The following is a 57671-nucleotide window of genomic DNA, read 5'->3' as shown; positions in this document are numbered from 1 at the left end:
GCCCAGTCGATGGAGTCTCTGAGCAGCGGCACTTAAGTAAGGTTTAAAAAGTGAGTAACAAAACATAGATTTGACCTTAGCAGATAGTTGCTATTATATTTCGCGGCTCCTAAATTCTTCAACAATCGGCGATCGCGCCTCCCAGATCTATCCGATTGTTCCGAGTCCCCAAAACACGGGGGATTGAAATACCGCCGAGGCAGGCAATCGCCAGCCTAGGCGGAGGAATTATTCTTGATTGCGATTCCTCCGGACATAACATTAACTCTGCCCGTAGCAAAAACCACCCGATCCCACGGTTGCGAACGCCAGAGTCGTGACCCTTTCTCGAAAAAAGGCCACGACTCCTGGTCATTCCATCCCTGACGCTTTACCCTTCAGCAGGGAAGTAGCTGGAAAACATCCCTCGTTTTACTCTTCCCCCACTGCCAAAGTAATACCCTCGGGTTGTGCGGTTTCGATGAGGATTTGCTCCACTTGAGCCGGACTCAAATTGGGATTGGCTTGCAGCATCAGCGCCACCACCCCAGAGACATGGGGGGTTGCCATCGAGGTTCCCTCCTCGAACTGGTATTTCTGATTTGGAAAAGTAGACAAAACCTCAACTCCCGGCGCGACTACAAAATCCAAAGGAGAGGGACCTGCTGGGTTAGAGAAGGTGGCCAATTCCTTCTCGCGGTTCACGGCCCCGATCGCGATCGCCAAATCGTTGCGCGCCGCAAACGCTGGATCGTCGGGTCGGGTCGCACCATAGCTATCCCGTTCGTTTCCGGAGGCAATCACCGCCACAACCCCCCGTTCCCGGGCAAACGCGAGAGCTTCTTCATCTACCAGTGAAGGCGGATCGCCGGGATTGTTGCCAAGGCTCATTTGCAAGACTTGCGCCCCATTCTCCACCGCGTAGCGAATGGCATCGGGAAGCGGATCGAACTCCTCATCGGGATTAGACTTCGACTCACCAAGTGCCCGAATTGGCATAATCGTGGCATTGTAGGCCACTCCATTCATTTCAGTAGATTCACCGGTTACGATATCTACCCCATTGCGTTGCGCCGCAACCGTGCCTGCCACATGGGTACCGTGAGCGTCCTCGGGGCCGCCGCTCGGATCGCTATCGTTATCCACAAAGTCCCAGCCTCGTACATCATCCACGAACCCATTGCCATCATCATCGATGCCGTTGTTGGCAATTTCATTCGGGTTCACCCAGATATTATCTGCCAGATCCGGGTGCTTCCAGTCCACCCCATCGTCCAATACCGCTACCACCACGCCTTCGCCGGTAAACCCTCGGTTCCAGACTTCTGGGGCATTAATCAAGTTCAAGTCCCCGGTGTTGTTCCGCGTGGCGCTACTGGTAATCTCGGGAACCTCGGCTAAAGCCGATTCGCCGAGCGCTCGGGTGACGGCGGCGGCAGCATCCACTAACCCATAGCCAAACAGGGTGTTAAATTTCCCGGTGGTAGGCGTTGCGGAAAGGGTGAGATTGTAGTTGGTCTCGCCTTGGAACTGATTGACTCCGACAAAGTAGTTACCCGCCGACAATCCAACAAACGAAAGCGCTTCTGAATCGCTGCTATAGGTGCCAACTTCATTCACGATCGGAATCGCCTTTTCTGGCCCGGGGGCGCTGCTGAGAATCTCACCACTCTCCACTATACCATTGCTGTTGATATCCTGAATCAGATACAATTCAGCACCAGCCGTGAGGCCATCGAGATTGAGTTGGATATCGCTGGGAGTATCGAGACTGAAGCGGTAGGTATCTGCGGGATTTGCCGAACCTAACTCGCCCGTCACGCTTTGCGGCGTAGGGTTCACGCTACCAACCTCTGCCGCTTCTGAGAGGGGAAACTGAATCGGTGTGGTTTCCAGGGTCACGTTATAAGTGGTATCCCCCTCGAATTGCTCGACAATGATGTAATACTCGCCTGTAAATAGAGTTGGAATGAAGATCTCCTCGGACTGATTCCCTTCATTTTCGGAACTGGCGATAATTTCATCCAGAGATATGCTGCCATCGTCGTCGAGATCCGTAGCGATCGCCACATCCGCATCGGCGCTGAGTTCGTCGAGTACCAAGCGAAATCGATTCGGTACTAACATCGTAAAGCTGTAGATATCGGCGGGGTCAAAATCGCCCACCTGTTCCGGCGCTTCGATGCCTACATTTTCCAGAATCGAATTAATGGTAAAACTTCCCAGATTATCAAGGGATAATACCTCACTCGCCTCATTCAGATCGAATGCTTCGCTTAGGGTGTTGCCCACATTATCGGGGGGGACGTCGGGGCGCGGTGTGGCTGAGAGGTTCAGGTTGTAGGTGGTGTTGCCTTCAAACTGCTCGATCGCCACAAAGTAGGTCCCCGGACGCAACCCGCGCGCGATGGTTTCCGTGGCGGTTCCTTCTTCATCGGACCAATCCACGATATCTTCAACGTCGATTTCGCCATTGTCGTTGAGGTCTTGCAACAGCGTCACGTCTGCATCGGCGCTCAACTCGCCAAGTTCTAAGTTGAAGTCGCTGGGAGTGTTTAAGGTGAATCGGTAGAGTTGCTCTGGGTTGCGATCGTCGATCGCGCCAATAACTTCGGCGGTTCCCAGATTCCCTAACTCGATCGCCGCATTCAGATCGGCGGTGGGGTTGGCGATCCGTCCTTCTGCTTTGCCAAACAAAAAGTAATGGGCGATCGCGCTTAACTGTCCCTCATTGACTGCTCTGGCCACATCCGGGTTATTCGCCAAATAGAACGATCGCTCGAACAGCAAGCCGCGATCGCGTCCCTCTGCCAAACCGAATTCCACAAAGTGCTGATAGGGAGTTAGCTCGCTGCCTGCTACTGCTGCGGCTACGTCTGGATAGGTTTCCACGTAAAGCTCGGTAAAAAACTCGAAGATCGGATCGCGACCTTCTAATTGTCCGAAATTGACAAAGTGTTCGATCGCCGCGATCGCACCTTCTGCCACTGCCTCGGCCACATCCGGGTACTGTGCTAAATAATACGCCGTGTCAAACAAAGCGCTCGGATCCCGCCCTTCTCTTTGACCAAAGTTCAGGAAGTGTTCTAACCCACTGGCAAAAACCCCTGCGGCAACTGCCTCCGCCACGTCCGGGTTTTGGTTTAGATAATACCGTTCATCATACAACTTGCTGATGTCTAGCATTCGGCTGCTCTTTTTTGCTGGAAACTGATTGATTACTCAATCTTAAAGCATTTTCATGTTTCATTATATTAATTTATGTTAATTTTTTTTTGCTTTTGTCAATGTCAGAAAAAGCCAAGCTCGAAACAAGCTAACCGTAGATTTGCAAGCTTAACTCTTTGCGAACCCTCTATTTACAATCAATCCTTTTTTACCCTCTTTCCCCCTACCTCCTAGTGGATCGGATTTTTTACTTCATCCCGAAACCCAACTCTTTTGCTCCTCTTGCCCCCGGGAAACGCCGCTTTTCAATTGTCTTAACCCTAGCAAAATTATTGGAGCTTGACACGGATAACTTCATCGGTTAAAATAATTGCTTTTTCAAGTAAAGCAAGGGTGCAAATTATTTTGCACATTTATTGGGGGAGGGAGGCAAAGCCTCGTTAACTCGTTCCCAGGCGACCGCCTGGGAACGAGTTAACGAGTTAAAACGTGCTTGCTTATTTTGCATAAGTGCTTAACTTTTTCGCGGTCAGGCAAAGGGGGTGGCGAAAAACCGGGGGAAATTCGGTACGGGGAAGGAGCGCCAAGATGAGTCTCGGCGTTAGGGCGATCGCTAACTTATCTCACATGAGGCGCGATCGCCCTAACGCCCCCGATCGGTGCAGTCTCGGTCACGCAGAATGCAGGTGGGAAGCATCATTAGTAATTGGTAATTGGTCATTGATAATTGGTTAGTGGTAATTAGTTATTGGTACTCCTACAAATGACAAACCCCAAATGACAAAGGACCAATGACCAATGACCAACCACCGCCCCTGTTGCCAAATGGCGTGGAAATGGTAAAACAGCAATAGAAAAAGCGATCGCGCGGCGATCTGAGGGGAAAAACTGCATCTAAACCACCAGTAGCTCGCGGAGGGTGCGCCAGGATAGAGTAAACTACGGTGAAAATCCACCGGGTGTTAGGGAAAAATGGGGCAAACTGGAGCCGAAGAAGCGATCGCGCTTTGGGGAAAACCTAACTTAAAATTGAAAATCGCGCTCAACACCGAACAGGAGAGAAAGAGATGACCAGTTTCAGTAGCAATGCCTACCCGTCAATGCTAGACCTAGCCAGGGCCGGTAACTTTCGGGCGATCGCCTACCTGATCAACTCATACCTTGCCCCGCAAGGCATTTACGCCCGGGTCGATCCGGTGAAAAGCGGATGTTTGCCCATCCGCCTGGAACTCAACGCCATACCCGCGCAACCGGACCGAGCCCACCAAATCCGATCGGGGCTGATTAAATTCATCTGTCACCACATTTGGCGGCTCAACTCAGAGGCGATCGAGGGAGTTCGTATCATCGCCACCTGCGTCAACCCCGCAGGACCGACCAATCTGCTATGGCAACAGTCGGTGAGAATCGTCACCCCAGCCAACCAGCAGCGGCAAAATCGCCACGTGCAACGCTTGAGTAAGCTATTTGCCAAAACCACCGAGTGGCTAAAAACCTTCAAACTCTTTCGCCTATTTCTGCTCACCGGGGTTGTCGGTTCAGCCTTTGGGGTAGGACTGTTCGTCAGCTACGCTCAGATGCGCCTGCAAGAGCAAAGCACCCGCCAAACTGCGCCGATTATTCCCCAAAACCGGGAAGGCGACAATCGCGAAAACCCGCAAATGGTGCAAGGAGCATTAGAAAGCGTGCCGGTGGTGGAACACACCCAACTAATGAACCCCACCGATCCCACCGTCACCTTAATGATGAGCGGCGATGTCACCCTGGGTCATGCCTTTGAAGACCTAGTAGGCGAAGACTACACCTGGGCATTTGACGGGATGCCAGAATATCGCGAAGCCGATGTAGCAATGGTCAACCTAGAAGGCACCTTAACCACCAGCGACACCAAATTAGAAAAAACCTTTAATTTCAAAGCCAATCCCGAATCCATCGAAGTTCTGACCCATGGCGGCGTGGATATCGTCAACCTAGCCAACAACCACGCAATGGATTATCGAGAAGCGGGACTGCAAGACACCTTAAACACCTTAGAACAAGCCGGGATTCACGCCGTGGGGGCCGGGATGGATGTCACCGAAGCCCGCCGACCGGAAATCCTGGAGGTAAAAGGGCAGCGGATTGCGTACTTTGGGTATTATACCGCAGATTACCACGCGGCGGGAGCCGGAGTAGCCGGCACCAACCACGGTTTAGAAGAGCGGATCGCGCAAGACATTAAAGCAGTGCGCGACGAAGTAGATTGGATTGTGGTGAATTTCCACTGGGGCGTGGAACTGGCGAACTATCCAGAAATTTGGCAAAGCGAACTCGCCTATTTCACCATTGACCAAGGAGCGGATGTGGTGGTGGGTCATCACCCCCATGTTTTGCAAGGGGCGGAAATTTATCGGGGTCGTCCGATCGCCTACTCCTTGGGGAATTTTATTTTTGGCGGCAATGCGCGCAGCGATTACGATACCGCAGTGTTGAAAGTGTCCTTGCGCGAAAAACAAATGAAGGTGGAGTTTTTGCCCGTGGAGGTGCGAAAGTACCAGCCAAAAGTGGTAAAAGGAGAAAGGGGCGATCGCATCCTCGAACATATTGACATGCTCTCGGGCATTTTCGACGAACCGATGAGCTCGCCGATGATTCTCGATGTCCGCAATTCTCAGGTGGTGGAATCTGCCGAAAATTCTGTATTTGAGATGCCAGCGACGGCAGAAAATTCCAATGCACCGGCACTAGGCGATGTAGAAAACTCCGACAGCGATGCATTTGATGCCTCACCGTTTACCTCCGAGTTGGACGAAGAACTCTCCTTTGGCGAAACCGAACCCCTGCCCTCAGAGGCAACCGAAGCGGAAACCCCATCGTCGAACGGCCCTCGTGCGGCAGGAATGGCCCTAGCGGCGGCAGCAGCAGGCGGGGCGATCGGGGCGGCAGGTCGCGCCAAAAAGAAAATTCAACTGCCTCGGTTGACCAATAGCGCGGCTTCAAATTAATCCGGTTCTGGGTGGTGATGGGTCAGTTGTCCGAACGGAATTGCCCATCAATGAATATGCTAAGAACAAAGGACAATAGATAAGGACAGCTCCTCTCAGCAGGATGGGGCCTCCGATTCCCGGACAACTGACATTGGACAAAGGACAAGGCACAAACAGTGTTTGCGATCGCAGTAAAACAACAACAGTACAAAACCTACATCCTCTCCGATGGCGAGGGGAACTCCCGCATGGAAATCGTTCCCGAACGCGGCGGGATGGTCACCCGTTGGCAAGTCCAAGGTCACGAGATTCTCTACCTCGATAGGGAACGGTTTGCCAATCCGGAATTAAGCGTGCGCGGCGGGATTCCGATTCTGTTCCCCATCTGTGGGAATTTGCCCGAGGATACCTACACCCATAACGATAGGGAGTACCGCCTCAAACAACATGGGTTTGCCCGGGATTTACCCTGGGAAGTGACCGAGCAAATTACCAAAGAGGTGGCGAGCATTACTCTGGTCCTCAAAAGCAGCGATCGCACCCGCGCCGTCTATCCCTTTGACTTCGAACTGGCATTTACCTACAAGCTCAAGGGCAATTCCTTAGAAATCGACCAGCGCTACACCAATCTCTCGGACGAACGAATGCCTTTCTCCACCGGTCTGCATCCCTACTTCTGGGCACCGGACAAGTCCCAACTACAGTTTAAAATCCCCGCCGTCCAGTTTTGCGACCAAAAAACCCAAAAGCTTCACCCCTTTACCGGCACCTTCGATTTATCCCAAGACGAAATTGATGCCGCCTTCACCAAAATCACCGGCTTATCCGCTACGGTGAAGGATTTCTCCCGCCACTTGCAAATCGGGCTGCTTTACAAAGCCAGCTATTCCAATTTGGTGTTCTGGACTATCAAAGGCAAGGACTTCTATTGCCTAGAACCTTGGACCGGACCGCGCAACGCCATCAATACCCGCAAACACTTGCTGCACCTGAATCCTGGCCAGAAATGGGAAACCCAAGTGCGCCTCAGCGCGGACTTTTTAGAAAAAACTTAGATTTTTTTTAAAAAACCCCTTGCATTTTTCCAGAAGGCTGTGTTAGGGTAGTCAAGGTGTTGAGAAAGACACCAATGGGTCGCTAACTCAACGGTAGAGTACTCGGCTTTTAACCGATTAGTTCCGGGTTCGAATCCCGGGCGACCCATAGAATAGGCAAGTGGTTGGGAAAAAAGCGAAATTTATCGCTTTTTTTTTCGCGATATGTCCCAGAATCCCCACCAGCTCTGGTTAAATTTTTTTATAATCGGCTGAAAAATCCAAATCTCTTCCGAAAGGAGAGGATTTTTGTTTTTGGGAAAAAATTCGCCTCTACCCTTGCCCATGCTGGATTGTAGCCATTCAGCAGACAGGGACGAATGCAAAAATCCTGATTTGGCCCTTGTCCCGATTTCAGATATAATTCGCATAAATCTGAAATTTGTCTTAAGATTGTCTGTAACAATTTCAGCTTATTCATACCCAAATCGCTGAAAAAAAAAGAAACGAGGAGGATCCCATATGGCGCTAGTACCAATGCGATTGCTGCTGGATCACGCGGCAGAAAACGATTACGGCCTTCCCGCCTATAACGTCAACAACATGGAGCAGATCCTGGCAATTATGCAGGCTGCTGACGAAACCAATAGCCCGGTGATTCTACAAGCTTCTCGCGGCGCTCGCAAGTATGCTGGCGAAACCTTCCTGCGCCACCTAATTCAGGCGGCGGTGGAAACCTATCCCCACATCCCCATTGCCATGCACCAAGATCATGGCAACGAACCTTCCACCTGCTACTCCGCCATGCGCCACGGCTTCACCAGCGTAATGATGGATGGCTCCCTCGAAGCAGATGCGAAAACTCCTGCTAGCTTTGAGTACAACGTGAACGTCACCGCTGAAGTGGTGAATGTGGCTCACGCCATCGGCGTCAGCGTTGAAGGCGAACTCGGTTGCTTGGGTTCCCTGGAAACCGGCATGGGTGACAAAGAAGACGGTCACGGGTTTGAAGGAAAACTGACCCGCGAACAACTGCTCACCGACCCGGATCAAGCCGTGGAATTCGTGGAGCGCACTCAAGTGGACGCTCTGGCAGTGGCGATCGGCACCAGCCACGGCGCTTACAAGTTCACCCGCAAGCCCACTGGCGAAATCCTGGCCATCAGCCGGATTGAAGAAATCCACCGTCGTCTGCCCAACACCCACTTGGTGATGCACGGTTCCTCCTCCGTGCCCCAAGATCTGCTCGAACTGATCAACCAGTACGGCGGTAAAATCCCCGAAACCTACGGTGTGCCCGTCGATGAAATTAAAAAAGGCATCAAGAGCGGTGTGCGGAAAGTGAACATCGACACCGACAACCGTTTGGCCATCACGGCGGCAATCCGCGAGGCGGCTGCTAAGGATCCGGCTAACTTTGACCCCCGCCACTTTATGAAGCCCTCGATGAAGTACATGCAAAAAGTGTGTGCTGAGCGCTATCAGGCTTTTGGCACCGCAGGGAATGCCACCAAGATCAAGCAAGTCACCCTGGATGAGTTTGCGGCGAAGTACGCTAGCGGCGAACTCAGCGCCAGCGTCAAGAAAGCTGTGACGGCTTAATTCAATACTCCGAAAAGGGGGAGTGCGGTGTTTGCCTCTCCCTCTTTTCCCTCCGAGAAAGAGAGAATATCGGGTGGCGCTTGGCGCTGCCCGCTTTTTTTATGGCCACAGTCGCCAAATTTTCACCGTCTGGTCTTCACTCCCACTGACTAAGGTTTTTCCATCGGGACTAAAAACGACTGCTTTCACCGGTCCGAAATGCTCCAGGGTTTGCAACAGTTTGCCGGTGCGATAATTCCACAGTCTCACCCGGTTGTCTTTGCCTCCACTGGCGAGGGTTTCTCCGTCGGGACTGAATGTTACCGCTAGGGGGTACCCCTCGGGTTGGGTCACGGTCCGCAGGAGTTTGCCGGTTTTCAGGTTCCATATCTGAATCAGCTTTTGCCCGGTATCCGCACTGGCGATCGCTTCTCCATCGGGACTGATGGCGAGGTCCCAAATAAATCCCACGGTCGTATCAAACCAGCCTCTAAATCCCTGCAACCAATCCTCTGCGCCCTTGAGGGTCTGCTCTCGTTTTTCTCCCCGCCAATTCCAAGTCATAATCGCCCCATCGTTACCCCCACTTACCAATTTTTGACCGTCGGGGGTAAAGGCTACTGAATGCACTTCCCAACCATGTCCTTTTAGGGTAGATTTTACTTTGCCACTGGGAAGATGCCAAAGGTAAATCGCGGTATCCAAGGCGGTAAACCCCAGATGTCCGCTGGCCAAATGTTGTCCGTCGGGACTAAATGCGACGCTAGCCGCACGCAGGGCTAACCAGGACTTTCCCAGGTTTTGTTTGACGCTTCCGCGCTGCAAATCCCATATTTTGATGCTGGCATCCTGAAATTCCATATTGCTGCTACTGGCCAGGGTTTTTCCATCGGGGGAAAAGGCTAGGGAAAGCAGGGCACTGGTATGTCCTTTGAGGGTGGTTTGCAACTCGCCGGTTTGCAAGTTCCACAGCTTAATCGTGCGATCGTAACTTCCACTGGCTAGGGTTTTCCCATCGGGGGCGATCGCCAAACATTCCACTACGTCCGAATGCTCCCGGATGGTTCGTTGCAGTTGCCATGACGGTGGCGGCAACAATCCGCTCCAGGTTGGCGGCATCACTGCCGGATTTTGACAAATCGTCGGCAACCAACTCGCTCCCGGATACTTTTTATCCCAAGTATCTTCTAACTTCAGGCGAGTTTCGCGCATTGTTGTATAAAGTGCGAGGCCCGCCGCAAATAATGTGAGAAAATGACGCAAAAAGTCTTTGGCTACGGCGTCGGGTATCGGTTGACGCATGACGATACTTTGTGGCAAGTGCAACTTGGCCAACTGGTGAGCCAATCCCAACCCATCACAGGAGTTGAAAATCGCCAGTTGCAGCCCGTGGGCGATCGCCCCGGTGAGGCTATTTCTTAACTCCTCAATCGTCAAATGCTCGGTCCGATTTAGGGCAATTTTCCCCGATTCCTTCTCCGTTTTGCTGTGACCCGCAAAAAAGAAAATTTGCCAGCCGCGATTTTGCCACAGGGTTTCGAGTAACTGTTGCTTGGTCGGTTGTTGCAAAAATTCCAATTCCGCACCGCGATTTTCCAGCCCTTGCACCTCCTGGCGGTCGAACTCGATATCGATACCCTCACTATTGCCCAATACCGCTAAAATCCTCACGCGATCGCGCCCCAGGGTTGTCTGGATTTTTGGTAACTTATACTCCGGTTCGCTCAACCCCACTTCCACCCGGCGATCGCGGAATAACTCCCACACCTGCCAGGGCAACTCACGCATTTCCCCCACTTCACTTTGAACGATAACCCGAATTTCCGCCTCGGATTGACCCAAATTCTGCTGCAACCCATCGCGAATTTTTTGCCATCGTTCATCCCCAGAATTAAGCCATTGATTCATCTCCTCCTTTAACTGCTGCGCTGAGGAGGTTACCGAAGATTTACTCTGTTTTCGCTTAGTTGCCCGCGCCCCACCTGCCCCGGAAGACCCGCACTTCTTATTCAACTGCTTCTCAAACGCAGCTTTCCACCCTTGCAGGGATTCCGGAATGTGCGGTGCTGGTGGCAAATGACCTTGCAGGGCAATTTCTGCCCGCGCCCCATCCGCACCGATTTCCAACAAAGCCGGAAATCCGTCCTTGAAGTTGCCCTCCAGCAATTTCAGCACCACCAGTTTTCCCATCCTGTCTCCCCTTCAACTATGGATTGCGTCTATTATAAGCGATCGCCGGATAACCGGGCGGGGAATGAATTCCCCGACAGGTGTTGCAGGTTCATTCCCATCGATTATAACTCTTGGGCGATCGTCACATCGCCGAGGGAGACGCGGATGGCAATCAGTTCCCCCGGTTCCATGCCAAACTCGAATCGCATCGAATCATCCACCTCCCCGGCGCTATCTTCTAGCACGATTTCATCCGACTCGTCCAAAATCGCCACCTGCAGCCCCGCAGGCAGGTAGCGGGCGTCCTCCGCCGGCTCCACATCCACGATCGCTCCCACTTCTGACTCAGTTTCTGGGGTCAATTGTGCGACTAAGACCACTTTTTCCCCGCCGCCCAAGTCAATTTCCTTGGCGCGGGTGATGGTGCCTTCTGGGAGGATGCCCTTGGCACTTCTGGAACGACTTTGCCGAGAGGGCGATCGCACCGCTGTTTCCGGTTGCCAATTTTGAGCCACTTCCGCCGCTGCTAAATCGATTTTCTGTTGTTTTAGCATCACATTGGCTGACAGTTGTTGGATGCGAAACACCAACTGGTCTATCTCTTCTTTCACCGTATCTTCAATAGTGGCTTGCAACTGAATCTCCCACTGGTATTCCAATTGGTCATTGCTTGCCGAAGTTGGCGCAGGCGCCGGGGCAGTGTCATCCACAATCTCTTGCCAGTTTTCCACCCCCACCGCCTGACAAATCCGCACGAAGTTTTCCTGCGTAATCGGGATACGCCGCCAAAATCGCCGCAAACCCGCTTTGCCCACTAAGGCTTTGTCAGACCAAGCTGCAGCGGTTTTAGTCCAGCCTTTTTTTCGGCGCGCTGCATCCACGATTTCGAGTCCTGCTTTCGAGGCTTTTAGAGAAACTGCCATGTTTGTCCTCTCCCCGGGTGGGTAATTAAATTCGCTTTTCGACCAGTTTATCACTCATTGCGATCGCTTTGGGAGCGGTTTTTCCCGAGAAACAAAGTGGGAATTAATGTGTGCCGTTTGTTCTTCGATATATCAGCGATTCTAGAGTTGTGGAGAAAAAACAGCAGTTAGCGCTAACTCGCTTCTCCTCTCCGATTTACTTTTGAAAGGAAGCGAGATATGACTGTCAAACAATTCTATATTATCCCCCTGTTGGTGTTTCTGTCTCTCACCCTCCGGGTTAACATGGCATCCAGTGCCTATCGGGTTAACTCCGTGAGTACCAACTTCTCTATCTCTCGCAGTAGCGAGTCAGACAAGGAGGAAGAATCAGACCTGCTCCCCACTAAAATGGCGCAGGTTTTCAACCAAAGCGGCGCGATCGGGCAATCTGTACCAGTGGAACCATGCCCCGCTGAAGAAGGGGAAGAAGCGGGAGATATTATTTGCCCCAGCTAATCTCAAGTGAGTTAAACCCCCTTTCTACTCGTTCCCCCCTGGGGGGAACGCTCTCCCCAAGCTACCGCCTCCCCGCCCAGTAATATCGACTCCGAAATCAACTTATACCAAAAGTCCGCGTAGGCGGACTATAGCGCTGTCGCGGGCTACGCGCTTGGCTTGCCCAGGCGCGATTTCAATCCCCCGCCTATATTTCCCACCCAAACTATGGCACAACATCGATCCACTCTTGGGCTTCCCGAGAAACTGTTGCGTTCGGGTCGTATTTCAGACAGTTTTTCCCTGCCCGGTTGGCGGCTGAAAAATTCTCTTCCGCGTCCCACACTTGTGCTAACACACAGTAAGCGGGGGCACGGTTGGGAATTAGGGAAATTGCCCGTTGTAAGTGCACTTTGGCGGCTTCAGAGTTTTCCAATTTGAACTGCAGCCAACCCATATTTTTCAAAAAGGCATATTGAACCCGATCGCTGCTGGCAAGTTGCAACCCTTCTTCGAGCAGGTCAATTGCCTTATCGTATTGTGCTTCTTTTATATACAATCGCGCCCGATTATTGTAGGGTGCAGAGAGATTCCCGACGGCGATCGCTTTGTCGTATTCCGCCGCCGCTAACTCCAGCTTTCCCTGGTTTTCGTAAAGCACGGCACGATTGTAGCGGGCTTTGGCATAGTTTGGGTTCAAGAATACGGCGCAATTATAGGAGAGTTCGGCCAACAATTCTCGACCGCTCACATGGTGGTGGACGCCGCTATTGTTGCAGGCTAAAGCAATTTTAGGCGAGGTCAATTCTGCTGTCGTCACTGTAGCGATCGCCAACAGTCCTACCAGACTTATGCCCAAGCCTATGACAGTTTTGCGGCGCAGTTTATCCGAGGGGTTGCTGTGGATTTCGCCGAGAGATTGGGGATTGACAATTGTATCTAATTCTGATAAAATTTCTGCTACGGTTTGCGGTCGATTGGCGGGAAAGGGAGCCATCATGCGGTCGAGTAAATTCGCCAGGGAGGCAAAATTTTCCAGGGTATTTCGGGAGGATTGAGGAACGCAATTGTGCCACAGCAGTTGACCGGCGATCGCATCGGTTTCCAAATCTAAGGGATGTTGGCCGGTGAGTAAATGAACCAGGGTATGTCCTAATGCAAAAAAATCGGACTGAGGGACAGCTTTTCCGTAGGCTTGTTCTAGAGGCGTATAACCGGGAGAAATCAGTCCAGTAATTTCGCGATCGCCGCTAATTTTGGCCAGATAGGTATGGGTAACTTGTCGCACGCCGCCGAAATCAATCAGCACCAATTGTCCGTCGGGTTTTAACATAATATTCGACGGTTTGATATCCCGGTGAAAATACTGCTGCTGATGCAAGCGTTGTAAAATATCTAACAGTTGTTTTAACCAGTTAATGGCTTGTTGTGCGGTAATCGGAGAATGGTTTGCAAGCCACTGTTCTAAATTCTCGCCAGGGATTTTTTCCATCACCAAGCAGTGGAAAGGTTCGCTGCAGTTTTCCCGTTCTACGGTAAAATATCCGTCGGGTTCGACTTGGGGAATGCCCGGGTGATTCAGGTGGCTTAACACTTCGGCTTCCCGCTGAAATAGAGCGATAGCCTTGCGATAGCCTTCGTCAACGCTGGGGGGAATTTTCAGCACTTTAAGCAATTTAACCGCAGGTTTTCCTCGGGTAAATTTGACGCGGCGATCGCTGACTTCAAAAGTGTGGGCAAATCCGCCGTTACCGAGTTTGCGACGGACTAAAAAGCGATTGTTAAAAAGAGTTCCGGGATAAATCATAGCGGATTAAACTCCATTTATTGCGGGGAAAAGCGATTGAGTACGTATTTCCTAATCACCGGTTGCAGGGAAAAGCGAGGTTGAGCGTTTTCCCTGTGGTTTTCCACCAGCGATCGCCCTGCTAAAGACTCCAGGGCTTCCATTAAACTAGAGGTACGAACCGCGTCAGCAAAGGCGGTTTTCAAGTCAGGGAGAGAAAGGGCGGTGGTGGCGATCGCTAACTGCACCATTATTTCTATTTCTAATGGAGTCAGGCGCTCGAACTGCGCGTCGAGTACCTTCTGTAATTTTCCCACAAATACGGTATTTTGTTTGAGAAATTCCGTGACATTTCCCGCAAAAAGCTGTAGTATCGTGCCAGAAACAATTTTCAGCGCCAAAGGATTGCCTCGGTACAGTTGAATCAGTTTGTCCAATTTTGCGGCGGGAAATAAGCCTTGTTCTTGCAGGAGCGATCGGGCGGCGGGAGTTTCTAAATCCTTCAGCAAAAAAGAGCGCACTGGTTGCCTTTTGCCTTCCATCAACCCAATCTCGCTGGGTTTTTCGCAACTGGTGATTAGCAAGCAACTTTGATGCGGTTCTTCTCCCACTCGTCGCATGAGTTCGCCGTAGTTTTCATACCCCGGGCGATAGGAACCGACGAGAGTATTGCTTTGCAAAATTGCTTCAACGCTATCGAAAATTAGCAGACATCGGCGCTGTCGCAATACCTCCATCAGTTGGGTCATGCTATGAGTTATAGATGCGGGATTTTCTCTGTACTGCTGGGGATAAAAAAAGCACCGCAAATCGGCGAGCAAATCTGCAAGAGATGGTGCATACCGCAAACTGCGCCACACCAAAAAATCGAACTGGGTTTGCATCTGTTGTGCCAATCTCACCGATAAGGCGGTTTTGCCAATTCCCCCCAGTCCCAAAATTGCCACCAATCGGCATTTTTCGACGACTATCCAGTGCTGTAAACGGGTTAGCGGTTCCTGGCGATCGTAAAATCGGGAAATATCCGGCGCACTTTCCCAGTCTTGACGCAAATTGAGCGGCGGAACATCGCAGACTTTATCCCAGGTTTCGCTTTTGCCCGGAAGGGGGAGGGAATTAATCGATGGATCTGCGGTTGTGTAGAAATTTGTAGATGGGAAAGTTTTGCGCTGCGATTGCGATTCAGACAGGGGTGGTGTGGGATTGGGTTGAGTGAGGGAAGCGAGGGTTTGCGATCGCCCTAATTGTTGCCAAATATTCTTTTTTCCCACTTTTTCTCCCGGTTCGATAATCCCGGCATTTTGCAATACTTCCCCCAGCATTCCCCACAGCTTCGGCGCAACGTCTCGCGCCAGATAGCTGGTTTGATAGTTGCGCGCTTCTATCTCGGTGGCTTTGATTTCTTCGTAGGTGCAATCCGCCAACGCGCCGCGCAGTAACGCGACTTGCAGCCCATTCAGGCGATCGCCAGTCTGCTGATACACCAACTCATCCGCAATTTTTACCGCTTCTTCAATATCCATCGCTTCAGTGCTTCTATCCTTTTAACTCAGTATAACCTCAAATTTTGCATGGCGAACCCTTTCACCCGCCAGGGATTCAATTTTGAGTCGTCTTTAGACAACTTGAGCGATGAGGCTCTGACTTTGAGTCCCCGCCCGCCTTTTCCGAACCAAACTGATTTTTCCGATTTTTTCCCATCGAGGGGCGAGTTCACCTCCAGAACTTTTGCTTTCAAAGTCCTGAATTTATGAATTGATATTTTTGGCGGCTTCAGCCAGAATCGAGTTATCACCTTACATCGGCATCAAACTATGGCTCGAATAATCATGCATTTCGGCAAAAGTTACTCTGGTTTCAAGACAAGCATAGAATCAATTACCCGCGAATTATTATTTGGTAATTATGCAAAATATTCAGGGTAATAGAAGAGGCGGAGCCTCGGAGAAGGCGTTCCCAGGCTGGAGCCTGGGAACGAGTATGCGGCTGGAGCCTGGGAACGAGTATTAAAACTTTCCGTTCTTCTCCCGCAGGTATCTCCTTGTAAGTTTCAACTGTTATTTACCTTGACAGGAGTGAATTATGGTATCTTCTCTCTTTTATGACAAAGGTGGAGTTCGCATCACCAAGACAATCTTTGAAGTGCCTTCCGGTACGCAGTACCAAATTAAAAACATTGATTCGGTTTCTATACTCAAAGAAGACCCCAACCGCAAAGGCCCGCTTATTTGCATCCTTGTGGGAGTATTATTGCTGGCTGCTTATGGTTTGGGTTTGATTTTCATTGGATTGGGTATCTGGTGGTGAACGCAGCAGAAACCGATGTATTGGATTGCAATTACTACCGCCGGCACCCAAAAACAAGGATATGGCTCTAACAATTCTGAAGAAATTCGCGAAATTCGCTCGGCTTTAAATGCGGCGATGGAATAACTCTGCACCAATTTTGCTGCTGATTATGCAAGTGATTCGGCTTGCTGGAGTCGGCGGCGGAGCCTCGCAAAATGCGTTCCCAGCTCATGCTGGGAACGAGTATGAAATAGTCTGCTTAGGCGAAATTTAATTGCCTAAGCAAGATTTCAATACCCCGCCTTTTGTTGTTGATTTTTAATGGGAGAAATAATGATGGCTGTTGACCGAGATTTGTTGGCAAAATTTAACTTTCGCCGCACTATCGATCGCTATTGCGATCGCCTGGGATGGATAATCCAAGACTTGGACGATCGCAGCGCGGTTTTAAGGTTTAATGCGGCTTCTGGAACCACGCAAACACTATTTATCGTTGGCTACGATACCACTTTGGAGTTTTCCGTGCCCAGTGCTTTAAAATTTGATGCCCTAGAGGATATTCCCGGCTGGATATCCACCCTGCTGCTGTGCCGAAATAGCGAATACCGCATCGGGTTTTGGTGTGTGGAAAAAATAAACCACCGTCACGTTTTTTCCGTGATGCACAATGCCGAAATTAACCGCATGGATGTTGACTACTTCCGCCAAATCGTGTTAAAATTGATTAAGGATTGCGATGAATTCGAGCAAGTGGTGGAAACTGCGCTCCTTGATGCATAAGAGTGGAAAATAATGACAACCGCCACCTTGTGACACCCGATCGCCGCCGTTTCCCCCCGGAGAATGAACTGGGGGGCAAGGTTTTGTGGGCACAAACTTTAACTATTGTTGCTAAATGCGGTCAATTTTGGAACTTGATGCTTTAATAGAAGTCAAGACAGCTTATAACAATTGCTCCTAGGAACTTGACCGATGGCTCTAGAACTGTTTGACGCCAACTACTATTTAGCCGCAAATCCCGACTTAGCCGCAGCCGGTATCGATAGTCCGGACGAATTATATCAGCATTTTAGAAACGCCGGCTTAAACGAAGGGCGGGCGTTTTCACCGTTTGTGGATATCAACTACTATCGCCTGAGAAACCCGGAATTGGCGAGCTTTCGCATCACCAGCAACCGCCAACTGTACGATCACATGCGAGAGTACGGTATCGGCGAAGGTCGAGACTTTTCGCCGATTATCGACCTAGATTTTTATTTAAGCAAAAATCCCGATTTAGCGCAAGCCTTCGGGAGCGATCGCACCCTCGCCTTACAACATCTGATCGCCAGTGGTATCAATGAAAATCGCCCCTTTTCCCAATTTATCGACTTAGACTTTTATGCAGCAGCAAATCCCGACTTGCAGCAAGCATTGGGCAATAATCGAGAACAATTGCTCGACCATTTATTAAATGTAGGAATTTTTGAAGGGCGACAATATTTACCCGGAGACTTGGGCGTATTAAATGGCGCGCAGACTGTGGGAGAAAATCCCCAAGCGCGCCCGGTGGTCAATAGCCTGGATTCGGAAGATTACTATCACTTTCGCCTCAATGAGTTTCGCGATGTGAGGATTAACGGAGAGGGAAGCGAAGCCACCACAGAGATTGCCTTGTTTAGAGATAGTAACAACAATGGCATCCTGGATGAAATCGACCGACAAAATGCGATCGCCGGCGATAAAACCCGCTTATCCCAACTGGATTTATTCGGCGTCGGACCGGGAAGCTACTTCGTAAACGTCTCCCATTTAGAAGAAGACACCCCCTACAAACTGGATGTATTTTCCACCCCCGCCAGCATCCTCTCCCAACCGGATATTGGCGGAAACAGCCTCAACGCGGCACATTATGTGGGAGATTTGCTCTATCCCCAAGCCGTCAACGGTTACATCGACAGCAACGATCCGGTAGACTTTTACAGCTTTACCCTCAGCAGTCGCAGTGACGTGAGCTTGAGACTCAATGGGTTGAGTACCGATGATGTGTATTTGCGAATCGTTCAAGATTTAAACGCCAATGGAGTACCAGATCCCGGAGAAGTGGTGGCCTCGATTTCCGATGAAAATCGCAATCCCAACGATATTAATGGCGATGGGAGAATTGATGTAGACGAGTATTTTATTTCCCTGCTCGAACCCTCGAGTGAGGATATATTTCCCAACGCGATTCGCGCCTTCGATCTGAACCCGGGAAACTATTTTATCAATGTGTCTCGCCTAGAAGAGGATACCAGCTATGACTTGCGGATGGACTCGATTCCGGTTGACGTGCCTACCTCCGGGGCGCGAAACCTGAATCCCGTGGGATTTGCCACCATCGGGGTATTGCGCGATCGCTTTGAAGTCGCAGACTTTATCGGCGAGGCGAATCCCTACGATATGTATGAATTTTCCCTGGAAGATACCCGCAATGTGAACTTCCAACTCGATCGCATCGTCCAACCCACCGATTTCTTCCTGATTCACGATATCAACAAAGACGATATCTTTACCTTTCAAGAATTTCTCGCCTTTCCCACCACTGAAGGAGACATGGCCCCGGAACTCGAACGCATTTTAGGGCCGGGAACTTACTATCTCGGCGTGGCCAAAAAGGGCAGCAACACGCCCTATTTGCTCACAATGGAAGAATCCGACCCAGAAATTGCGCCAGATGCGGCGGGGAATACGGCGGCGGCGGCCCTGGATGCGGGGGTGTTAGCCCCAGAAGCGAAAATCTATAGCGATTATATCGCCACCAGCGATCCGGACGATTACTATCGGTTTACCTTGCAGGATTGGCAACAGGTAGGACTGTATCTGTATGACATGAGTGCCAACGCCCAACTCAGTTTGAGTAAAGACTTGAATGGGAACGGGGCGATCGCACCGGATGAGGTTATCTTGGCGTCGGAATCGAAAGGTGCCTATCAAGACCAACTGACCCCGATATTAGGACCGGGAACTTACACCTTGCGCGTTTCCCAGGCATTAGGGGATACCACCTACAGTTTGTGGATGGATGCCTTGACGGCGGAAATTCCTCCCCCGGTGGCGGGAAATGGCGTAGCGGATGCCTTCGATGTGGGTCTGCTGGATCGGATACATCGGCAAAGTGGCATTGTGCGAGATAACAATCCCAACGATTTTTATCGCTTCCAGGTCGATCGCCCCCGGGATGTGAGCGTATTTTTAGATGGGTTGAGCGGCAATGCGGACTTGCGGCTGATTCAAGACCGGAATGGGAATGGTCTGGTAGAACCCGAGGAAATCGTCGCCCTGTCGGCGCAAGGGGGTGCCACGTTAGAAGAATTGCACGTGAGTTTGGGTCCGGGGGAGTATCACCTGTGGGTGTCTCGCCCCAGCGGGGAGACCTATTACGACTTGACCCTCGCCCCGGAACAGTTCGATCGCAGCTATGGATATGGTATGCTGGATGCAGCCGCCGCCGTCGCCAGCGCGATCGGCGTCGCACCTTTCCCGCAAGCCGCTCCCTTGGGCGGGTCGAATTGGCACCTGGATATGGTGAATGCCCCAGCAGCTTGGCAGCGGGGTTATACTGGTGCGGGAGTGACGGTGGCGGTGATTGATGGTTCCCTGGACTATACTCACCCGGATTTGCAGGGGCAGGTGTGGCAGAATGTAGACGAAATTACCGGCAACGGAATTGACGATGATGGGAATGGATTTATCGATGATGTGCGAGGCTGGAATTTCCGGCGGAATACCCCAGAAGTGAGGAGCTTAGATCCCCTAGAAGGTCACGCCAGCCACGTGGCGGGGATTGTGGCCGGCAAAAATGACGGCGTGGGCACCACGGGAGTGGCTCCCGGGGCGAAAATCATGCCGGTGCCGGTGCTCGATCCGTTTACCGGCACCGATGAAGATATCGCCGCCGGGATTCGGTATGCCGTGGATAATGGCGCGCGGGTGATTAATTTGAGTTTGGGGGGTGGCGCGCCTAGTGAGATGCAGCGGGAAGCCCTGCGGTATGCCAACGATCGCGGTGTGGTCGTAGTGATGGCGGCGGGCAACGATGGGTTGAGCCTGTTAGGCGGCGGGAAGCGGTTTAGTCCGGTGAATTATCCCGCTGGGTTGGCCGGTGAAAGCGGGATTTCCGTGGGGTCCGTGACTCGCGATCGCGCGATCGCCGAATTCACCAACCGCGCCGGCACCGAGGTGCTAGATTATCTGGTGGCACCAGGTGAGGATATTTATTCCGCCTTGCCGATTAATCGGTATGATTTTTGGGAGGGCACTTCGATGGCCGCACCAATGGTGGCCGGTGTCGCCGCCCTCATGCTCCAGGCAAATCCGAATTTGACCCCGGAACAAGTAGAGCAAATCCTCACCGGCACCGCCAATCCGAATGGGATTATTGAGGATGGGGCGTTCGATTTTTTGGGGTAAGGATTGCCCGCAATTGGCGCGATCGCCCCCGTAACTCACCGGGGCGATCGCCAAAATTATGAGGGTTTAAATTGGGGTGTTTCATGGATTCGGTTAACCCCGATTCCACCGTTAATTTATTATGATTTTCCTCAACAACGGTTAATTTATGTAACCCTAGAGAGAGCCTCATGGAAGCTCAATCACCGAGTCTTTGGATCGGGTTTATCCAAAATGCGATCGCAGTATTCCTCGCCTCATCAGCCAATACCGTCTCTAACCTGCAGCGCAACTTCTCCCGCCCCCGGGCGGTTCAACCCCCAGGGAAACACCGAATATTGGATCCGTTCCCCATGCCCTTGCCGCATTTTGTACGCCTTGCGCCCGCGCTTCGGGAATATTGGGAAAACACCACCCAAGCGCGGGCTTCACTGATTGTCCCAGCTCATGAGAAAATCAACTAACCGAACGCACCGAGTTCTGTGCCAAAATTGATGTCAACCCGCTCAGCCAATCTCTGGAGGCGCAGAACGCGGATAGGTTCGCAGAGATTGGAAACCCGAGAGTTGTGAATTGCCCTGGCGATCGCCCCAGGGAAAGTCTTGCAGACCGCAGTGTAGCGGAGTTTCCCACGGAGGTTCCCAAGATGACCCAGTTTGACCAATGGCAAGTAACCGAAGCGTTGACCCCACCCGACTCGCCGCCGGACACTTCGCCACCCGCAAAACCGAGTTCGCCGCTTTGGTCGTTCGTCACCCACTTATTGGGAGCCGGATCGGACTACGAACGGGGAAATCGAATGTACGATCGCAAAAATTATCCGGCGGCGATCGCCTTTTACGATAAAGCCCTGAAAAAAAACCCGCGACTGCACCGGGCATGGTTGAAACGGGGCGCGGCCCTAATGAATTTGCATCGCTATGAAGAGGCGATCGCCGCTTATGACGGGGCCATTCAACACCATGCCGATAATTATTGGGCTTGGACTTTCCGAGGGCGATCGCTGTTTCACTTGCACCGTTACACCGAAGCGCTTGCGTCTCTCGATCAAGCAATTCAAATTAAAAACAATCAATACGAAGCCTGGTATTACCGAGGGCGATCGCTCCTGGAAGTACAACAACCCAAAGCTGCTTTATCGGCTTTCAACCGGGTGGCCAAACTCAACCCGAATTTAGCCGGACTCTGGTACTATCGCGCCCTTGCTTTAATGGAATTGCAGCGCAATCAATCAGCGGTAGATTCCCTCAACAAAGCGGTGAAATTACAACCAGATAATGCCGCCGCTTGGTATAACCAAGGGCTGGCATTGGAGGGCTTAGAGCGCGATACCGAAGCAGTAGCGGCTTACGAAGCGGCGCTGAATTTGGTGCCGGATAATGCGGCTTGTTGGTTTAATCGCGGCTTGTGTCTGGAACGGTTGCAGCACTACACGGAAGCGGTGGCATCGTTCGATCGCGCCTTGTCTCTAGCACCGAACAATCCGGTGATTTGGTTTTATAAAGGAAGAGCGCTCAAACATCAATGGGCCGAAGCCGCGATCGCTTGTTTCGATAAAGCAATTGAATTGCACGCCAATTGGCCAGAAGCTTGGATGAATCGCGGCGTGGCACTCTCTGATGCCCGTCAGTACGAAGCCGCTTTAGCCTCTTTCGACCAAGCCACTAAAATTAATCCCAATTTGTCTACCGCTTGGCTGGGTCGCGGGATGGCACTTTACGGTCTCGGCGCTTATCAAGATGCGATTCAAGCTTATAACAATGCCATTTTAATTCAGGCCAAATTTCCCGAGGCATGGTATCACCGAGGCATGGCATTAGAAAAATTAGAAAGATATGAGGATGCTTTAGCTGCTTATGAGAAAATCGGTCAAATTACCTCGGATCCGACATTTATTTACCGCGCTTGGGTGAAACGCTCGGAAGTGTTGGAAATTTTGGAACGCTATGGGGAAGCACTGGATGCATTTGCTAAAGTGTTGGAAGTCAAGCCCAATGACGCTCGCGCCTGGATGAAACGGGGGGATTTGTTATCCAAAGCACAGCGGTATATCGATGCCCTGGTGGCTTATGATGAGGCGATCGCGATTTGGCCAAATCATTACGAACCTTGGATGAAACGCGCCCGAGTGCTAGGAAAAGTGGGTCAATACACCCAGGCGATCGCCGCTTACGATACGGTCATTCAACTCAAACCCACTCACTCTCTCGCCTGGTTGCGTCGTGGGGAAACCCTCGAAAAATTACATCGCTATCCGGAAGCCGTTCGATCTTATGGGGTGGCGATTGAAGTAGATCCGAATGCCACGGATGCGATTGAAAAGCGCAACCGACTCCAAGAACAGCTCGATAGCGGTCCGTTTCTCCCCGAAGAACGGGATTACTCTTAAAAATCACAACCGCATTTATCTTGTTTCAGGGTTTTTTCATGCTCAAAAAATTTATTTTTACCACCGCAATACTTATCCCTTCGGTGGCGGTTGTCAAACCTATGGCTTTAGCCGAAAATCCCGAACACCTCCTGCAATTGCAACGGGGAAATGAATGTCGCCATTGCGACCTCACCGGTGCGGATTTAACGGGGATTGATTTACAAGGTGCTGATTTAATCGGCGCTTCTTTGCGAAATGCAGTGCTCGATGAGGCGAATTTGGTTCGGGCCAATCTCACGGCGGCTGACCTGCAAAGTGCCAGTTTAGTCGGAGCTAATTTGTTTAGTACCAACCTCAGTTATGCTAACCTCAGCAGTGCGAATCTGTACAATGCAATTTTAGTCAGTGCAGATGTTACGGGAACTGACTTTACAGAGGCAAATTTGGTTGGGGTGACTGGATTGGAAACGCAACCGCCACCGAGAACCGAAGAGCATGAAGAATGGATATTTGAAAATGGAGAATTGAGACGGAAAACGCAGTAGCAAAGTGCGCTCCCGCCCGGGGTCTCGGTTCCCTCGAACAAACGTTGCTCATTCCTAACGATTTATAGCGCTTTTTATCGGGGCGAGGGAGAGTGTTTCTCTCGATGAGGTGGCGACGCGGGTGGGGCACGAGAGACTTCTTCCCCCATCAATTCGGTGGGAAGCGTCCCATTATCGAACCGATCGGGGATTATAATGAATCAGAACCAACCCCGGCGGCTAGGTCATACTGCTGCGGGGTGACCCGTAAAGTGATTCGATCCCCCCATTAGCCCGGTTGGCGTTCCAGGGAAAAAGCGTTTAAATTGCATACTTTCATCGAGGTAAATTTTCCTCATTGTCCCCGATTTCACTGAGGGAGGAACGCGCCAGGTAGGTTCCCCAGATTGTTTGATGCAACTTAAACGAACAACAGCGATAAAGTTAAAATCGAAAGTTAACATCGAGGGTTGCATGAAAACTAGAAATTCGCAAGCGGTGGGGGGAAATATCGGAACATTCTTTTACAATGAGATAGAGAAAGGTTGAGCGAACCGGGGCTTTTCTGCAAGTCTCCCGGAAGAGCGCAATTTTCCTCTTGAACGCGCGAAAACTTCCTGAATTGAGAAGATTAATGCAGTTGTCTCATCTCCAATTGAGTTTGTTGTTGCCAATTCTCGCCGCCGTACAGTTTGCCATCGGTATCGTTTTCGTCGAAATGATTTTTGACGAAAAATCCTTGTTTGGCATGGTGGAATGGGGTGGATTCCTCACGCCGAATCTGGGAAATTGGTGGTTGCTTTTTTTACTTCGCAGCATTGTGGGAGTCTGTGGAATTCCCCTACTGGCAAAAGTGCTTTATCCCCTCACCGGGCAAGATTTGAAACATCAGTTGCAACATCCCACTCGTTCGGTGTTGTGGGTGGGGATAATTAGCGGGTTGTGTTTGTTTGTGGCGGAATGGTTTATGTATTTTGCAGTAGGATTCGTTCCACTCGCAGTGGCGATCGCCTCGGGGTTGTTGTATCCGACGATCGCCGCGATCGGCGCTTGGACATTGTGGGGCGATCGCCCGACTCCACTGCTTGTGCTGGCGATGACGATGGTGGCGATCGCCAGTTTTGTAGCAGTTCCCCTCCCCCGTTTTTTCGTCGGTACCTTGAGCGATATTCTGTGGGGAATAAGTGCGGCGGCTGTAAGTTCTCTGGCATTTGCCAGCTATCTGCTGCTGACCCAACGCGCCACCCGTCAGTTGCACCCGCTTCCGTTTACGGCGATCGCGTTGGGCACGGTATTTGTCTTGTCTTGTCTCGTGGGAATGTTGCCAGTTGACTTGATGGAAATTACCCTAGAACCGAGACAATTTCCCACCCTTGTGGTGGGTGGCGCAATCGTCGGCGTACTCACGTTAGTGGGATATCTGCTGAGTAATTATGGCGTGGTTTTAGTGGGGGCTGCCCGCAGCGCGATCGCGATCGCCAGCATGCCGGCATTTACCATTTTACTGACTGTGATTCTATTTCAATCCGCTTTAGAATTCAAGCAAATTCTCGGAATTTTAGGCGCAGTTTTGGGTTTGGTGGTGCTGATGAGCGAACCCCCGGCGGATGGCTAGGCACTTGGAACCAAAACCCGGATTTTTGCACCTGCAATTTCCCTTTTACAAGACATTGAAGCAATCACCCCGTTTTTTGTGGTTTTTTCTCTTATCTCATTTTCTCAACCCTTGATAGATAAACGGGTTGGCTAAAAAAAGAAATCGAAGTACCCCGTCGATTTCGAGTTAGAAACTCCCCTTTTTGGAGAAAAAGCCGCCTCAACGTTTTCTTTTTTTTGCCAAAGGTTCTAAAATAAGGGACTGAGGTTTTTGCAAAGGAATTGTTATGTCAGAAATTGCCGATACTTTAATGTTGCGCCGATGCCGACTGCTGACCGGTTCGGTGGTGGATATAGAGATTCGCGCCGGCAAATTTGTCGCGATCGCCCCCAAACTATCTCACTTTAGCGAGCGGGAACTCAATGTGGGCGAGCGGTTAGTGAGTCCGCCGTTTGTGGACTCCCACATTCACCTGGACTCCGCACTCACGGCGGGGGAACCGCGCCGGAATCAAAGCGGCACGTTGTTTGAAGGCATCGAAATTTGGGCGGAACGCAAGCGCAGTCTCACCGTGGCGGATGTGAAGCAGCGGGCGATCGCCACCCTGAAGCAGCAGGCAGCTTGCGGCGTGCTTTACGTGAGAACTCACGCCGATGTCAGCGAACCGCAGCTCACTTCAGTGCGGGCATTGTTAGAAGTGCGCGAAGAAGTGAAAGACTGGCTCACCGTGCAAGTGGTGGCATTTCCCCAGGATGGCATATATGGGGGAACCCAGAATGAGGCATTGTTGGAAGAAGCGTTAAAATTAGGCGCGGATGCGGTGGGCGGTATTCCCCATTACGAGTACACCCGGGAAGATGGGGTGCGATCGCTGCATCGCATCTTTGAACTGGCGCAACAGTATGACAAACTCATCGACATTCACTGCGACGAAATCGACGACGAACAATCGCGCTTTTTAGAAGTAGTAGCCGCTTGCGCCCTTCGCAGCGGTCTCGGTTCGCGCGTGACGGCGAGTCATACCACGGCATTTGGGTCATATAATAATGCTTATGCCACCAAATTAATGGGCTTGCTGAAGCGATCGCAAATTAATTTTATCGCCAATCCCTTGATTAACATTACCCTACAAGGACGCAGCGATACCTATCCCAAACGGCGCGGCATCACCCGGGTAAAAGAATTGTGGCAAAATGGACTAAATGTCTCCCTCGGCCATGATTGCGTTTGCGACCCCTGGTACGGTTTGGGCACTGGAAATATGCTCGATGTGGCATATATGGCGCTTCACGTCTGCCAGATGACCGGCGTAGAAGAAATCAATGCCTGTTACGATATGATAACCCATCATGGCGCAAAAACCTTAAAAGTTGAGGATAACTATGGGCTTGAGCCGGGAAAACCCGCGAATCTGATTATTTTTGATGCCGAGAGTAAATTTGATATTTTGCGCCGTCGCCCCCCGGTGAGATATGTCATTTCGCGCGGGGAATTACTCGCCCAAACCGAAACCCCCGCCACCCAGTGGGAAGCCGATCGCTTGGGTTAGGTGCATTCTGCAAGTGGCGATCGCCCGCCCATGCGCGGGCGATCGCCTGTCGGTGCGCTCCCGAACTGGAGTGAGCATGGTTTCCCAGAGAAAAACAAGGGGTTGCTATCAATCCATCGCCCCGATGTCAAAGCCAATCGCCAATTCCCTTCGCTATTATTATTCTAAGAGAGGAAAAATTCAGGCGATCGCAGCCACCAAACCCGTGACCCACGGTGTTACCTCGGCGACAGACGCCACTTTTGCCGCCAGGGCAACCCGATCGCCCTCATTCACGATTGGTGATATAATTGCGATCGCTAACGATTTGGGTGCGCTACGAGTAATTTACTCTTTTACTTGACAAACCAAGAAAACTATGGTACAGGCGCAAACTGTTTACTTGCCAGCCAAAGGATGGCACCTGCTGCAAAAGCTGCAATTGCACGGCTTGAGAATCAGGCCGATATTATCTGGCTTGGTTTTACTCGCCACAACCGTATTATTCCTGCCCCCCGGGCGATCGCAAATCCTCCCTGATGGCAGCTTACCAAACAACTCCAGCATTGTCCCCGAAGCCAATACCCTGCGGATCGAAGGCGGAACCGCGATCGGCGACAACCTCTTCCACAGTTTTAGCGAATTTTCCCTACCCACGGGAAGCGAAGCCTTTTTTAACAATAGCTTAAACATCCAGAACATTTTCACCCGCGTCACCGGGAGCAACCCCTCCCTCATCGATGGCATATTGCGCGCCAACGGGACCGCCAATCTATTTTTACTCAATCCCAATGGCGTGGTATTCGGTTCCAACGCCCAACTGAATATCGGCGGTTCCTTTTTCGCCACCAGTGCCGACGCCGTAGTATTTGACGATGGGAACCGCTTCAGCGCCACAGATCCGGAAGCGCCGCCCCTGCTGACCATGAACGTCCCCGTGGGATTGCAGTACGGACCGGCCCCGGGAACCCTGGTCAATCAATCCCAAGTGAGCGATTCCCAGGGTGCAACCACCGGATTGCAAGTTGCTCCTGGCGAGACCTTAGCCTTACTCGGAGGAAACGTTATTTTCCAAGGGGGACATCTGCAAAGTCCCGATGGACGGATCGAAATTGGCAGTGTCGGGGGGAACAGTAGCGTCAGCCTCACCCCCACACAGAGCGGATTTGCCGTAGGCTATGAGGGAGTGGAGAACTTCCAAGATATCGGAGTGCTGCAACAAAGTACCCTGAATACCAGTGGTGAGGGGAGCGGCGCGATCCACCTGCAAGGGCGGCGGGTAGCGGTGCGCGAGGGTTCCCGAGTCAGCGCGATCGCCCCAGGCTCGCAACCGGGAGGAAACATCCGGATTCAAGCCAGCCAAGGGGTGGAAGTCAGCGGTGCCGATCCGGAGAACTTTACCGCGATCGCCACCGATACCCGAGGAGCTGGGGACGCCGGCGACCTCACCATCGAAACCGGGCGATTTTTGCTGCAAGGCACCGCATTTTTATCCACCTCCAGCTTTGGCAGCGGAAACGGCGGAAATCTCACCCTCCGCGCCCGCGACTCCATCACCGCGATCGGCGTGGGAATGGAATTTCTCGATCGCGCTTTCCGTGCAGGCTTCTCGGGAGAACTGCAACCCAACACGCGCCTAGGCGGACTGTTTAGCGAAACCCTCGGCTTTGCTCCCGCCGGAGACCTGACCTTGGAAACTGCCGGAGATGTGAGACTTTATAATGGCGCGATCGCCTTTAATGGTACCTTCGGCGCAGCCAACAGCGGCAAGATTACCATTCGGGCAGGAAACGCCGTAGAAGCGATCGCGTCTGGCGTCTTCAACTTAAACAGCCTCGGCAGCAGCGGATTGGGCGGTCAACTCACTATCAATACCAACCGCCTCACCATCCGCGATGGCAGCGTGATGGCCAACGTCACCTTAGGCAGTGGCGCGGCAGGAGATTTATTCGTCAATGCCGCAGACTCGATAGAAATTAGCCGCACCCTTCCCCAAAACCTGCTCCCCACCGGACTGTATAACAATACCCTCTTCGGAAGCGGTGCGGCAGGAGACATTGAGATCCAAACCGGACGATTGGTGATGCGCGAGGGGACATTGCTTGGCTCCAACAGCGGCTCGGCGATAGACGGGGAAGTGATTCCCGCCTTTGGTGCGGGAGGAAACATCAATATCCAAGCCACCGACTCGGTGGAAATCCTGGGGGTTTCGCCCGATGGACGAGTCACCAGCGGTCCGGGCACCAGCACATTTGGCTCCACCCCTGCCGGCGAGTTGACGATTTCCACTGGCAAATTAATCTTGGGAGACGGGGCGATTATCTCCAGTGCCACCTTTGGCAGTGGAAACGCCGGCACCCTGACGGTGAATGCTTCGGAATCGGTGGAAGTCTATGGCACTTCCCCGCTGACCGGCCTGCCCACCACTATCAATTCCTCATCCGGGCGCGCCGACTATCCGCAACTGCGACCTACCGGCCCGGGAGGCGACGTGCGAGTGAGAACGCCAGAATTAATCGTCCGCGACGGAGCCAGCCTGGATGTGAGAAGCGGGGGGATTGGAGCCGCAGGGGTGCTAGAGATTGACGCCGATCGCCTGCGATTGGAGAGTGGGGGAAGCTTAAGTGCCGCCACCGTCGCCGGCACCGGGGGGAACATCCAAGTGCGATCGCGCGATATCCGGTTGCAGGGGAATAGCAATATCAACACCGACGCCGGCAACACCGATGGCGGAAACATCACCATCAGCACCGAAACCCTAACCGCCTTCGAGAATAGCGATATCACCGCCAATGCCTTAGAAGGGCGCGGGGGTCGCGTCAGCATCAGCGCCGAGGGCATTTTCGGGATTGAATTTCGTCCAGCCCAAACCGCCAACAGCGACATCACCGCCACCTCTCAACTCGGTTCCGAGTTTAGCGGGATTGTGGAACTGAAGACGCCAGAAGTGGATCCGGCAGCGGGATTGGTGGACCTCGCCGATACGGTAAGCGATCCGAGCGATCGCATCGTCCAGGGCTGTACCCCTAGCGATCGAAACCAATTTATCGTCACCGGGCGCGGGGGTTTACCGAACAATCCCACCCAACCCTTCTCCCGGGCACTGCTGTGGCAGGACCTGCGCCCGGTGACCGGAACCTCCGAAACGCCCACTTCGGAAAAACCACCTTCCTCCCCGGTTTCTGCGGCCCCAACCCCCCTCGTAGAAGCCCAAACCTGGAAAATGAATCGGTTCGGCCAAATTGAATTGGTGCCGATCGCCCCTCATCCAGTGGCGAATCTCCATCCGATTCCGAAATGTCCCCAATAACACCGCCAGACCACTTCCGGCAATTTCCTTGACAAAATAGCACAGTTGTGTTATTCCTAGTAGAAAATTGCCCGAAGAGTGCGAGACCTGTAGGAGGGCAATGCCCACCATCCCTTATCTGTAGAGTAATGATTTCCTACCGCCCCAACCCGGGAGTAAAGAGAGAATGCGCGAGACAGCAACCACCCAAATTCGCAGATGGCGCAAGGCGCTGCAGTCTAGCCTCTGGCTGGCTTTACTCAGTTTTGTAGTCACCACCAGCTTCCTGCCAAGCTTAGCCCAACAGCCCCCCGAAACGGCCATCGTCCAGAGCCGAAGCGAAGCCCAAACCGCACTCGATCGCGCTCGAGTATTATACGAGGGAGGCAGATTTGCCCAAGCGGCGCAACTGTGGCAACAAGCCCGGGAAGCATACCAACGTCAGGGCGATCGCCTGCAAGAAGCGGCTAGTTTAAATTACCTGTCCCTCGCGTATCAAGACCTAGGAGAATGGGAACGCGCCACCAGGGCGATCGCGGAAAGTTTCGCATTACTCGGCGCACAGAGCGACCCGGGCAATGCCGAGTCCGCCCTGATTTTAGCTCAAGCCCTGAATGCGCGCGGCACCCTAGAGCTAGCCCGAGGACAGATTGAAGCCGCCGCCAACACCTGGAAAGAAGCGCAAGACGCCTATGCGATCGCCAAAGACGACGCCGGAAAACTAGGGAGCCAAATCAATCACGCCATCGCCCTGCAAAAACTAGGGCTTTATCGCCGATCGCGCCACCTACTAGAAGCCGCAAACCAACAACTTCGCTCCCAACCGGATTCCGAGATTAAAGTCAGTGGATTGCAAAATCTGGCGATCGCCCTGCAAGTGGTGGGAGACCTAGAGCAATCGCACGAGATTTTAACCCAAAGTTTGGCCATCGCCCGGGGACTGGAAGTGCGAGAGCGGATATCCCCCCGACAAACTGCTGCCATTCTGTTCAATTTGGGCAATATTTCGCGATCGCTGCAACAGCCGCAAGCCGCTTTTGAATATTACCAACAAGCCGCCGAAAAAGCCAAAGACCCGCTGTTGGGCGTGGAAATTCAACTCAATCAGCTCAACCTGGCGATTCAAACCGAAGATTGGCCACTGGCTCGCACCTTGTTTCCCAGCCTCCCGGGACAACTGGCGGAACTCCCCGCCAGTCGCGCCTCGGTGTATGCCAAAGTGAATTTTGCCGAAAGTGCGATAAACTACCAGCAGAAAACCAACGAATCCCCCTGGAGCGTGGAAACCGCCCACCTGCTAGCCAGTGCCGTGCAACAGGCGCGCTCGCTGCAGGATGCGCGAGCCGAATCCTACGCCCTCGGGCAATTAGGGCACTTATACGAAAGTGCGAACCAGGGAGAAGAAGCCCAAAAGCTCACCCAACAGGCCCTCGCGATCGCCGAAGGCATCAATGCCACGGATTTGGTCGCCCCTTGGCAATGGCAACTGGGGCGAGTGTTAAACCAACAAGGAGACACCGAAGGGGCGATCGCTGCCCTCAGCGAATCCGTCAACAGTCTCGAAGCCCTTCGCAGCGACTTGGTAGCGATTAATCCCGACGTGCAATTCTCCTTTACCGAAACTGTCGAACCGGTCTATCGCCAATTGGTCAGTTTGCTGCTCAAATCCAATCCGAGTCAAAAAAACTTGAAACAAGCGCGCCAAACCATCGAAGCCCTGCAACTGGCAGAATTGGATAACTTCTTTCGCGAAGCCTGTTTGGACGCTCAGCCCGTGTTGCTCGACGAAGTAGATGCCACGGCGGCGGTGATTTATCCGATTATTTTACCCGATCGCCTAGAAGTCATCCTCTCCGTGCCCGGACAACCCCTGCGCCATTACAACACCCAGGAATCCCAGGCAGTTGTAGAACGCATCCTGCTAAACTTCCTCGAATCCCTCAATCCCTTTTTCGCCGACGAAACCCGCTTGGAACTGTCGCAACGAGTCTATGATTGGTTGATTCGACCGGCACAAGCAGATTTTGCCGCCAATAACATCGAAACCCTGGTGTTTGTCCTGGATGGAGTCTTGCGAAATCTGCCAATGGCGGCCCTGCACGATGGGGAACAGTATTTGGTGGAGAAATACAATCTGGCCCTCACCCCCGGGTTGCAGTTACTCGCCCCGCGCGCCATCGCCCGCGAGGGGTTACAAGCCTTCACCGGGGGACTCACCGAAGCGCGTCAGGGATTTAGTGCCTTGCCCGCCGTTAAGTCGGAAATGGAGCGCATCGCCGCCAAGCTACCCACAGAAGTGTTTTTAAACGAACAATTCACCACCCAAACCTTGAAAGAACACATCGAAACGGCTCCGTTTCCCTTGATCCATTTGGCCACTCACGGGCAATTTAGTTCCAATCCCGAAGAGACATTTGTGCTGACATGGGACGATAAAATTCTAGTCCGCGAGTTTCAAACGATTTTGCGATCGCGCGAAGACAGCAAACCGCGTCCGATTGAACTGTTGGTATTGAGCGCCTGTCAAACCGCTGCCGGCGATAAACGCGCCGCCTTGGGTTTGGCAGGAGTCGCCGTGCGATCGGGCGCGCGCTCCACTCTGGCAACCCTCTGGTCCGTGAACGACCGATCCACTGCCGAATTAATGGCCGAATTTTATCGCCAGTTTACTGAAACAAGGGTTTCCAAAGCACAAGCGTTGCGCGAGGCACAGCAATTTTTACTCAAGAACCCGGAATACGCCCATCCCTATTACTGGGCACCGTTCATTTTGGTCGGGAATTGGCTTTAATTCAGGCCGTAGGGTGCGTCATTTTGGGTCTCGCCAACCCTCCCCGCTCATTGTCACGAGCGGACAAAAACACCCACTCATCGAGTCCGGAAATATTTCTTTGTTAGCGCAAAAAAAATGACCGAAACTCGATCGCAAAAAAAAATCTCTAAAATAGAGAAGGTGTATGGTTGAAAATCACTAGAAACAATCAATCAATAAGGGGATAATTATGAAGATTCGACAAAACACATCAACCGCGATCGCCCTCGGTTTTCTCTCAGTATTCTTACCCCTAGCTTTGGGGGGAAGCTTGGCACAACGCACCGTAGCACAATCTGAGCCGCACAGAAGCGATCGCCGAGTGCAAGACCAAACCCTGGTGCAAGTGACGTTCGAACCCCCCGGAGACGGAGAACCCACAGACACCGCCGGGGGAGCATCTCGCGACGAAGATATCTGCGCCCAACAGCCCCTCGAGAGCAGTCCTTGCGTCACGCCATTGATGCCCGGAACCCAAAGCGGGTTAACCGTCGCACAGCATCCGGAATTTTACCTGTACGTGCCCGAAACGGAAGCCACCGAGCTATTTTTTGCCCTCAAAGATGCAAATAACCGCCATCACTATCAAACCAAAATTCCCATCTCTGGCGGTGGCGGAATTCTGGCGGTTCGCTTACCCGAAGAGGTGCCGGCGTTAGAAATCGGTCAGACCTATCGCTGGACGTTTATTTTGGTCGGAAAAGACGGACTGCGCCCAGACACTCCCGGCGTGCAAGGAGGAATCGAGCGGGTGGAACTCAACCCGAATTCGATGGGAGAATTAGAGGTTCTGACCCCGTTAGAAAAAGCCGCCTTGTATGGAGCTGAGGGGATTTGGTACGATACGATGAGTACCCTCGCGCAACTGCGGCGATCGCAGCCTGACGATGCGATCGTGGAAGAAAATTGGCGCGAGTTGTTAGCTTCGGTGGGACTCGAAGCGATCGCCGAGCGACCTTTATTGTCCCCCTAGTTAAGGGCGATCGCCACCCTTGCAACCGACGCTTTCAAGGTACCCATCGGCTTGTTTTCTGCAATCCCAGTCAGGGGTTATCTACAATTTGGTAGGAACCCCATTTATCAATCCAGTGGTGGGTGCCGAATCTAAATGTGGCGAACGTTAAAAAAGCAAATGTGGAAATGGCGAGGGGTACTGATGAGTGCCCCCACCGTCGCAGTGGTCGCGATCGCGCTCAATAGTACGGGACTATTTCAATTATTGGAGTGGGCCACTCTGGACCTGTTTTTTCAATTGCGCCCCTCAGAACCCATCGATCCGCGTATTGTTATCGTTACCATTGACGAATCGGATATTACTAAAATCGGACAATGGCCAATTCCCGATGCCGTACTCGCCGAAGCGATCGAGAACATCAAACAACAGCAACCGAAAGTTATCGGCATGGATTTGTATCGCGATTTGCCCGTAGAACCGGGACATGCCGAATTGGTGCAGGTCTTTGAATCTACGCCGAATTTAATTGGTGTAGAAAAAGTCGTGGGGGGAAAAGTGGCCGCCCCAGAAAAATTGCAAGAACTAAATCAAGTGGCGATCGCCGATTTAGTGATTGATAAGGATGGCAAAGTTCGTCGCGGTTTGCTATCGGTTAAACCGCAAAACCAAAGCACCCGATTGAGTCTTGCCGCGACGGTGAGTTTGAGGGTTCTCGAATCCCAGGGCATCAGCTTAGAAATGGTAGATGCCCAACAGAATCATTTGGGATTGGGAAAAGCAGTGTTTATTCCCCTGCGCGGCAATGAAGGCGGCTATATTAATGTAGATGCCGGGGGATATCAAATTTTGATTAACTATCGCGGGGCGGAAGAGAATTTTAAAACCGTTTCTATGACCGAGGTTTTGGAAAATGATATTCCCCCAGATTTGATGCGCGATCGCATTGTGTTGATTGGCGGCATCGCCGAAAGTCTGAATGACTTGTTTTTTACCCCCTTTAGTGGCCGAAATTCCCAGTCACCGCAGCGCACTCCCGGCGTGGTGATTCATGCCAATGTAATTAGCCAAATCCTCAGCGGGGCGCTAGAAGCGCGTCCGTTTATTACATTTTTACCCGAAAGGTTCGAGTGGTTGTGGACCGTGATTTGCTCCTTGGCGGGGGCCAGCATTTCCTATGGGTTATTGCAGACTAAGCGATTTAAACCAAATCTTTCCCTAAAATGGGCGATCGTCGTTATTTGGATTGGGGCGGGAAGCAGTGGATTGATGGGGGCGAGTTATCTGGCATTTTTAAATAGTTATTGGATTCCCGTAGTTGCGCCGATTGTGGGGTTAATTGGGTCTTCTGTGGCAATGGCGGCCTATTACTCTCGCGGAGTACAGCGCGAAAGCGAACGTCGGTTGGCGCAATTTCTCGAAGCAATGCCGGTGGGAATTGCGGTACTCGACGCCGGGGGTAAACCCTATTATACCAATAAAACTGCCGAGGAATTATTGGGAAAAGGAGTGGTGCGATCGGCCAATCCCCAGCGCTTGGCGGAGGTTTATCAGTATTATCTCGCCGGGACTGATTCGCTTTATCCTTGGGAAAGTTTGCCCATCATTCGGGCGTTGAAAGGGGAAACTTCTACCGCCGACGATATCGAAATTCACCGCAGCGATCGCCCGAGTATTCCCATCGAAGCGTGGGGAACGCCAATTTATGATGAAAATGGCAATATTTCTTATGCGTTGGTTGCTTTTCAAGATATCACCGAACGCAAACAAGCAGAAGCCGATCGCGAACGGTTTACGAAAGAATTGTTCGCGCTCAATGCTGATTTAGAAAAAGCCCTCGATGCGGAATTTGAATTAACCGATGCCTACGGACGATTTGTTCCCCATGAATTCCTACATTTTTTGGGGTATGAAAGCATTGTGGCGGTCAAACTGGGCGAAGCGGTGGAAATGGAAATGTCGATTTTATTTTCCGATATCCGCGATTTTACTACCCTCTCCGAAAGCATGACGCCGCAAGAGAATTTTAAATTTATTAATTCTTATCTCAGTTGCATGGAACCGGCGATCGGGGAACATAGAGGGTTTATCGATAAGTACATCGGCGATGCAATTATGGCCTTATTCGGCGAGGGCGCGGATAATGCCGTGAAAGCGGCAATTGCGATGTTGCAGCGACTGCACAAATACAACCTAGAACGTCAGCAGCAAGGGGAAAGTCCGATTAAAATTGGAATTGGCATCAATACTGGTTCCCTGATGTTGGGTACCGTGGGCGGACCGAAGCGCATGGATGGCACGGTGATTAGCGATGCGGTGAATTTAGCCTCGCGCATCGAAGGATTGACGAAAAATTATGGCCTGTCTTTGTTGATTAGCGATCGCACCTTTTACAGCTTGCAAAATTCAAATCACTACAATATTCGCCTCATCGATCGCGTTAAAGTCAAGGGAAAGTCGGAAACCGTGTCGGTGTTTGAAGTTTTCGATGCGGATCCGATAGAACTCAGAGAAGGAAAGTTAATCACCCAAAGCATTTTTGAGGAAGCTTTGTTACATTATTCTCATCAGCACTACGCCGAGGCGCATCGACTGTTTCAAAAGTGCCTGCGAATCAATCCCGGGGATAGTGTGGCGCGCATTTATCTCGATCGCACTCAGCACTATCGGTTTTAATGGTAGGGATTGGTTTGGTGCGTCACTGGCGAATGCGACGGGTTATTGATTTTTTGGCCCTTTGTTGGTGCGTCACCCCCGAATGAGATTAAGTGGTGTGGCGATTGATTGAGTGGCGGGGGTGACGCACCCTACGGGTTTTGGGGTGGGGTATCGCGTCTGGGTTTATCCGTGTCATAATTCCAATGATGCTTTTTTTACCCCGAAGCTGTCCTGATGACTTTACGCAAAAAAACACTGCTGGCGATCGGCGCGACTCTGATTGGTTTATTTGGCGCGGTGCATGTGACCTCCTCTACCATTTTACTGGCGGGATTCACTCGCTTAGAAAAACGCGAGGCGCAGCGCAACGTGCAACGAGTTCTGGATGCATTTTCCAATTATCGCGATGAATTAAACGCGCTGAATTATCAATGGGGGATTTGGGATGAAACCTATCAGTTTGTTGAAGATGGAAATCGGAATTATATTACGCGGAATCTGGGGAAAACCAATATTCGCTCGATTCGCGCTAACTTGATGGGATTTATCAATACAGAAGGGGAATTGGTGTATGGGGTGGCGTTCGATTTAGAGCGGGATAAAACTGTACCGGTGCCCGAAGATATTTCGGGTCATTTGTCGGCGGCGAATCAAGCGGATTTGCAAGATGCAGAGAATCGGTTTACCGGGATTGTCATGTTAGCGGATGGCCCGATGGCGATCGCCACAGGTCCGATTCTCACTAGCGAAGGAACCGGTCCGAGTCGCGGTACATTGGCGATCGGCAGATATCTAGACGCGCAAGAAATCAAGCGCCTCGGGGAATTAACCCATTTGGATATTACCGGTTATCCGGTCAATTCCGGTGCAATCCCGGCGGAAATTAATCGGGCGATCTCCAGGTTATCCAATCCTGACGCCGACAGTTCTATCCTCGTAGAAACCATCAGCGAACAGCTCTTAGTTGCTTATACCCTCCTGGGCGATATCTATGGCAACCCCGCCGTTTTATTGGAAGTAGAAATCCCCCGGGATATTTATCGTCAAGGTCAAATTAGCCTGCGCTATCTGATTGTTTCGTTAATCGTGGTAGGCATCGTTTTTAGCATCAGCACCTTATTGCTGTTAGAAAAATTGGTGTTAGCTCGGTTAGCGCACTTGAGTCAAGATGTGAAGAAAATCGGCAGCAACAGCGATTTATCCCGGCGAGTTTCTATGTCCGGAAATGACGAACTCTCCAATCTCGGCAATACGATTAATGGCATGTTAGTGGCGTTAGAATCTTCCACAAAAGAACTGGCCGCCGAACGGGAAAAAGCCGAACGCCTGCTGTTGAATATTTTACCCGAACCGATTGCCGATCGCCTGAAATTGCAAGAAAATACCATTGCCGATAATTTCGCAGAAGTCACGGTTTTATTTGCCGATATCGTCGGATTTACCAACCTGTCTTCCGAAATCGAACCCGCCGACTTAGTACGCTTGCTCAATGAAATATTTTCCCGCTTCGACCGCTTAGCAGAACGACATCAATTAGAAAAAATCAAAACCATTGGCGATTGTTATATGGTCGTCAGTGGGTTGCCGGTTCCCCGGGAAAATAGCGCCGCCCCGGTGGCAGATATGGCATTGGATATGCAAGCAGAAATCGCGCGATTTAATGCGGATTTCAGTCAAACTTTGAGTATGCGAATTGGCATCCATACCGGACCGGTAGTTGCTGGGGTAATTGGCATCAAAAAGTTTATTTACGACTTGTGGGGCGATACGGTGAATATTGCCTCGCGCATGGAATCCCACGGAATTCCGGGCTGCATTCACGTTTCTAGTGCCACTTACGAACACTTGCGCCATGACTATGTTTTGGAAGAACGCGGCGTTATTCAGGTGAAAGGGAAAGGAGAAATGACCACGTATTTGCTGCAAGCTAAAGCAGCGAATTCCGTTCCTCTGGTGTCTTGAGGAAGCGGTAAGGGGTTTCTCGGTTTACCGCCGTTTTTCCCATGCCGATAAAACGCAATTTCTCCCATCCGTCCACAGTAAAACCAGGGGGAATAATGATGAGAATTGCTTCAAACAGGCACTTTTTATCCGGACTGTGCGTCTGCATCTGAGAAGTCAACGATTGCATCAACGATTGTGGAGTTTGCCCGAATGAAAATGAATCGAAAAGGCTGGGCGATCGCGGGGTTAATTTACTTGGCCATTTTGCTGACAATTATGGGGTTGGCCAATGGAGGAAAATTGCCCTTGGGTCGAGTAACTCTGATTCCAAATTATGACTTAATCGGCCATTTTATATTGTACGGCATTGCCTCATTTCTCAGCCATCGGGCATTGGGCAAAAAAATGATGGTTTTGTTTACCGTTCCGGTTCCCTTTGGCCCGTTTATTTTTAGTTTGTTTACCATTGCAGAGGAAATGCTGCAAGTGATTTTTCCCACCCGCAGTTCTACGGTGGCGGATTTAGCGGCGAGTCTGATGGGGATTATCGCCTTCTACGCGATCGGGGAATTTTGGGATGAAAGTCGCGAGAGAATCCATCATTAAAAATATTGACGAATCAGCTCTAACTGGAGGGTGGGCAATGCCCACCGACAAATTATAAAATGAAGTGGAGGTAAAATGGCAAAGGAAATATTATCGGGTGATGAGTATCGATAAATCTTTCGCAGACATTAAAGAAATTTACCCTTCTCTGGGAGATGAAAAAACCCTTTATATGTTAGAGCATTTGGGGGTTTGGGTGAAGCTGACTGCCCCGCATCCGCCCACGGCGTTGCGGGTACAATTATGGACGAATCTGTTAACCAAATTTAATAGTGAAGGGTCGTGGTACGGCCTAGATTTGGATTATAAAGGGGAAGAGTCCGGGGTGTATTTATTTGCCGGTTCTTTTATGCCCACCAGTGTGGGAAATTATGAATTCACCTATCGGGTGGGAGAGGGGTTAAAGGAAACAGAATGGCACTGGATCGGCGAGTTTGGAGATAATGGACGGGTGAAGGTGGAACCGCCGTCTGAGTCGATGCAGTGGACCCAAGGTGCGAGTGCGGTGGAAGTGTGGGAAAATGTGTATGTGGGGAATTTTATTGCGGCGTCAAATGCCAGAGAGTTGGGATTTGATGCGGTTTTGAATTTAGCGGCAGAATTATTAGTGAATTTCGAGGAACATGGGGAAATCGCCTATCGGAAAATTGGCTTGTTAGATGGCGCGCATCATGGGATTCCGGAAGCGGAAATGTTAGCGGCGATCGCCTGGATTGAAGAACAAATTGAGCGCGGAAAAAAACTCTTGATTCACTGTCGCGCCGGAATTGGGAGAAGTGGTTCCCTGGGGGTGGCGTATTGTTTCCGCCAAAATCCGCAGTGGACCTATCAGGAAACTCTGGATTACATTTGGAGCAAAAAGCCGGATATTTACCCGCACAAAAACCTGCAAGCGACCTTGGAACGACTGTTTCCCCGAAGTTGAGACGGTGGCGCGCGGCGATCGCCCATTCTCCTCGGCGCGGAAATGCCAATCCGGTTGTTGAGGCGTTGCGCCGATAATCTCGGCGAGTTGCAGCCTCCTGCAAAAATCCACCATCCAAGTTAAAATGTTGACCGAAGACCCACCGAGCGGCGATCGCTCGGTGGGGTCATAGATGTCTGGGGGGAAATTTTGCCGAGTTTCCAACCCTTAATCATACCTCATCAACAATCATCTGACAAGCAAGAGGGAAAAATCTTCTTGAATTCACTCCGGGTCGATTGATTAACCTGATTAAAACGTTGGTTGATATTGGGAGGTCTTATAAAACCAGACTCGGAGTCGGCAAAGCACCTGAATAGTAGGAGAAATAAGAATGTCACAGGCAAAACAGGGCGATATCGTTAAAGTTCATTACACGGGTAAATTATCCGACGGTACGGTGTTTGATTCCTCAACGGAACGCGGACCGTTAGAATTTACCCTAGGCGAAGGACAACTGATTCCCGGTTTCGAACAAGCAGTGATTGGAATGGCCCCGGGAGAAGAAAAAACCGAACAAATTCCTGCCGATCGCGCCTATGGTCCGCGTCGCGAGGATATGGTGGTACAGGTTGAGCGCGATCGCATTCCGCAGAATATCCCCTTAGAAGTGGGTCAGCGACTGCAAATTCAACAAGCGCCAGACCAAGTGATTCCGGTAACCGTCACCAATATTTCCGATTCCCAAGTCACCTTAGATGCGAATCCCCCCCTCGCCGGTCAAGACTTGACGTTTGATATCCAATTGGTAGAAATCGGCTGATTGACAAAATTGCCACTCCGTGGTGAATAAATAAACTCCATCCGATAAAAGTAGAGACGCCTGGAGGCGTCTCTACTTTTAGTTTGGCGCGCCACGAGAGTTACAAATCTCTGAGTTTTTCGTTAATCATTTCTACCATACTTTGAGTCGCTTCGCGCACGCTTTTCATAGCTTCTTTGTCCGGTGAGGATAACTGCTGAATTTTGGTTTCCTCAGTTCGACCCACCAGAAAATAGGTGTTCATTTGGCCTTTGCCTTTGATTAAAATCGAACCGCGTTTTTCAAACTTGTAGCGGTCCTTGAGAAGCTGATAGGTGGCATCGCTGACTTGAATTTGGCCGGCGATTCCGTGGGATTCCATGCGAGAAGCCACGTTAACCGTATCCCCCCACAAGTCGTAGATAAACTTTTTGATGCCAATCACCCCCGCAACCACCGAACCGCTATGGATGCCGATCCGGATGCTGAAATTTTTGTGATTGGCGGCGTTAAATTGGGCGAGGGCGGTTTGCATTTCCAAGGCCATTTCCGCGATCGCATCCGCGTGATCCGGGCGTCGTTTGGGCAGTCCGGACACCACCATGTAAGCATCGCCAATGGTTTTAATTTTTTCCAATTCATGCTGTTCGGTGAGGCGATCGAAAGCAGAAAAAATTTGATTGAGCAAGTCTACCAATTCAATCGGCGACAGATAAGAGGCAATTTGGGTAAATCCAACGATATCGGCAAACAAAACTGACACATCGGGGAAATTTTCGGCAATACTTCCCGGTGTCTTTTTTAAGCGTTCGGCGATAGTTTCGGGCAATATATTGAGCAATAAGCTTTCGGTTCTGGCCTGTTGCTGGCGCAGGGTAGCTTCCGCCTGGATGCGTTCGGTAATATCGCGCAAAATGGCGCGGGTGGCAATCGGTTTGTCTTCGACGATTTTACAGTGAATGCTACCTTCGACCCAGATTTTTTCTCCCTCTTTGGTGATAAACTGAGTGGTCAGTTGTTCGATATCTTCTCCGGACATGATTCGCCGAAACAGCTTCAGGCACTCGTTCTTGCAGTCTGGATGAATGATATCGACGAGTTTGAGGCGAAACACTTCTTTTTGAGTATAGCCGAGGGTCTCGCGCCATGCCCGATTCACGTAAATAAAACGACCATCGGCGGCGACGCTTTGAATCAAATCGCTGGCATTTTCAAATAAATCGCGATATCGTTCTTCGCTTTCTTGTAAGGCAGCTTCCGCTTGTTTGCGTTTGATAAATTGCCCGATTTGACTGCCAATTTCGGCGAGGGTTTGCAATAAATCCTCATCCAGGGGTAAGCGATCGCCACTGAAAAAGACAATCGCGCCGAGCACTTCCGTGGTCAGCTCATTTTCCGCTTCTACGCTCAAGTCATCGCGATCGCCTAAAATGGGAACCGCGATCGCCCCTTGTAACCCCGCCGCCATCGCCACCTCGCGCCGCGCAAAGCTCTCCTCATCGGCCATTTCTGGAATCCACTTCGGGCCACGATCCGCCCACACTTCACCGGCTAATCCCTCGCCGCGAGAAAAACTCCTCTGGGTGGTGGCGCGGATAAATCGCGGATTGGCGATCGCCTCGCTATGCCACAATTCCATACAGTGCAGGTGAAACGCCGAGTCTGCAAACCCCCACACCGACACCGACCCTTCGCCCACCGATGGGGTTGGCGATCGCTGTTCTTGCGCTTTCACCATCCACAGTTCCCCCACATCGCATTTCAAGCGATCGCAAAGCGCCGGCAACAATCGCGGGGCGGCTTCTTTAAAACTCGTCGATTCCGATAGAATCGCAGTGGTGGCTGACTGAATTTGCTGACGCTGTTGTTGGCGCACTCTATCGGTAATATCCCGCCCGATATAAACAAAATCCAGCACATTTTCCACCTCAGTTTGCACCGCCGCACAAGAAAACGCCACGTAAACTTTTCGGTCGGTTTTCGTTTTGCAGACCGCTTCGGCATGAGGTACGCTATTCTCCGGCGATTTCGACTCTCTCAAACTCGCTTCCTGTCGTAACTCTTCTGCCGCCGAAGTCAACCGGGAAATATTCTGATTCAATAATTCGGCTTCGCTATACTCAAATAACTCAACAGTAGAGTGATTAATCGTCTTAATCGTTCCCGCTTGATTGGTCACAATCAGTGCCTCGGCAATCGAGGTAATAATCTCCTCAATATAAGCCTTCGAGGTAGATAATTCTGCCAGTAACAGATTCGTTTCGTTGGTGGCCTGGACGAGCTTTTGTTCCAACACCATCCGCTCGGTGACTTCTTCAAAAAAGACTATCAAGCATTTATCCCCGATATCAGCATCATTTTTTTCGATGATGTAAATATCAAAATAAACCGGAGAATTTGGCTCGCCAAATCGTCCCAGGGATTGGAGTTTAAAGCAGGCTTCTCGTCCTTCCAGCACCTCCATTAACAACGCTTCTACGCCGATTAATTCCGGGAAGGCCACACTCACCTCATCTCCCACGCACACCTGATGGGGAGCATCGGCAAAGCGTTCCACTCCCGGAGAAAATTGGAGAATTTTTAAGTTTCGATCCAACACCAGGTGCTCGATGCCATGTACCGCTAAAAATTTGTTGAAAAGAGAGTTCATTCCCGTTGTACCACCTGACCTACAAAACTCACGACGGATTGAAAAGCTTCAGTTAATTGCGCCAATAAAGCAGCCGAATTTTCTCCTTTTCCTTGTTTGGCTTCTCGTTCTAAAAGCGCCGCCAAACCATAAAGTTTTTTGGCTCCAATATTGCCGCTAGCACCCTTGATGTAATGCGCTTCTTGTTCGACCGTTGCAAAATCTTCTACTGGCACAGCTTGCAGTGCGGCCAGATGCGCCTGGATTTCTGCAATAAAAGTTTCGAGAACTTCTTGCTTAAAGGCAGCATCCCCGGCACAAATCAACTCGAGACGGTCGAGATCGAATGGACGTTCTCCAGACTCCATTGGGGGCGGGTTGACTGTTGCTGCTGCCGGGGATTCGCTCAACTTACTGCCCCATTGGGCCAGTATAGCCTGCAGTTGTTCTTGATGGACGGGTTTGCTGAGATAATCATCCATGCCCGCCGCCAAACATTTCTCCCGGTCTTCTTTCATGGCGTTTGCCGTCATGGCAATCACAATGGTATGGGGGCGCTGTGGTTCCGGGGTTGAGGCCCGATCGCCCCCTTCCAAACGGCGAATTTCTCGGGTGGTTTGATACCCGTCGAGAATCGGCATTTGACAATCCATCAAAATGATATCGTAGGCATTTGTTTTCCACCGCGCGATCGCCTCTTGCCCATGATTCACTACCTCTGCCCCATATCCCAATAATTCAAGCTGTTTGACAATGGTTTTTTGATTCACCAGATTATCTTCCACCACCAGCAGTTTTAACGGAAATTTCTCGGCGGTAGAGTGCAGGTCAAGGTGCCCATCGCCCAGGGTCTGGTTAGATTTACTCTCGATGCCAAATACCCGCGAAAGGGTGTCTAAAAATCGGGCGGGTTTCACCGGTTTGATGACATAATCGGCAAACCCCATTTTTAATGCTTCTTTGACTTTCGATCGCTGATTGGTGGCGGCGATCGCAATTAACGGTAAATTCCCAAACTCTCGGTGCGATCGAATCATCTCCCCTAAGGCAAGTGCCGCGATCGCCTCGGTTCCCAAATCGATAGCCACTACCTGGTAAAATTTGCCCCGTTCTCGTTGCTTTTGCAACCATTGTATCCCTGTGGCACTCTCGGTTTCATCCACCTGCATTCCCCATGCTTCGGCGCGATCGCGCACACAAAAGCGCACCAGGGGGCGATCGCTAATTGCTAACAGCGATCGCCCCTTTAACCTCTCTGGCGGCGCAACCCTTTCCGGCGCTTCCCTTTGCCGCCCAAACGGTATTTTAAACCAAAACTTCGACCCTTTTCCCGCTTCACTTTCCACCCCGATTTCCCCTTGCATCAAATTCACAATTTGTCGGCAAATTGCCAGTCCCAATCCCGTTCCGCCATACTGGCGCGTGGTGGAAGCATCCACCTGGGAAAACGGTTGAAACAGTTTCTTTTGATTCTCCGGTTCGATCCCGATTCCCGTATCCACAATCGAAAAGGCGATCGTCGCACCCGGGTCACAGGATTCCAACAGTTCCACTTGCACCGTCACATATCCTTCCGGAGTAAATTTAATTGCATTCCCCATTAAATTGGTCAGCAATTGTCTCAAACGCGCCGCATCTCCGATAAGATGAATTGGTGTATTTCTCTCGATAAACGATGAAATTTCCAGTTGTTTTGCGTGCGCCTGGGGCGCGAGCAAATCTACCACATCTTCCACGCAGCTTGCTAAATCAAAGGGCAACTCTTCTAGCTGCATTTCTCCTGCTTCGAGTTTGGATAAATCTAATATTTCGTTGATTAACGTGAGCAGGGCATCTCCACTGAGACGAATCGTTTCTACAAAGTCGCGCTGTTCCGGCGTTAAAGGGGTTTCTAATAACAATCCGGTCATTCCCAATACCGCATTCATCGGCGTGCGGATTTCGTGGCTCATATTTGCCAAAAAATTACTTTTGGCTTGGGAGGCGAGTTCCGCTTCCCGACGCGCCCGTTCCAGTTCCGCTGTGGCGCGCTGACGTTCGGTCATATCCCGCCCCACATACACAAAATCTTGGTAATCTTTCAAATCGGTTTGAATTGCCGAACGAGAAAAGGAAACCAAAATCTCTTCTCCGCTTTTTGTCCGACAAATCCCTTCTAGAGTTTGCCACCCATCGGCTTCCAATTCCTTCCCCATCTGATGGCTTTTTTCTACACTATTTTCATCTTTGATTATCGCTGAAATCGGCTGTCCGATTAACTCGGATTCTGAATATTGGAATAAGTCTTGCGCCGCTTGATTGACGGTTTTGATGGTTCCGGCGCGATTGGTGACGAATAGCGCATCTCCCATTGAGGTAATAATGCGATCGGTATAAGATTTTGCAGTGGCTAGGGTACTGAGCAACAAATTGGCTTCGTTGGCTCTTTGTAACAACTCTTGTTTGAGTTGCATCGCTTCGCTGGTCTGTGCACAGACAATCAACAATTGGTTGCTTTCTTCCCCTGTATTTCCGGGATACTGTAGGGCAGAAAGGTCAAAATACAACCGAGGATTTTCTGCCGAACCTCGGGCGATTCCTTTAATTTTAAACGCACTTTTTTCCCCCCTTGCCACTTGATGTAAAATGGACTCGATGCCAATCAGTTCGGGAAAACCCTGGCGCAGGTCTATTCCGGGGGCGATGTCTTCCGGGCGATCGGCAAACCGCTGCACGCCCGAGGATGTTTCTTGAATCGAAAAGTGGCAATCGACCACCAGATATTCTAAATCCAGTGGCAGTAAAATTTTTGCGATCGGAGAATTCATAGCATGTTCGAGGATAGAACAGAGAGGTTAAAATATGCTTGGGAATTCTACCCATCCCGGGGTAAAATGACCTGAAGCTTCCTTTCCATTATCCGAACTTTTTCGGAAAAATTCAAGGGAGAACAATGCGGCAACGGCTAAGTTAGAATGGGACGCAGGCCGTAAACTCCCAAAGGGGGGATCGTCTAGACCCCGGGGAATTTTTGTGGTAAAATAGAGGGATTAACTGAGATTTTCCTCGGCCAAAAATGCCTGTAGGCGCTGGAGAATGCCCTCTAGCTGCTGCACCAACTCCATCCCACCGTGGAGGCAATTGTTTTTCCCCTGATGTTCCAGTTGCTTGGCGAGATCGGGCATGGTCAGAATCGCCACGGTGGCACTGGCCCCTTTGAGTTGATGCGCGCGATGAGCGAGCATCTGGCAATTTTCGGTAGCGATCGCGGTTTTCATCTCTTCTACATAAACTCTCGCATCCTCGTAGAAGGTTTCTAGCAATTCCCGGGCAAATTCTGTATCCCCTCGGGCAATATGATGCAGTCGGTTTAAATCCACCGGCACCTCATCCTCGGAGGCGGGGGATTGGGCGGCGGGGCGATCGGGCGCATCCATCGGGCGATCGCCATCTCCTTCCCGCCCATCGCTTTCCTCCGTGGGGGCGTTTTTCCCCACGATGCGATCGCTCCAGCGCTGCAAAAGTTCGGCCAAACGATCCAACTCAATCGGTTTGCTGATATAATCATCCATGCCGGTAGCCAAACACTTTTCTCGATCGCCTTTGAGGGCATTTGCCGTCATGGCAATCACAATGGTATGGCGGGATTCAGCTTCGCGATCGCGCAGGGTTTGAGTGGCTTTATAACCATCCAGCACCGGCATCAAACAATCCATCAGCACGATATCGTAGTCCCTCTCGGCGAGGCGATCGAGTGCCTCTCGCCCATGACTGACACAATCGGCATTATATCCCAAAACTTGCAATTGATTTAAAATGACTTTTTGATTGATTGGGGTATCTTCCACTAACAAAATCGATACCTTCGCCGAGGGGGGGCGATCGGGGAGTGGGAAGGAAGAGAGATTCCCGGTGGGGGAAGGGATTTGTGCCAAACTCTCGCCGTGAACGGAATTTATCAAACTTTCATAAAGGCGAGATACTTTCAGCGGTTTGAGTAAATACCCCGTCGCCCCTTGTTCTAGGAGGCGTTTGAGTTTTTCGTGCTGTTGGATCGACACCATGACAATCCACTTCGTCGCGGATAAACTGGGGTCGAAACGAATCAGTTGTACCAGGATTTCCCCCTGCAATTCGGGATTGACTAAATCGATCAGGGCGAAATGATAAGGCGTACCGCATTCCGCCGCATTTCGCAAAGTGGAGATTGCCCCTTGCACGGTAGAATAGCGATCGCACTGCATTTTCCAGGCGGTGCAATAGCGGGAGATCGACTCGGAAGTGATGCTGCGATCGTCAAACAACAACACTCGCAACCCCGTCAACACATTCGCCGAATCTGCCATCGTCTCGCAAGCATTCAACTGCTTTTCCAAGGTTGCGGTAAACCAAAATTGCGACCCTTCTCCCAAGGTACTTTCTACTCCAATTTCTCCCCCCATCAAACTCACCAACTGCTTGCAAATGGCTAACCCCAAACCGGTGCCGCCATACTGACGAGTGGTGGAGGCATCCAGTTGGGAAAAAGACTGAAACAATTTATCTCGGTCTTCTGCAGCAATGCCAATGCCCGTATCCCGGACTTCCACATAAATGGTGGCAGTGGTATCGGTTTGCGAGTGCAGTGCGGCGCGCACCACTACTTCCCCCGTTTCCGTGAATTTGAGGGCATTTCCCGTTAGATTCATCAATACCTGACGCAGGCGAGTCGGGTCGCCTTTGAGCAAAATCGGCAGGTCATGTTCCACAAAGCCAAACAGTTCTAGTCCCTTGTTTTCGGCTTGGTGAACCAGCAAATCTACCACTTCTTCCACACAGCGATTTAAGTCAAATTCCACCGATTCCAACCGCATTTCCCCGGCTTCGAGTTTGGAAAAGTCGAGGATATCGTTAATCAGAATCAGGAGATTTTGGCCGCTGACGCGCAGGGTGCGAACGAATTCTTGTTGTCGCTCGTCGAGGGAGGTTTGTAAGAGTAAATCAGTCATGCCAATCACGCCATTCATGGGGGTACGAATTTCGTGACTCATGTTGGCGAGAAATTGAGATTTCATCCGCGAAGCTTGCAAGGCTTGTTCTCTGGCGGCGACTAATTCATTAATCACCTGGGCAACCATCGCGATGCCACCCACATTGCCTTCGGCTTTATACCAAGGTTGGATCGTCCAGTTTAAGTATAAAATCGTGCCATCGGATAACTGGAATCTATCCTCGGGATTGGAAATGACTTCCCCTTGCATGGCGCGCCGGAACATCGCTTGATACTCTTCCGACAAATCGGGGAAAATTTCGTAATGCGATCGCCCAATTAGAGAGCGATCCGCGAGATTATAATCCCGCAACCACCGTTCGCTGTGGGCGATATAGCGCATTTCGGGATCGAACATTGCCATCGCCACTGGGGCATTGGTAATAATTTGGCGCAACTGCTGTCGTTCCCGTTCTCGCACTTGCTCGATGGACTTGCGATCGCTAATATCGTGAATCGTACCGGAAATTCCGCAATAGGTGCGATCGGCAGACCAGATGGCGCGCCGTTGCACTTCCATCCAGCGGTAGCCCCCGCTTTTGGTTAAATAGCGAACCTCCTCGCGGATATCCCCTTGCAACCCCGCCAACATTGCTTGACAATTCTCGACGCACACCGGGCGATCGTCGGGATGGACGAACTCCAGATAATGTTTCCCGAAGCTTTCTGCGGGGGTAAACCCGGTGATTTGGGTCCAGGCGGGATTGAGAAAGCTCCAATTGCCGCGATCGTCGGTTTGGAAAATCACTTCTTTCAGGGTGTCTACCAGGGAGCGATATTTGTTCTCGCTGGCTAACAATGCAGCTTCGGCGCGTTTGCGTTCGGTGATGTCGCGCTGTACCGTGGCAAAACACATCGGTTCGCCGCTGTCGAGGTGCCGCACGAGAAAGACGCTGGTTTGCATGTGGATGAGGCGATCGCTTTGCAGGTGACGCAGTTGGGTTTCTCCCTGCCAATGGCCGGTTTTTCGCACGCTGGGAATCACCGTATTGCGATATTGCACCCAAGTCTCGGGAGAGAGAAAACGGGAGATGGGAGTGGCGAGGACCTCCGGGGCGCTGTCGAGTCCCACCAATTCTCGACCGGCTTGGTTGATATAAAACATCAATCCGTCTAGGGTGGTCATGCCGATAAAGTCGGTGCTGTTTTCTACCAGGGCGACGAACTTCTGTCGTTCTGCCTCGGCGGCGGCCCGATCGCGCGATTCCATTGCCAGGGAAGTCATATACGCCAGATAACTGGCAAAGTTCTGCTCTTCCAGTTTCCAGACCCGGCGATCGCCCACCTGTTCGTGACAGATAACCCCCACGGTCCGTCCCCCCAGTTGAATGGGCACATCTAATAGGGAGACGATGCCGAATTGTCGAAAGTAAGGGGAGGCCAGTTCCCGGGTGCGGGCATCTCCCTCGGCGTCATCAGCGGCGATTAAGCGCTCGCGTTCCAGGGCGCGGAAATAATTCGGATAGTCGGCTACGGCGATTTCCATGCCCTGGGAATGTTGCTGCTTGCTGTGTTGGTACAAGTCGGCGCAGCAGAGTTTGGCGCGATCGCTGTCATACAGCCAAACGCTGACCCGCTCCACATTTAACGTCTCTGCCGCTATGTGAGTCATTTCTCGCAAAGTTTCTCTCACATTACCGCCGTACGCCCACTCACTTTGCGCTAGCTGCAAAAGCGCGGAATGCTGCTTTCTCAGGCGGGTTTCGCGCTCTCGCTGCAAGGCCACGGCTTCTAGGCGTTCTCGGTCTACGGCGATCGCAGTGGCGGCAGCGCGGAGTAAATCGATTTCCAACTCATCCCACAGGCGATCGCGGCTGCAGTTCGCCCAGGCGATCGCCCCAAACAATTCCCCCCTCACCAGCAAAGGTAAAATTAACATCGACTCGATCCCCCGAGCTTGCAAACACTCCCGTTCGCTGGGGGGAAATTCCCTCCGGATACCGACCACAATTTCCCCGTTGCGAAGTTCGTGCCGCCAGCGGGGAAACAACCCCGACTCGGGCAGGTTGGGCAACTCGGGCGGCTGGGACAAGGGCAAGGGGCGATCGCCACACCACCGGGCATGCTGTGTCATCTGTGGGGAACCTGCCGCCTCTGCATCCGGTTGGAATATGCCGATCCAATCCGCACCGGCAGCTTCGGTTAAGGGGGCGAGAATCTCCCCGTAGTCGATGTCGAGTCCGTGATGCGCCAGTAAGCGCCGTTGCACTTCCACCAAGGCGGCAAGAAACCGTTCCCGTTTGGCAATCTGGGCTTGTGCCTGTTGTCGGTGGGCAATTTCTGCTTGCAGGGAGGCGTTGGCTTGTTGGAGCTCGGCGGTGCGATCGCTCACTCTCACTTCCAGGTCGTCGTTGGCGCGTCGCAAGGCGTCTTCTGCCCATTTTCGTTGCAGTTCGGCAGCCGCGCGGGCCGCAAAAACCCGGATAATGTCGCGATCTCGCTCCTCTAGCTCCAACGACTGCCGGTCCATGACGATCAAATTGCCGATAACCTGCTCGGCGCTATCGAACAAGGGCACGCCGAAGTAGCCTTCCACTCCCCAATTCTCCAGTCGGGTAAGGTTGGGAAATTGTTGAGTGAGGCGATCGCGCAAGTAATAGGGTTTCCCGGCGGCGATAACCTGCTGGCAAGGGCTTCCCTCTAACCCATATTCGCTATTTTCTTCTAGGCGATCGCCCCGCCACAGGGCCAGGGTTCGCAAGCGATCTGCCGATTCGCCCACGGTTTCTGAGACCACCACGTAGGGCACTTCTAAGGCAATGGCTAAGTGCCGCACTAAGACGGGGAAAAATTCTTCTCCCGTGACGGAAGCGGTTCCGGCAACAATGTTCTGCACCGCTTGTTCCGCTTGCACGCGATCGGTGATGTCGTGCATCGCGACCACTGCCCCGAGTTTCTCGCCGCGCTCATCTACGATCGGCTGCCCGCTTGCCTGCAAGATTCGCTTTTTGCCCCCTTTCGGGGCGATGACCAGTTCTTGGTTGCGAAGGTGCTGCCCCTCGAAGGCGCGATATAAGGGATTCTGTTCCTTGGGCATCACGGTTTTGCCGTCGGGCAAATACCAATTCGGGTTCTCCTCCCATCCTTCGTTGGAAATTGGGGCGTTTTCTGTGCTTTGAAAGTCTCGGGTGGCTCGATTAAATAGGGTGGGAATTCCTCGGGCATCACAGGCAATGATGCTATCTTGCAGGTTGTCGAGCAATGCGTTTAAAAATTTCCGTTCTTTGTTTAGGGCGGCTTCGGTTTGTTTCCGTTCGGCAATTTCGGTTTCTAATTGTTGGATGGTTTGTTTCAGTTGATGGGTTTGCACTTCCACTCTCTGGGTCAGTTCGGCATTCATTTGCGCGATCGCCGCGCGATCGCGCTGCCGTTGCGTTATGTCTCTGCCCACATACACTCTGGCTCTTTCTGCTTCGATGTCGCTGTCAATGATGGCATTGGAAAAAGCTACGATAATCTCGCTTCCGGTTTTGGTGGTGACCGTTACTTCTATCTCTTTTTCTGGGGTTTCTCTGCTCGTTTCTTCGGTTTCTCCCCCAGTGGCTTCGGCGGCAACTCGGGCGCGATCGGGAATGATTTTTTGAATCGATTCTCCAATTAATTCGGATTTTTTATAGTCGAACAAACTCACGGCAGCCGCATTCACTTGTTGGATGATTCCGGCTGGATTGCAGACTAAAAATGCTTCGGCAGTGGATTGAAATATTTTTTCTAAATAAGCGTTGGCACGGTTCAGTTCGTGTAATAATAAATAGGCTTCGTTTTCTCGCTGGACTAGGGTTTGTCTCAGCTCCATTCTTTCGGTGGCTTCTTCAAAGAAAAGGAACAATTTATCGGCTAATTCTCCCGATTCTGCATCGGCGATCGCCCAAAAATCGAAAAAATACGGATGCGTGATATCCGTGCTGCGATCGATGCCTTCTATTTTAAAGCTTTCTTGTCTCCCTTCGAGAATGTCAATAAAGGTTTCTTCTACGCCAATGAATTCGGGAAATCCCAGGCGCACATCTGCTCCAACTTCTACGCTTTCGGGCACTTCCCCAAAGCTATGCACCCCGGCGGATTTCTCGAGAATATTTAACGAGCAATCTACCACGAGGTACTCTAGCTGGCGGGGGGCTAAAAGTTTTTTTAAGAGTGAATTCATCCTCGTTTGTCCCTTTTTTATTCGGTGTTTATCCCTGAGTTTAAGGCTGTTCGGTTTGCTCTTTTTGGCAACGATTGACACAGCACTGCGCGATCGGCTCTAATCTAAATGCAGTAGGGTGGGCTGACGCCCACCCTACCATCTTAAACCCCGAATTCCCCGGGCGCGGATGACGCGAACTCCCTTAACCCACCTACGGCTTAGCTCAGTCGCACTCGGGTTTAGCGAATCATTCGGGCGGCTAATTCGTGGAAAATTTCATCCACATGCACCCCGGTTTTGGCAGAGGTGCTGTAGGTTGCCAACACGCGCTCTTTGGCGGTGGGAAGGCTATCAATGACCTCTTTCGATAAGTCATTGAGTTTGGCTATCTTGTCTTCTTCCACTAAATCGGATTTGTTCAAAGCAACAATGACCGATCCTTTGGCATTCACGGATGAAAATAGTTTGATATGTTCCGGGAGTCTTTCTAGGGTCTCCTGGCGGGTGAGATCCGCAACCACTAAGGCCCCGCTGGCTCCTTGCAGGTAGGAGGGGGCGATCGCTTTAAATTTGGTATGCCCTTCTAAGTCCCAAATTAGCAACTGCACTGTCACGATTTCCGTGGTGTTAACCCGTTCCACTTCAACGGTTTTTCGCGAAATTTTCACCCCCACTGTCGAAAGATATTGGTCGCTAAATTCTCGTTCGATAAATCGGCGAATCAGGCTGGTTTTTCCCACCCCGAAATCCCCGATCATGCACATTTTTTTAGAAATTGCAGCCATAGTTATTGACTTTCCTCCCCTGATGGGATAGGTTCAAATAATACGACGCGACCGAGCAAATGCGGTTGATGAGCTTCTACATCGTTGGGTGGCTTCGGATTCGCGATCGCTTCGAGTCGCTTCGGATCGACGCCTTGCTTCACCAAGGCGTCGCGTACCGTTGTCGCTCGTTTTAAGGCGAGTCTTTCATTCACTTTTGCCTTGCCGGTGCGATCGCTATGACCGATGATGCGAATCTTTTTCTCGGGATATTGTTGCAAAAACTCCCGCAGAGACCCCAAACTCTCTTCATACCCGGGATTTAACTCAGCCGAACCACTCGCAAAATAGATCCGCGTCCGAATGTTTAGCGGATCGAGCTTTATTGTATTCACCACCGATTTGACTCCCGGAATCTTCTCGAAAGCTTGGGTAATTTTATTCGCATCTTCCATCTCCATTACCGTTCCAGTAACGGTGACTTTTCGATTGCGATAGGCACTCGAAATCGAAACTCCGTCCATTTGATTTAACAGCGCATTCACTCGTTCCACTTCTCCGCTGACTAATACCGGATCCGGTGGCACCTCCACGGGGATAATTTGATTGTCGAGCTTTCGGTTAGGAACCACTTCTGAGATAACAGCACTGGCTTTTTCGCGCATTTCCCGGTTGGGTAGCTTCCCGCTTAGGGTCACGGTGTTTCCCTCGGTTTTGACATCGAGGGGATATATGGCGAGTTCCGGGGTTGAATTTAACGCTAACTCTACTTTTTTACTGATATTACGGTTCACCGCATTTTGATACTGAAATATTCCGAACGGAATGCAAATTAAACTCAGCAGCAGTACCGTCACTCCCACCAGCGCATAAGGTTTCGGCTTCGGTTTTTCCCCCTCGATTTCCATCAACCGCTCGATGAGCTGGTGAATTGGCAATGGTACGGACTCCGGATCGCCATCAAATTGCTCGATGGGTTCGCCATAGTCGAGGATTAGGGTGCTGACGGTTTGCCGCATTTTTTTGATAAATTTCGGCGGCGGGTCTCCTTTCACCACCACGGCTAAATAACAGTATCCGCCCACCTCGAGGATGATTTTTGAATCGCCATATTCGATTTCGTTCAGTTCGGAAACTTCTCCCGGTTGCACGATGCAGTCATTCACAAAGCTGCGAATTGCCGTGAGCATCCCGGCGACCATTTCGGATTCCAGTCGGTAGCTGCCGATTTGTTGTTGTTCGGCGATGACTAATCCGGAGGCTTTGTGAATTAAAAAGATGGCTTGAATGACAAATGGCACCGAATCGCGCAAGATGAGTTCGGCTTCGGATACCCCTTGCATTTTGGCGCGGATCTTGCGCTGCACCCCTTCCATGCTTAAGGCATTGGAGACTTTTTCGTTGATGGAATTAATCACTTCTACCATGTATTTGGAAATGGTGTTACCAATGACCGGGTAGAGTGCGTCCACCATTGCGTCGCGTTCCAGGCGAATTTGTTCTTTAATGGTGCGCCCCATTTCGGGGGCTAATACTTGGGAGATGGCATTGCGATCGAGTCGGATTTGCTCTTTTATGGCGATCGCCATTTCTGGCGCGATCGCTTTGGCCACATCTTCGGGATATTCTGTAATTTGACGGGCGATCGCTGTGGGAAGTACGGAGGCGATCGCTTCGCTCATTGCCCCTTTATCCTGTCGCGATCGGTTTTTAATCACTTCATCGATAATCGGTACCAGCGCCTCGGATACTTCATCTTTCGACTCGGCAATTTTGCGGCTAAGAATTTCGGCTATCCAGGGTTTGAGTAAATCGATTAATTCTTGCGGTTCGTAAATTTGATGTTCTAACGTTTGCAAGTTTCGGTCGATTTTTCCCAGCAGTTCGCGCAAACCGGGCAAATCCGACTCGCTCAATAAATTTTTCAGTTGATTGATTTCTGCGATTTTTGAACCGAGCAACAGGTGTTGCAAGTTCTCCATCGGATCCTCGGATAATTCCGCATTCTCCGTGGCGGGTTCGGTTTTTTCTCTTGCTTCTTCTTGCGGATTGTCTTCTCCTACAATCAGGGATGCTAATTGCTCGAATCCCGCCAGTACCGTATCCGCCTCTTCCTGCAATTGCTGATTATCTTGCGCGATTGTTTCTAGGGACTCTTCTTTGGGTGTGGGGGAACGCACTTCCGACTCTGGATTCGGGCAAGTTTCCCCCCGTTTTTCATCCCGTGGAAGGGAAGAATTCCCGATGGCGATCGCCGAGTTTACATCATCCCCGGTTCCTCCTTCCGAAGTCGGTTCGCTTTCGTCCTCTATCCCATCGGTTCTCAACCTTTCCCCAGAACCATCCTCCTTTAATCCCTCTAAATCCTCCGCCTTATCTTCGGCTACAAAATTGGGGGAGTGCTTCCCCGAAGCTTCCAGCCGTTCGTGTTCCACCGCGATGGTTTTCCAACCGCCGTCGATATTGACCAGATGATGTTTGGGCTTTTCTAGTCTTTTGTCCCAGAATAAATCTCTGGTTTCGCCCCGTTGCTTCGACTCGCTTTTTTCTGCGGCTAAGTCGGTTTTTTCCGTAGATTTTTCGGCGGCTTTTGATTGGGTTTCGCCCTCTGGCGGCGCGGCGATCGCATCCACCAACAGCTCCCGCAACGCTTCGATCGGATCTGTGCTTTTCCGAGGCGGTTGCTTTACTGGTTCGGAAACTACCCCTTCTTTTTCATTATTAACTTGAACGGTACTTTCATTTGATAAATCCATTTGATGCCCCCTTCAAATGTTATTAAACTGCTAGTAGACACCCTGATGCAAATTTCCTTAGATTCCTCTCGGAACCCATTTCCCAATTCAGCGTCCCCCGCTCAATTTGGTTGTTACTTCCCTGCTAGCAGTATCCTCGTCATGCGGATGGGTTTTCCTCTACCCTTCCTTCACACTTTGGTGACTTTTTCTCCCTGGTGCATCCCACTAGAGGTGAGTTAGTCTTCTCCATCATTATTGGGTTGCTGGGGTAACAGCAAATCGGCTGACATCTGCGTTTCTGCCACTTCCCGCAGTTCCGGCGCAAATTCTGTACCTTTCAATCTCATGCCAATTTCAAACAAAATTTCCGCCATATCGTCTCGCGCCACTTTAACCTCTTTAAGGCTAGAAAATCGGCGATCGATTTCTTCAAACACCTGTTCGCGTAAATTATGAATATCTTCTTGAGAACTTTCTCGGTTTTCTATCAATTGTTCCCGCAGAGATTTGGTTTGGTTGTCCAAAGACTCGTCCAACGATTCAATCGTCTTGGAGAGCTTGACTTTCGTGCGCTCGATTTGTTGGCGCACGTCCATCAGTTCTTCTTGGGTATTCAGATTGAGGGACTTGAGTTTCTTCTCTAGGGATTCTATGGCTCCGCGCAGTTCGGTCGCCGCCAGTCCCTTCACTTCATCCAGGCGATCGCGCATTTCCTGCTGCACCATCGACATATTGGATTCTAGTTGTTCCAGTCGATGATTGTAGTCTCTCATCTGCGAGCCGACAATAATCTCGCGAATCTGGTCGATATTCCCCAGCCTTTCGCGCATTTCTTCTCGCGTAATTTCACTCATGTGAAGCACCTCCGATTGAACGCTTGATTTTGATGCATACCAGTCAAATCCTACCGCTTTTTCAGCCAGTTGACCATCAAACTTCCGCAATTTTACGGAGGTGATGAATCGGCGGAGTCTCCAGTCCCTCCTACACCCGGGCTTGACATGACCATTGGCTGGGGTCATACTGATGAGATTAAGCGTGGTAAATCTCTAGTACGGTTCTCTCGCCACAGTAGAACAGTTGCCGGGAGAAAAACACTTTCTGCGGTGGAAACTTATCAAAGATTTACATGATTCAAATCTCCCCCAACCCCGATCGCAGACCCTTGCATGACTCCTACCCCTTCCCCAGAATGCCGATTGTGAATCGGGGGTGGTGAACCCACGGGGAAGACCAGGAAAGAAGGAACGGAAAGCATCAATTCAGCGAAGGCAAAACCAAAGCGGGCGGGACATGCCCTTGCAATCGGAAAAAGCCAGTTTCAGGCAAGCGTTTCGCAAAAACCCTCTCCCCTCCGCCAGTTCGGTGCGATGTGAAATAAGGATAACCCGTATTTTACTCCGTTTTGGGTTCCAGGACAAGACCCTCGCGCTTCAGCGTCTTTATCGGCGATCCACTGGGATTTTCCATCCTTATTCCTCCCCCTTCAACCTCCCCACCCGCCAACGCCGAACCCTCAACTGCCTGGAATCGAATGGTTAAAATAAGGTAGCAGGTGCGATTCGTTCCCGCAAAAGTGGAGGGTAAATGCCCGAAGCGTAAGCGGGGCAAGGAACACAGCCCCTAAAGGC

32 protein-coding genes and 1 tRNA gene (1 of these 33 running past the window's edge) are annotated in these 57671 nt (G+C 51.2%); 21 read left to right on the top strand and 12 right to left on the bottom strand.

The annotated features are described in order from the left end of the window. Positions 1-66, bottom strand: partial view of a CHASE2 domain-containing protein gene (locus tag AC0QH1_RS11880; RefSeq protein WP_324631330.1) — the start only. The gene continues 1887 nt to the left of window position 1, outside the view; the window shows 66 of its 1953 coding nt (coding positions 1-66); the start codon lies at positions 64-66; its stop codon lies beyond the left edge, outside the window. A 345-nt stretch (positions 67-411) separates the two neighbouring features. Continuing rightward, complete coding sequence (locus AC0QH1_RS11875) at positions 412-3165, bottom strand: S8 family serine peptidase (protein ID WP_324631328.1); 2754 nt, start codon at positions 3163-3165, stop codon at positions 412-414. Positions 3166-4214: 1049 nt separating this feature from the next. Between AC0QH1_RS11875 and AC0QH1_RS11870 the strand changes: the two genes are divergently transcribed. The 4 genes from AC0QH1_RS11870 to fba all read left to right on the top strand — a co-directional run bounded on the left by AC0QH1_RS11870 (position 4215) and on the right by fba (position 8749). Then, positions 4215-6131, top strand: coding sequence for a CapA family protein (locus tag AC0QH1_RS11870; RefSeq protein ID WP_324631327.1), 1917 nt, complete (start codon positions 4215-4217; stop codon positions 6129-6131). Between the two features lie 158 nt (positions 6132-6289). After that, positions 6290-7168 carry an aldose epimerase family protein gene (locus AC0QH1_RS11865; RefSeq protein WP_324631326.1) on the top strand — a complete coding sequence of 293 codons (879 nt, stop codon included), beginning with the start codon at positions 6290-6292 and terminating at the stop codon, positions 7166-7168. 76 nt (positions 7169-7244) lie between these two features. After that, a tRNA-Lys gene (locus AC0QH1_RS11860) sits at positions 7245-7316 on the top strand. Positions 7317-7669: 353 nt separating this feature from the next. Beyond that, positions 7670-8749: a class II fructose-bisphosphate aldolase gene (fba, locus tag AC0QH1_RS11855; RefSeq protein WP_324631325.1), complete on the top strand. Its 1080-nt coding sequence runs from the start codon at positions 7670-7672 to the stop codon at positions 8747-8749. Between the two features lie 99 nt (positions 8750-8848). Here fba and AC0QH1_RS11850 read toward each other — a convergent pair whose 3' ends face one another. Beyond that, positions 8849-10918, bottom strand: coding sequence for a CHAT domain-containing protein (locus AC0QH1_RS11850; protein WP_324631324.1), 2070 nt, complete (start codon positions 10916-10918; stop codon positions 8849-8851). A gap of 104 nt (positions 10919-11022) precedes the next feature. Continuing rightward, a complete protein-coding gene (locus tag AC0QH1_RS11845; protein ID WP_324631322.1) occupies positions 11023-11823 on the bottom strand; it encodes a DUF1822 family protein in 801 nt (266 codons plus the stop codon). 219 nt (positions 11824-12042) lie between these two features. On the opposite strand from AC0QH1_RS11845, the gene AC0QH1_RS11840 reads away from it, so the two are divergent. Next, entirely contained in the window at positions 12043-12321 is a 279-nt protein-coding gene (locus AC0QH1_RS11840) for a hypothetical protein (protein WP_324631321.1), read from the top strand. Between the two features lie 205 nt (positions 12322-12526). On the opposite strand, the gene AC0QH1_RS11835 is transcribed toward AC0QH1_RS11840, so the two are convergent. Together AC0QH1_RS11835 and AC0QH1_RS11830 are read right to left on the bottom strand one after the other, a co-directional pair. Beyond that, positions 12527-14107, bottom strand: coding sequence for a serine/threonine-protein kinase (locus AC0QH1_RS11835; RefSeq protein WP_324631320.1), 1581 nt, complete (start codon positions 14105-14107; stop codon positions 12527-12529). Between the two features lie 17 nt (positions 14108-14124). Further along, positions 14125-15609 carry a helix-turn-helix domain-containing protein gene (locus AC0QH1_RS11830; RefSeq protein WP_324631319.1) on the bottom strand — a complete coding sequence of 495 codons (1485 nt, stop codon included), beginning with the start codon at positions 15607-15609 and terminating at the stop codon, positions 14125-14127. Positions 15610-16168: 559 nt separating this feature from the next. On the opposite strand from AC0QH1_RS11830, the gene AC0QH1_RS11825 reads away from it, so the two are divergent. The 16 genes from AC0QH1_RS11825 (at position 16169) to AC0QH1_RS11750 (ending at position 40793) form a co-directional block, all read left to right on the top strand. Beyond that, positions 16169-16393 carry a hypothetical protein gene (locus AC0QH1_RS11825; RefSeq protein WP_324631318.1) on the top strand — a complete coding sequence of 75 codons (225 nt, stop codon included), beginning with the start codon at positions 16169-16171 and terminating at the stop codon, positions 16391-16393. 315 nt (positions 16394-16708) lie between these two features. Then, entirely contained in the window at positions 16709-17155 is a 447-nt protein-coding gene (locus tag AC0QH1_RS11820) for a hypothetical protein (protein ID WP_324631317.1), read from the top strand. Positions 17156-17347: 192 nt separating this feature from the next. Further along, positions 17348-20806: a S8 family peptidase gene (locus AC0QH1_RS11815; RefSeq protein ID WP_324631316.1), complete on the top strand. Its 3459-nt coding sequence runs from the start codon at positions 17348-17350 to the stop codon at positions 20804-20806. Between the two features lie 170 nt (positions 20807-20976). Further along, the gene (locus tag AC0QH1_RS11810; RefSeq protein ID WP_324631315.1) at positions 20977-21249 is read left to right on the top strand and encodes a hypothetical protein; all 273 of its coding nucleotides are present in this window, start codon (positions 20977-20979) and stop codon (positions 21247-21249) included. Positions 21250-21353: 104 nt separating this feature from the next. After that, entirely contained in the window at positions 21354-23174 is a 1821-nt protein-coding gene (locus tag AC0QH1_RS11805) for a tetratricopeptide repeat protein (RefSeq protein ID WP_324631314.1), read from the top strand. 101 nt (positions 23175-23275) lie between these two features. Then, the gene (locus AC0QH1_RS11800; protein ID WP_324631312.1) at positions 23276-23701 is read left to right on the top strand and encodes a pentapeptide repeat-containing protein; all 426 of its coding nucleotides are present in this window, start codon (positions 23276-23278) and stop codon (positions 23699-23701) included. 613 nt (positions 23702-24314) lie between these two features. Further along, positions 24315-25295, top strand: coding sequence for a DMT family transporter (locus AC0QH1_RS11795; protein WP_324631311.1), 981 nt, complete (start codon positions 24315-24317; stop codon positions 25293-25295). Between the two features lie 268 nt (positions 25296-25563). Next, a complete protein-coding gene (gene codA, locus AC0QH1_RS11790; protein WP_324631310.1) occupies positions 25564-26826 on the top strand; it encodes a cytosine deaminase in 1263 nt (420 codons plus the stop codon). 358 nt (positions 26827-27184) lie between these two features. After that, the gene (locus AC0QH1_RS11785) at positions 27185-30115 is read left to right on the top strand and encodes an S-layer family protein (RefSeq protein ID WP_324631309.1); all 2931 of its coding nucleotides are present in this window, start codon (positions 27185-27187) and stop codon (positions 30113-30115) included. A 166-nt stretch (positions 30116-30281) separates the two neighbouring features. Continuing rightward, the gene (locus tag AC0QH1_RS11780; RefSeq protein ID WP_324631308.1) at positions 30282-32885 is read left to right on the top strand and encodes a CHAT domain-containing protein; all 2604 of its coding nucleotides are present in this window, start codon (positions 30282-30284) and stop codon (positions 32883-32885) included. Between the two features lie 211 nt (positions 32886-33096). Then, complete coding sequence (locus AC0QH1_RS11775; RefSeq protein ID WP_324631307.1) at positions 33097-33879, top strand: DUF928 domain-containing protein; 783 nt, start codon at positions 33097-33099, stop codon at positions 33877-33879. 159 nt (positions 33880-34038) lie between these two features. Further along, on the top strand, positions 34039-36534 hold the full coding sequence (locus AC0QH1_RS11770; RefSeq protein WP_324631305.1) for a CHASE2 domain-containing protein: 2496 nt from the start codon (positions 34039-34041) through the stop codon (positions 36532-36534). A gap of 216 nt (positions 36535-36750) precedes the next feature. Then, on the top strand, positions 36751-38478 hold the full coding sequence (locus AC0QH1_RS11765; RefSeq protein ID WP_324631304.1) for an adenylate/guanylate cyclase domain-containing protein: 1728 nt from the start codon (positions 36751-36753) through the stop codon (positions 38476-38478). A gap of 192 nt (positions 38479-38670) precedes the next feature. Further along, entirely contained in the window at positions 38671-39066 is a 396-nt protein-coding gene (locus AC0QH1_RS11760) for a VanZ family protein (protein ID WP_324631303.1), read from the top strand. Between the two features lie 100 nt (positions 39067-39166). After that, a complete protein-coding gene (locus AC0QH1_RS11755; protein ID WP_324631302.1) occupies positions 39167-39991 on the top strand; it encodes a dual specificity protein phosphatase family protein in 825 nt (274 codons plus the stop codon). A gap of 373 nt (positions 39992-40364) precedes the next feature. After that, a complete protein-coding gene (locus tag AC0QH1_RS11750; RefSeq protein WP_324631300.1) occupies positions 40365-40793 on the top strand; it encodes an FKBP-type peptidyl-prolyl cis-trans isomerase in 429 nt (142 codons plus the stop codon). A 100-nt stretch (positions 40794-40893) separates the two neighbouring features. On the opposite strand, the gene AC0QH1_RS11745 is transcribed toward AC0QH1_RS11750, so the two are convergent. The 6 genes from AC0QH1_RS11745 to AC0QH1_RS11720 all read right to left on the bottom strand — a co-directional run bounded on the left by AC0QH1_RS11745 (position 40894) and on the right by AC0QH1_RS11720 (position 56894). Continuing rightward, on the bottom strand, positions 40894-43422 hold the full coding sequence (locus AC0QH1_RS11745) for an adenylate/guanylate cyclase domain-containing protein (protein ID WP_324631299.1): 2529 nt from the start codon (positions 43420-43422) through the stop codon (positions 40894-40896). Beyond that, positions 43419-46208, bottom strand: coding sequence for a hybrid sensor histidine kinase/response regulator (locus AC0QH1_RS11740; RefSeq protein ID WP_324631298.1), 2790 nt, complete (start codon positions 46206-46208; stop codon positions 43419-43421). Before AC0QH1_RS11740 ends, AC0QH1_RS11745 begins: the two co-directional genes overlap by 4 nt. A 222-nt stretch (positions 46209-46430) precedes the next feature. Next, positions 46431-52556: a PAS domain S-box protein gene (locus AC0QH1_RS11735; protein WP_324631297.1), complete on the bottom strand. Its 6126-nt coding sequence runs from the start codon at positions 52554-52556 to the stop codon at positions 46431-46433. Positions 52557-52777: 221 nt separating this feature from the next. After that, positions 52778-53323 (bottom strand): Rab family GTPase, encoded by a 546-nt coding sequence (locus tag AC0QH1_RS11730; RefSeq protein ID WP_324631296.1) that lies wholly within the window; start codon positions 53321-53323, stop codon positions 52778-52780. 2 nt (positions 53324-53325) lie between these two features. Beyond that, positions 53326-56058 (bottom strand): OmpA family protein, encoded by a 2733-nt coding sequence (locus tag AC0QH1_RS11725; protein ID WP_324631295.1) that lies wholly within the window; start codon positions 56056-56058, stop codon positions 53326-53328. A 218-nt stretch (positions 56059-56276) separates the two neighbouring features. Further along, the gene (locus tag AC0QH1_RS11720; RefSeq protein WP_324631294.1) at positions 56277-56894 is read right to left on the bottom strand and encodes a hypothetical protein; all 618 of its coding nucleotides are present in this window, start codon (positions 56892-56894) and stop codon (positions 56277-56279) included. Positions 56895-57671 lie beyond the last annotated feature (777 nt).

This window comes from Phormidium sp. CCY1219, from assembly GCF_055795085.1.
This window is presented reverse-complemented; position numbering and strand designations above follow the sequence as displayed.

Excerpts from the sequence above, each read along its gene's own strand:
- AC0QH1_RS11875 (WP_324631328.1), bottom strand. The coding sequence starts at position 3,165 with ATGCTAGACATCAGCAAGTTGTATGATGAACGGTATTATCTAAACCAA.
- AC0QH1_RS11870 (WP_324631327.1), top strand. The coding sequence starts at position 4,215 with ATGACCAGTTTCAGTAGCAATGCCTACCCGTCAATGCTAGACCTAGCC.
- fba (WP_324631325.1), top strand. The coding sequence starts at position 7,670 with ATGGCGCTAGTACCAATGCGATTGCTGCTGGATCACGCGGCAGAAAAC.
- AC0QH1_RS11850 (WP_324631324.1), bottom strand. The coding sequence starts at position 10,918 with ATGGGAAAACTGGTGGTGCTGAAATTGCTGGAGGGCAACTTCAAGGAC.
- AC0QH1_RS11845 (WP_324631322.1), bottom strand. The coding sequence starts at position 11,823 with ATGGCAGTTTCTCTAAAAGCCTCGAAAGCAGGACTCGAAATCGTGGAT.
- AC0QH1_RS11840 (WP_324631321.1), top strand. The coding sequence starts at position 12,043 with ATGACTGTCAAACAATTCTATATTATCCCCCTGTTGGTGTTTCTGTCT.
- AC0QH1_RS11835 (WP_324631320.1), bottom strand. The coding sequence starts at position 14,107 with ATGATTTATCCCGGAACTCTTTTTAACAATCGCTTTTTAGTCCGTCGC.
- AC0QH1_RS11830 (WP_324631319.1), bottom strand. The coding sequence starts at position 15,609 with ATGGATATTGAAGAAGCGGTAAAAATTGCGGATGAGTTGGTGTATCAG.
- AC0QH1_RS11825 (WP_324631318.1), top strand. The coding sequence starts at position 16,169 with ATGGTATCTTCTCTCTTTTATGACAAAGGTGGAGTTCGCATCACCAAG.
- AC0QH1_RS11820 (WP_324631317.1), top strand. The coding sequence starts at position 16,709 with ATGATGGCTGTTGACCGAGATTTGTTGGCAAAATTTAACTTTCGCCGC.
- AC0QH1_RS11815 (WP_324631316.1), top strand. The coding sequence starts at position 17,348 with ATGGCTCTAGAACTGTTTGACGCCAACTACTATTTAGCCGCAAATCCC.
- AC0QH1_RS11810 (WP_324631315.1), top strand. The coding sequence starts at position 20,977 with ATGGAAGCTCAATCACCGAGTCTTTGGATCGGGTTTATCCAAAATGCG.
- AC0QH1_RS11800 (WP_324631312.1), top strand. The coding sequence starts at position 23,276 with ATGGCTTTAGCCGAAAATCCCGAACACCTCCTGCAATTGCAACGGGGA.
- AC0QH1_RS11795 (WP_324631311.1), top strand. The coding sequence starts at position 24,315 with ATGCAGTTGTCTCATCTCCAATTGAGTTTGTTGTTGCCAATTCTCGCC.
- codA (WP_324631310.1), top strand. The coding sequence starts at position 25,564 with ATGTCAGAAATTGCCGATACTTTAATGTTGCGCCGATGCCGACTGCTG.
- AC0QH1_RS11785 (WP_324631309.1), top strand. The coding sequence starts at position 27,185 with ATGGTACAGGCGCAAACTGTTTACTTGCCAGCCAAAGGATGGCACCTG.
- AC0QH1_RS11780 (WP_324631308.1), top strand. The coding sequence starts at position 30,282 with ATGCGCGAGACAGCAACCACCCAAATTCGCAGATGGCGCAAGGCGCTG.
- AC0QH1_RS11775 (WP_324631307.1), top strand. The coding sequence starts at position 33,097 with ATGAAGATTCGACAAAACACATCAACCGCGATCGCCCTCGGTTTTCTC.
- AC0QH1_RS11770 (WP_324631305.1), top strand. The coding sequence starts at position 34,039 with ATGTGGAAATGGCGAGGGGTACTGATGAGTGCCCCCACCGTCGCAGTG.
- AC0QH1_RS11765 (WP_324631304.1), top strand. The coding sequence starts at position 36,751 with ATGACTTTACGCAAAAAAACACTGCTGGCGATCGGCGCGACTCTGATT.
- AC0QH1_RS11760 (WP_324631303.1), top strand. The coding sequence starts at position 38,671 with ATGAAAATGAATCGAAAAGGCTGGGCGATCGCGGGGTTAATTTACTTG.
- AC0QH1_RS11755 (WP_324631302.1), top strand. The coding sequence starts at position 39,167 with ATGAGTATCGATAAATCTTTCGCAGACATTAAAGAAATTTACCCTTCT.
- AC0QH1_RS11750 (WP_324631300.1), top strand. The coding sequence starts at position 40,365 with ATGTCACAGGCAAAACAGGGCGATATCGTTAAAGTTCATTACACGGGT.
- AC0QH1_RS11745 (WP_324631299.1), bottom strand. The coding sequence starts at position 43,422 with ATGAACTCTCTTTTCAACAAATTTTTAGCGGTACATGGCATCGAGCAC.
- AC0QH1_RS11740 (WP_324631298.1), bottom strand. The coding sequence starts at position 46,208 with ATGAATTCTCCGATCGCAAAAATTTTACTGCCACTGGATTTAGAATAT.
- AC0QH1_RS11735 (WP_324631297.1), bottom strand. The coding sequence starts at position 52,556 with ATGAATTCACTCTTAAAAAAACTTTTAGCCCCCCGCCAGCTAGAGTAC.
- AC0QH1_RS11730 (WP_324631296.1), bottom strand. The coding sequence starts at position 53,323 with ATGGCTGCAATTTCTAAAAAAATGTGCATGATCGGGGATTTCGGGGTG.
- AC0QH1_RS11725 (WP_324631295.1), bottom strand. The coding sequence starts at position 56,058 with ATGGATTTATCAAATGAAAGTACCGTTCAAGTTAATAATGAAAAAGAA.
- AC0QH1_RS11720 (WP_324631294.1), bottom strand. The coding sequence starts at position 56,894 with ATGAGTGAAATTACGCGAGAAGAAATGCGCGAAAGGCTGGGGAATATC.